Annotated in this window: 51 protein-coding genes and 2 pseudogenes; 35 read left to right on the plus strand and 18 right to left on the minus strand. The window is 43.0% G+C overall.

All coding sequences use genetic code 11. From position 1 onward, the window contains the following. Positions 1–70: 70 nt before the first annotated feature. Positions 71–1000, minus strand: coding sequence for a ribokinase (gene rbsK / locus IQ246_RS10500; protein ID WP_194002705.1), 930 nt, complete (start codon positions 998–1000; stop codon positions 71–73). Positions 1001–1086: 86 nt separating this feature from the next. On the opposite strand from rbsK, the gene IQ246_RS10505 reads away from it, so the two are divergent. The 3 genes from IQ246_RS10505 to IQ246_RS10515 all read left to right on the plus strand — a co-directional run bounded on the left by IQ246_RS10505 (position 1087) and on the right by IQ246_RS10515 (position 3673). After that, positions 1087–2628, plus strand: coding sequence for an NAD(P)/FAD-dependent oxidoreductase (locus IQ246_RS10505; RefSeq protein WP_194002707.1), 1542 nt, complete (start codon positions 1087–1089; stop codon positions 2626–2628). 24 nt (positions 2629–2652) lie between these two features. Continuing rightward, complete coding sequence (locus IQ246_RS10510; protein WP_244141982.1) at positions 2653–3096, plus strand: Uma2 family endonuclease; 444 nt, start codon at positions 2653–2655, stop codon at positions 3094–3096. Positions 3097–3292: 196 nt separating this feature from the next. Beyond that, positions 3293–3673: a calcium-binding protein gene (locus tag IQ246_RS10515; protein ID WP_194002708.1), complete on the plus strand. Its 381-nt coding sequence runs from the start codon at positions 3293–3295 to the stop codon at positions 3671–3673. A 31-nt stretch (positions 3674–3704) separates the two neighbouring features. On the opposite strand, the gene IQ246_RS10520 is transcribed toward IQ246_RS10515, so the two are convergent. From IQ246_RS10520 to folB, 3 genes are all read right to left on the minus strand, one after another. Beyond that, entirely contained in the window at positions 3705–4265 is a 561-nt protein-coding gene (locus IQ246_RS10520) for a sugar O-acetyltransferase (protein ID WP_194002710.1), read from the minus strand. 390 nt (positions 4266–4655) lie between these two features. Continuing rightward, positions 4656–5939, minus strand: coding sequence for a diguanylate cyclase domain-containing protein (locus IQ246_RS10525; protein ID WP_194002718.1), 1284 nt, complete (start codon positions 5937–5939; stop codon positions 4656–4658). Positions 5940–6970: 1031 nt separating this feature from the next. Further along, the gene (folB, locus tag IQ246_RS10530; RefSeq protein WP_194002792.1) at positions 6971–7339 is read right to left on the minus strand and encodes a dihydroneopterin aldolase; all 369 of its coding nucleotides are present in this window, start codon (positions 7337–7339) and stop codon (positions 6971–6973) included. A gap of 188 nt (positions 7340–7527) precedes the next feature. Here folB and menD point away from each other — a divergent pair, with 188 nt between their 5' ends. The 3 genes from menD (at position 7528) to IQ246_RS10545 (ending at position 11092) form a co-directional block, all read left to right on the plus strand. Further along, on the plus strand, positions 7528–9270 hold the full coding sequence (gene menD, locus IQ246_RS10535) for a 2-succinyl-5-enolpyruvyl-6-hydroxy-3-cyclohexene-1-carboxylic-acid synthase (RefSeq protein ID WP_194002720.1): 1743 nt from the start codon (positions 7528–7530) through the stop codon (positions 9268–9270). Positions 9271–9537: 267 nt separating this feature from the next. Beyond that, positions 9538–9765 (plus strand): helix-turn-helix domain-containing protein, encoded by a 228-nt coding sequence (locus IQ246_RS10540; protein ID WP_194002722.1) that lies wholly within the window; start codon positions 9538–9540, stop codon positions 9763–9765. After that, positions 9722–11092: a site-specific DNA-methyltransferase gene (locus IQ246_RS10545; RefSeq protein ID WP_244141983.1), complete on the plus strand. Its 1371-nt coding sequence runs from the start codon at positions 9722–9724 to the stop codon at positions 11090–11092. Before IQ246_RS10540 ends, IQ246_RS10545 begins: the two co-directional genes overlap by 44 nt. Here IQ246_RS10545 and IQ246_RS10550 read toward each other — a convergent pair. Together IQ246_RS10550 and IQ246_RS10555 are read right to left on the minus strand one after the other, a co-directional pair. Continuing rightward, the gene (locus tag IQ246_RS10550; protein WP_194002724.1) at positions 11067–11927 is read right to left on the minus strand and encodes a hypothetical protein; all 861 of its coding nucleotides are present in this window, start codon (positions 11925–11927) and stop codon (positions 11067–11069) included. The two genes, IQ246_RS10545 and IQ246_RS10550, sit on opposite strands and share 26 nt — an antisense overlap. Before the next feature lie 255 nt (positions 11928–12182). Beyond that, positions 12183–13019 (minus strand): Rpn family recombination-promoting nuclease/putative transposase, encoded by an 837-nt coding sequence (locus IQ246_RS10555; RefSeq protein WP_194002726.1) that lies wholly within the window; start codon positions 13017–13019, stop codon positions 12183–12185. A 141-nt stretch (positions 13020–13160) separates the two neighbouring features. Between IQ246_RS10555 and menB the strand changes: the two genes are divergently transcribed. Further along, positions 13161–13994, plus strand: coding sequence for a 1,4-dihydroxy-2-naphthoyl-CoA synthase (menB, locus tag IQ246_RS10560; protein WP_194002728.1), 834 nt, complete (start codon positions 13161–13163; stop codon positions 13992–13994). A gap of 122 nt (positions 13995–14116) precedes the next feature. Here menB and IQ246_RS10565 read toward each other — a convergent pair whose 3' ends face one another. Beyond that, positions 14117–14431: a hypothetical protein gene (locus IQ246_RS10565; protein ID WP_194002730.1), complete on the minus strand. Its 315-nt coding sequence runs from the start codon at positions 14429–14431 to the stop codon at positions 14117–14119. Positions 14432–14852: 421 nt separating this feature from the next. Beyond that, entirely contained in the window at positions 14853–15395 is a 543-nt protein-coding gene (locus IQ246_RS10570; protein WP_194002732.1) for a DUF721 domain-containing protein, read from the minus strand. A 159-nt stretch (positions 15396–15554) separates the two neighbouring features. Between IQ246_RS10570 and IQ246_RS10575 the strand changes: the two genes are divergently transcribed. The 7 genes from IQ246_RS10575 (at position 15555) to IQ246_RS10605 (ending at position 23119) form a co-directional block, all read left to right on the plus strand. Next, positions 15555–16817: a hypothetical protein gene (locus IQ246_RS10575; protein WP_194002734.1), complete on the plus strand. Its 1263-nt coding sequence runs from the start codon at positions 15555–15557 to the stop codon at positions 16815–16817. A 133-nt stretch (positions 16818–16950) separates the two neighbouring features. Continuing rightward, positions 16951–17751, plus strand: a complete 801-nt coding sequence (locus IQ246_RS10580; protein WP_194002735.1) for a PspA/IM30 family protein — start codon at positions 16951–16953, stop codon at positions 17749–17751. Positions 17752–17913: 162 nt separating this feature from the next. Continuing rightward, a complete protein-coding gene (locus IQ246_RS10585; protein ID WP_194002737.1) occupies positions 17914–18699 on the plus strand; it encodes a PspA/IM30 family protein in 786 nt (261 codons plus the stop codon). 301 nt (positions 18700–19000) lie between these two features. Next, positions 19001–19336 carry a co-chaperone YbbN gene (locus IQ246_RS10590; protein ID WP_194002739.1) on the plus strand — a complete coding sequence of 112 codons (336 nt, stop codon included), beginning with the start codon at positions 19001–19003 and terminating at the stop codon, positions 19334–19336. 191 nt (positions 19337–19527) lie between these two features. Further along, the gene (locus IQ246_RS10595) at positions 19528–20739 is read left to right on the plus strand and encodes an LL-diaminopimelate aminotransferase (RefSeq protein ID WP_194002796.1); all 1212 of its coding nucleotides are present in this window, start codon (positions 19528–19530) and stop codon (positions 20737–20739) included. Between the two features lie 658 nt (positions 20740–21397). Further along, positions 21398–22255, plus strand: a complete 858-nt coding sequence (locus IQ246_RS10600; protein WP_194002741.1) for an NF038130 family PEP-CTERM protein — start codon at positions 21398–21400, stop codon at positions 22253–22255. A gap of 441 nt (positions 22256–22696) precedes the next feature. Next, positions 22697–23119: a response regulator gene (locus IQ246_RS10605; protein WP_194002743.1), complete on the plus strand. Its 423-nt coding sequence runs from the start codon at positions 22697–22699 to the stop codon at positions 23117–23119. Here IQ246_RS10605 and IQ246_RS10610 read toward each other — a convergent pair. Further along, entirely contained in the window at positions 23110–23271 is a 162-nt protein-coding gene (locus IQ246_RS10610) for a hypothetical protein (protein WP_194002800.1), read from the minus strand. The genes IQ246_RS10605 and IQ246_RS10610 overlap by 10 nt on opposite strands. A gap of 186 nt (positions 23272–23457) precedes the next feature. Between IQ246_RS10610 and uvrC the strand changes: the two genes are divergently transcribed. After that, a complete protein-coding gene (gene uvrC / locus IQ246_RS10615; RefSeq protein ID WP_194002745.1) occupies positions 23458–25350 on the plus strand; it encodes an excinuclease ABC subunit UvrC in 1893 nt (630 codons plus the stop codon). Between the two features lie 838 nt (positions 25351–26188). Continuing rightward, positions 26189–26368 carry a replication restart DNA helicase PriA gene (locus IQ246_RS10620; RefSeq protein WP_194002747.1) on the plus strand — a complete coding sequence of 60 codons (180 nt, stop codon included), beginning with the start codon at positions 26189–26191 and terminating at the stop codon, positions 26366–26368. A 369-nt stretch (positions 26369–26737) separates the two neighbouring features. Here IQ246_RS10620 and IQ246_RS10625 read toward each other — a convergent pair whose 3' ends face one another. The 8 genes from IQ246_RS10625 to lgt all read right to left on the minus strand — a co-directional run bounded on the left by IQ246_RS10625 (position 26738) and on the right by lgt (position 33651). Next, the gene (locus tag IQ246_RS10625; RefSeq protein ID WP_194002749.1) at positions 26738–27106 is read right to left on the minus strand and encodes a hypothetical protein; all 369 of its coding nucleotides are present in this window, start codon (positions 27104–27106) and stop codon (positions 26738–26740) included. 347 nt (positions 27107–27453) lie between these two features. Next, positions 27454–27909, minus strand: coding sequence for a hypothetical protein (locus IQ246_RS10630; RefSeq protein ID WP_194002751.1), 456 nt, complete (start codon positions 27907–27909; stop codon positions 27454–27456). A 65-nt stretch (positions 27910–27974) separates the two neighbouring features. Continuing rightward, positions 27975–29066: a 23S rRNA (adenine(2503)-C(2))-methyltransferase RlmN gene (gene rlmN, locus IQ246_RS10635; protein WP_194002753.1), complete on the minus strand. Its 1092-nt coding sequence runs from the start codon at positions 29064–29066 to the stop codon at positions 27975–27977. Positions 29067–29128: 62 nt separating this feature from the next. Next, entirely contained in the window at positions 29129–30544 is a 1416-nt protein-coding gene (locus tag IQ246_RS10640) for an ATP-binding protein (RefSeq protein WP_194002755.1), read from the minus strand. A gap of 7 nt (positions 30545–30551) precedes the next feature. Next, on the minus strand, positions 30552–31103 hold the full coding sequence (locus IQ246_RS10645; protein ID WP_194002757.1) for a heme NO-binding domain-containing protein: 552 nt from the start codon (positions 31101–31103) through the stop codon (positions 30552–30554). A 287-nt stretch (positions 31104–31390) separates the two neighbouring features. Further along, the gene (locus IQ246_RS10650) at positions 31391–31744 is read right to left on the minus strand and encodes a phenylpyruvate tautomerase MIF-related protein (RefSeq protein WP_194002759.1); all 354 of its coding nucleotides are present in this window, start codon (positions 31742–31744) and stop codon (positions 31391–31393) included. Positions 31745–31754: 10 nt separating this feature from the next. Further along, on the minus strand, positions 31755–32537 hold the full coding sequence (gene cobM, locus IQ246_RS10655; protein WP_194002760.1) for a precorrin-4 C(11)-methyltransferase: 783 nt from the start codon (positions 32535–32537) through the stop codon (positions 31755–31757). A gap of 238 nt (positions 32538–32775) precedes the next feature. After that, positions 32776–33651 (minus strand): prolipoprotein diacylglyceryl transferase, encoded by an 876-nt coding sequence (gene lgt / locus IQ246_RS10660; protein WP_194002762.1) that lies wholly within the window; start codon positions 33649–33651, stop codon positions 32776–32778. 297 nt (positions 33652–33948) lie between these two features. Here lgt and coaD point away from each other — a divergent pair, with 297 nt between their 5' ends. The 3 genes from coaD to IQ246_RS10675 all read left to right on the plus strand — a co-directional run bounded on the left by coaD (position 33949) and on the right by IQ246_RS10675 (position 35468). Beyond that, on the plus strand, positions 33949–34521 hold the full coding sequence (gene coaD, locus IQ246_RS10665) for a pantetheine-phosphate adenylyltransferase (protein ID WP_194002764.1): 573 nt from the start codon (positions 33949–33951) through the stop codon (positions 34519–34521). Then, the gene (locus tag IQ246_RS10670) at positions 34410–35099 is read left to right on the plus strand and encodes a DivIVA domain-containing protein (protein WP_194002766.1); all 690 of its coding nucleotides are present in this window, start codon (positions 34410–34412) and stop codon (positions 35097–35099) included. Before coaD ends, IQ246_RS10670 begins: the two co-directional genes overlap by 112 nt. A 165-nt stretch (positions 35100–35264) precedes the next feature. Continuing rightward, positions 35265–35468, plus strand: a complete 204-nt coding sequence (locus IQ246_RS10675; protein WP_194002769.1) for a hypothetical protein — start codon at positions 35265–35267, stop codon at positions 35466–35468. A 113-nt stretch (positions 35469–35581) separates the two neighbouring features. Here the strand turns inward: IQ246_RS10675 and IQ246_RS10680 are convergent. Further along, positions 35582–35992, minus strand: a pseudogene (locus IQ246_RS10680) (transposase); the annotation flags it as partial. A 119-nt stretch (positions 35993–36111) separates the two neighbouring features. On the opposite strand from IQ246_RS10680, the gene IQ246_RS10685 reads away from it, so the two are divergent. From IQ246_RS10685 to IQ246_RS10755, 16 genes and pseudogenes are all read left to right on the plus strand, one after another. After that, positions 36112–38481 (plus strand): PAS domain S-box protein, encoded by a 2370-nt coding sequence (locus IQ246_RS10685; RefSeq protein WP_208492114.1) that lies wholly within the window; start codon positions 36112–36114, stop codon positions 38479–38481. Then, positions 38478–39101, plus strand: a complete 624-nt coding sequence (locus IQ246_RS10690; protein WP_194002771.1) for a response regulator transcription factor — start codon at positions 38478–38480, stop codon at positions 39099–39101. The genes IQ246_RS10685 and IQ246_RS10690 overlap by 4 nt, the downstream gene beginning before the upstream one ends. Positions 39102–39322: 221 nt before the next feature. Next, positions 39323–39880, plus strand: a complete 558-nt coding sequence (locus IQ246_RS10695; protein ID WP_194002773.1) for a DsbA family protein — start codon at positions 39323–39325, stop codon at positions 39878–39880. A gap of 57 nt (positions 39881–39937) precedes the next feature. Then, positions 39938–40030, plus strand: a pseudogene (locus IQ246_RS31255) (helix-turn-helix transcriptional regulator); the annotation flags it as partial. Positions 40031–40145: 115 nt separating this feature from the next. Next, entirely contained in the window at positions 40146–40235 is a 90-nt protein-coding gene (locus IQ246_RS31260) for an AraC family transcriptional regulator (protein ID WP_339379238.1), read from the plus strand. Positions 40236–40317: 82 nt separating this feature from the next. Beyond that, on the plus strand, positions 40318–41826 hold the full coding sequence (locus IQ246_RS10705) for an NAD(P)/FAD-dependent oxidoreductase (RefSeq protein WP_194002775.1): 1509 nt from the start codon (positions 40318–40320) through the stop codon (positions 41824–41826). 81 nt (positions 41827–41907) lie between these two features. Further along, positions 41908–41997 carry an AraC family transcriptional regulator gene (locus IQ246_RS31265; protein ID WP_339379239.1) on the plus strand — a complete coding sequence of 30 codons (90 nt, stop codon included), beginning with the start codon at positions 41908–41910 and terminating at the stop codon, positions 41995–41997. Positions 41998–42038: 41 nt separating this feature from the next. After that, a complete protein-coding gene (locus IQ246_RS10715) occupies positions 42039–42998 on the plus strand; it encodes a CPBP family intramembrane glutamic endopeptidase (protein ID WP_194002776.1) in 960 nt (319 codons plus the stop codon). Between the two features lie 121 nt (positions 42999–43119). After that, positions 43120–44076 carry a CPBP family intramembrane glutamic endopeptidase gene (locus IQ246_RS10720; protein ID WP_194002778.1) on the plus strand — a complete coding sequence of 319 codons (957 nt, stop codon included), beginning with the start codon at positions 43120–43122 and terminating at the stop codon, positions 44074–44076. 60 nt (positions 44077–44136) lie between these two features. Further along, positions 44137–44874 carry a CPBP family intramembrane glutamic endopeptidase gene (locus IQ246_RS10725; RefSeq protein WP_194002780.1) on the plus strand — a complete coding sequence of 246 codons (738 nt, stop codon included), beginning with the start codon at positions 44137–44139 and terminating at the stop codon, positions 44872–44874. A 28-nt stretch (positions 44875–44902) separates the two neighbouring features. Next, complete coding sequence (locus IQ246_RS10730) at positions 44903–45694, plus strand: CPBP family intramembrane glutamic endopeptidase (protein WP_194002782.1); 792 nt, start codon at positions 44903–44905, stop codon at positions 45692–45694. Between the two features lie 128 nt (positions 45695–45822). Further along, entirely contained in the window at positions 45823–46110 is a 288-nt protein-coding gene (locus tag IQ246_RS10735) for a hypothetical protein (RefSeq protein WP_194002784.1), read from the plus strand. A 20-nt stretch (positions 46111–46130) separates the two neighbouring features. Further along, positions 46131–46508, plus strand: a complete 378-nt coding sequence (locus IQ246_RS10740; RefSeq protein WP_194002786.1) for a hypothetical protein — start codon at positions 46131–46133, stop codon at positions 46506–46508. Between the two features lie 75 nt (positions 46509–46583). Then, the gene (locus IQ246_RS10745; protein ID WP_194002788.1) at positions 46584–47021 is read left to right on the plus strand and encodes a peptidoglycan-binding protein; all 438 of its coding nucleotides are present in this window, start codon (positions 46584–46586) and stop codon (positions 47019–47021) included. Between the two features lie 17 nt (positions 47022–47038). Then, positions 47039–47326: a hypothetical protein gene (locus tag IQ246_RS10750; RefSeq protein WP_163927108.1), complete on the plus strand. Its 288-nt coding sequence runs from the start codon at positions 47039–47041 to the stop codon at positions 47324–47326. Between the two features lie 72 nt (positions 47327–47398). Next, positions 47399–47752, plus strand: coding sequence for a nuclear transport factor 2 family protein (locus IQ246_RS10755; RefSeq protein ID WP_194002790.1), 354 nt, complete (start codon positions 47399–47401; stop codon positions 47750–47752). The last annotated feature ends 106 nt before the right edge of the window (positions 47753–47858 follow it).

Below are 47858 nucleotides of genomic sequence, written 5' to 3' on the forward strand. Positions count from 1 at the left end.
GGGCATGGGGCATGGGGCATTGGGCATTAGGTATTCTCCATTTCCCCCACTCCCTGACTCTTCCACTCTCCTATCTTCCCACTCCCTTTTCTTTGAGAAAGGCATCAAACGTAAACTTATCTGGTAGCGAAGTTTGTGCGCCTGGTTTGGTTGCGGCTAAAGCACCCGCCGCCGCGCCCCAAACAACTGCTTGTCTTAAAGAAAATTGTTGAAAAAGTGCTGCTGCTAAACCGCCATTAAAAGCATCACCAGCAGCAACTGTGTCAACTGTACGAACTTGGAACGCGGGTACAAAGAATTTTTCCTCAGCAGTGGCACAGAAAACCCCCTTAGCACCCAATTTGACGATCGCACATCTGACACCCCGTTGCAATAAAACCGCAGCTGCTTCTGCTGCTCTTTCCTCCCCATCTACAGGAAAACCCACCAATTGCCCAGCCTCAACTTCATTCGGTGTAATAATATCCACTAATGGGTAAAGTTCAGCTGGTAAATCAGATTGTGCAGGTGCAGGGTCGAGAATTACCTTGATACTTGCATTTCGTGCCGCTTGGGCAGCTGCAACTACAGCAGCAATGGGAATTTCTAGTTGTAAAAGTAGTGCTGTAGCTTCTGGCAATAAGTGAGATAATCGTTCTACATCTTCTTGATTGACGCGCCCATTTGCACCAGGAATCACAATAATTTGATTTTCACCAGCATAATCTACGGTGATGATGGCAACTCCAGAAGTAACATTTTTATCCACAAAAACATTGTCAGTCTGTACACCAGATGCTTGCAAATTTTTGATAAGTTCCACACCAAAACTTTGTGGCCCCACACGCCCCACCATATAAGTGGGAATTCCTAATCGCGCCAGTGCTACAGCTTGATTTGCTCCTTTACCTCCGGGAACTTTAAAAAAATCCTCTCCTAGCAGCGTTTCGCCAGCGACTGGCAACCGGGGTGCTGTAGCTACCAGGTCTATATTGATGCTGCCGAAGACGATAATATTCATTGTGCTGATTTTTGTTTATTATTCAGCCTAATAGTACAAGAGGCGAGAGTGCAAAACACACGTTCTGTGATCGCAACATAGGGGATATGCAAAACACAGAGATAGTTGTTATTGGTAGCGGTATAGGTGGTTTAAGTTGTGCCGCTCTTTTGGCACGGTATGGCTTTGATGTCATAGTCTGCGAGAGCCATTCTATCCCTGGTGGTGCTGCCCACGGTTTTGAGCGCAATGGATTCAAATTGGACTCAGGCCCATCCCTTTACTCTGGACTATCTTACAGTCCCTCTGCCAACCCCCTACGACAAGTGCTAGACGCCATCGGCTCTCAGCTACCGTGCGTCACCTACGATACTTGGGGTTGCTGCCTACCAGAAGGTGATTTTAATACATCAGTGGGTGCCGAGCAATTTCGTGAAGTGCTGATGCAATTTCGTGGTCATGATGCTGTAGCCGAATGGCAGCAACTCCAGCGAGTTATGGAACCACTGGCTAGTGCAGCAACTGCCATACCATCAGCCGCATTACGCTTTGATTTGGGTGCAGCTAAAACTGTGAGCCGATTTGTCCCATCTCTGGCAAAGCACATTGCAAATGTGCCCAAGCTGACGGGCCCTTTCAGCCGGATTATGGATGGCGTTGTTAAAGACCCATTTACACGCAACTGGCTTAACATGCTTTGTTTTCTGCTTTCCGGGCTACCCGCAGACGGCACTAGTACCGCAGAAGTAGCATTTATGTTTGCCGACTGGTATCGACCAGGTGTAGTGCTTGACTATCCGATTGGTGGTAGTGGTGCTTTAGTTGACGCCTTAGTACAAGGATTAGAGCGACATGGCGGTCGGTTAATGCTAGGCGCTCATGTGGAGCAAGTGCTTATAGAAGACAACCAAGCTGTAGGTGTGCGTCTACGCGATGGCAAGGAAATCCGAGCGCGTCGCGCAGTAATTTCTAATACATCTGTTTGGGATACTTTAAAACTACTGCCAGAAAAGGCAGTGCCAAAACAGTTTCGTATCAAACGACAAGCGACACCTGAGTGTGATAGCTTCATGCATCTGCACCTGGGTATTAACGCCCAAGAATTACAGTCAAAATTGGAGTGTCACTACATCGTAGTCAACAATTGGGAAGCAGGCGTGACAGCACCTCAGAATGTTGTGTTGATATCAATTCCTTCAATTCTCGACCCATCCTTAGCACCACCAGGCAAGCATGTGATTCATGTTTATACTCCTGGTAATGAGCCGTATGCTCTTTGGCAAGGGATGGACAGGAAAAGCCAGGAATATGGCGAACAAAAGCTCTTACGTGCAGAAGTGATGTGGCAAGCTTTAGAGCGCATTATTCCAGATATTCGCTCGCGTTGTGAAGTCGCACTTGTCGGCACACCTCTAACTCACGAACGCTTTCTCCGTCGCCACCGAGGTTCTTATGGCCCAGCTATTAAGGCTGGAGTTAGTTTGTTTCCTGGCCCTAACACACCCCTACCAGGGCTGATGTGCTGTGGAGACTCAATATTTCCTGGCATTGGTTTACCAGCAGTCGCTGCGAGTGGGATGATTACTGCAAATACACTTGCACCTGTGAAGAAGCATTTAGCTATGCTTGAAGATATTAAGTGCATTTAATTTTTTGAACATTTAGTCTTTGCTTTGGCAGAAGAACTTAACCTAAACCTGAAAAGCACTGGTTCAGTTACTTGTAAGCGTCCAGACTTACTGCGGGGAGTAGAACCAGATTCAAGTTTTTACATTCAGAATAAACCCGTAATCAGACACAAGCAGAATCTCGACTTGACGCAAGACCCACCACCAGACTTAGTTATTGAGGTAGACTACACTAGCGCTGCTGTTGACCGACTCCCTATTTATCTTGCTTTAGGTGTTCCGGAAGTTTGGCGTTATGACGAACCTGTAATGCAGATTTACCAATTACAGGAAGATGTGTATATTCCCTGTGATGTTTCGCCTAGTTTTGCAAATCTTCCCCTAGCGGGAGCAATTCCCCGCTTTCTGTCCGAAAGTCTTAAAGTTGGGGAAATCCCAATGATTAGTTCATTTCGTGTTTGGGTAAAACAGCATATAGAAAATTTATAGACATAGAGGTATAGACGTGTTCTTCATGCATGGGGGTTGTCCTTTGTGATTAGTCAAAAGTAACTGGACTTTGGACTAATGACAGTCTGAGCCAGTGAATGTGCAACTTGGACGCACGTTAGCTTAACAGCTTGTCGTCAGATATTGGTAAAAGGATGTATTATGTCAAAGTGCATCATACACAAGCCGTTGTTTTATGCCTAGCGTTGAACCAAACGAAAACCGAGAGCATCGCATTAAAACAGAAATCATTATCGATGCCGAAGATAAAGAAGAACGGGCGATGGGTTGGTATTACTATCTCGACGATACTTTGAACGTGCCCTTTATGGCTAAGTGGGCGAAAAAGGGACGTAAATCGAATACTGTCGAGGAGAAACAAGTCGAAGTGTTAGGAATGGCACCAGACGATGAGTGTTTAAAAGATATGTTTGTGGAAGTTGTTTATCCAGATGGCAAGGATGAAGATGTATTCTCTGCAAAGTTATCTGAAATAACAGCTATTGATGCTGATAGTGAAACCCAAGAAGCACTGGCAGACTGGCACTATTGGCTTGCTAGAGGATATAAATTCTAAGATCAAGTAGCGATCGCATCGCAATTAAATTTTATGACAAATGTCGAATAATCCGGCAAGGATTGCCAGCAGCAACGACATTTTCAGGTATATCTTTGACAACAACACTGCCAGCACCAATGGTTGTGTTATCACCAATTGTTACCCCTGGACAAATAATTGCACTGCCGCCAATCCAAACATTATTACCAATTTTAATCGGGGCAGCTAACTCTCTACCGGAAAGCCGAATTTCTGGTTCTGTAGGATGATACGCAGTGTAAATCTGTACATAAGGAGCGCACAACACATTTTCACCAATGTGAACTGTATTGCAGTCTAAAATCACACAGCCATAGTTCATATATAATCCGTTGCCAGCATAAATGTTACTGCCGTAGTCACAGTGAAAGGGTGGCACTATTAATGCTTGTTGTCCCACTTTTCCAAATAATTCCTGCAAAATTTGCTGCCGTTGTTCTTGCTGTTCTTCAGTTGTAGAATTGTACATTCGCAGTAGACGAATAGCTAGCTTATTTTCGGCAACCAATTCCGAATCGTTTGCAAGATATAACTCGCCTGCGAGCATTTTCTGTTTCTCTGTTTTTTCCATGACAGAATTTATAAGTGCAACTGAATATAATTTATCTATAAAACGCAAGTATATATGATTTGCAAATTTTTTCGGCGACTTTCTAATTTTTAACAGTGCCCTTGAACAAAAATTCATCTTTCATCGGACTTACGCACTGTACAAATGCATCGTGATGTGAATTAACTAAAATAGGTTGTTTCAGGCTTTTCTTAATTATCCTGCGAGTAAAAATAGACCATGCTGTGCCCTTACGAAAGATATGGTTTTTCAGCTTTATCCATATTTGGTATTTATTGTCAATGCGTAAGTCCTATTTCATTGAGATTCAGCCATTTGAAATGCCTGCTATTTTCTCTGGCAATTCATCTCAACGCCTCTCTATCGCGTAGGCGTGAGGCTTCTTGCTTTTCAGCTAAATATGATATAAGTAGCTTTTCCTTGCTGCTTAGCTCGGTACATAGCAATATCAGCATCCCGTAGTAGGGTTGCTGGCTCCTCATAATAATTAAAACTCAAAGCAATACCAATGCTGGCTGTAGTAGATACTTGATGTCCATTCAGGCTAAGTGGTATCTTTAAAGCGTCTTGAATACGTTTGGCAACATTGGTAGCGTCGCTAATATCTTTTATATCTTCTAAAAGAACAGTAAACTCGTCACCGCCAAATCGTGCTACAGTATCCCCACTGCGTAAGCATGACTCCAAGCGTCGGGCGATTTCAATCAAAAAATCATCACCCATAGTATGCCCAAAGCGATCATTAATCTCCTTGAAGCCATCTAAATCCAAAAACAAAACCGCAAAATAATAATCGCTTTTGCGTTTGCTACGCTCGATTGCTTGTCTGAGCCTATCCTGAAATAAAACACGATTTGGTAATGCTGTCAACCCATCATAAAATGCATTGCGGAGCAGTTGCGCCTCTGTCTGCTTACGTTTAGTAATCTCTTGAAAAATTAAAACTGCACCAGTAGTGTTGCCATTATGATCGCGGATGGGTGCAATATTATCCCCAATCTGTATTTCTCTACCATCTTTAGCAACCAGTATACAATTTTCCGGTAAATTCAAAACCTCACCTGCTTCTATTGCGTGTGTAGCTAAATTTTTAATTACTTCTTCCCCATTTTTGTTAACTAAGCTGACAACTTCTACTAAATCTTTACCAAATGCTTCATCTTGCTTCCAACCAGTAAGATCTTCTGCTATGGGATTCATCATTTGAATGCAACCATTGGCATACGTTACAACCACCGCACAGCCCATACTGTTGATAATTGCTACTAGCCTCTGTTTCTCTTCTTGTAATCTCTTTTCAATCTGGTGTTTGTACAAAGCCATTTCTACTGCAATGTATAAGTCTCTTTCAAGAAATGGTTTAGTAATGTAGCTGAAAGACTCACTTGGTCGCTTTTTATGTAATCTTGTATATTCTGAATGCTTTGTTAGATATAATACAGGCACCTGGAAATGATTTTGAATAATATCCGCTGTTTGCTCACCATCAATTTCACCACTTAGGCAGATATCAATTAATACTAAATTTGGATTAGTCTCTGCTACTTTTTTTATTGCTTCTTCACCAGAATCAGTGGTTTCTGGAACAGAATAACCTAACTTTTGTAAACTTTTTCTAATATTTGAGGCTAGGATTTTTTCATCCTCAACAACTAGAATTTTGCGTGCGAACATGTTACAGTAACCTGTTTGCTAAGGTTCAGATGCTGTTGTCAGTATCAACTAAATCTGAAAGTCATTATTATTATAATAGTTAATCTCTAATTCACTGTCTCCTTGCTGGACAAAAATACTGAACTCATAATTAAACAGTATATTATTCACCTATTATAGTCTGTGTATTTGGCAAAGTTAATCTGATTAGCATGTACACTTAATATCAAGTTATTAACATTGAATTTAAATTGGCGTAAAGTTACCAGTAATTAAAGTCTGATTCTTAAGAACATGCAATTAACTTTTTCTTAAAAAGCACAACTTAATGCGGTAATTACCGAAAATACTATCGAGCAAAAATGTTAATTAAATGACACCAAAAACATTGCATAGATGAACAAAATCTGTACAAAAGTATTGTATTTGTTCAGTAAATTTAATTTTTTGCACTGCTATAATACTGATATGTTTTTTACTAAACCACTTAAATAAATTTATTGTGTATTGTCTTTTAAATTACAAAAACAATATTTAGCAGGACTTACGCAACTGGCATATTATTTTAAGTTCGTAGTAAGGACTTTAGTCCTCACTACAAACAAAAAATTGAGATTTTTGTGAAACTTGCGTAAGTCCTGTTTAGATAAAATGCAGTTAAGTATAAAAATATGCATAAAAAAAGTAAGCATGTAGAAAGAAACAGCAATAATTAACAGTCAAAAACCCTTGTATCATTAGCTTTTAAATCTAGGCTAGTAACTTTGCTACATATATGTTGATTTATGCTCAGTTACTTAGAAGCTATTTATCACTTCTGGTCAATAAACACAAATACTGGCATTTTAAAATATGCACTTTAAAGATATACCATCAAATAACATAATTTTTTTTAGCTTTTGAGAACGAGGCAGTACAAGGGGGAAAATAAAGGGAGCAGAATGGAGCAATGGAGAGATTATCATTGTCAGAGACTCCCATTCTCCAGATAAATCCGCTCTCCTCCGCTTGCTGGTGGATCTGGTTCAGGAAACAAAGTACACTTTGTGAATTTAGAGGTCGGACTTAGCTCTAGTTAATTCAATGCTAATTTTGCCGCTAAAGTCTGGAATCGGTGCGGCTGGTTTACTCAAAGTGACTTGGACTTGTGTCACACGATCGCACCCTTGGAGAATAGAATCTGCGATGGTGCCTACTAATCGTTCCACTAAAGCAAACTTGGATGTTTTTACCAGATGTTGTACCAAGTTAATGACGCTGCGGTAATCTAGAGTATCTTCGATCGCATCAGTCTTGGCAGCGGTGGAGATATCCAGCCATAATTTCACATCGACCTCAAACCATTGTCCTAAAACTTGTTCTTCTGGCAAGTAACCAGTATAGCCATAGCAGCGAATTCCCGTTAAATGAATGCAATCCATAAGAGTTTGAGTGCGAATTTGATATCTTGCAGAAAGTGTAGCCATCCCTCAAGGATAATTTTCCGACTTCCCCGACTTGAAAAACCAGCGTTATGGCGACTGGCTTAACTTTCCAAGACGGATTTTAAATGGAAATATCCTAGACAAAATCTAAAATTTAAAATTGTCTTATCGCTCTGTGGGATTTGATGCTAATCGCCTTTAGAAATGTTAATCAACTTTGGGCTTATATTTTAACCGAGACGCTAAAGCGCCTCGGATTAACTTGTGCCGTCATTTGTCCTGGTTCACGCTCCACACCCCTAGCAGTTGCTTTTGCCCAGCAAGTACCTGACATTGAAGCGATTTCCATCCTCGATGAACGCTCCGCAGCCTTTTTTGCCTTGGGACAAGCTAAAGCAACCGGACGCCCTGTGGCACTACTTTGCACCTCTGGTACAGCAGGGGCGAACTTTTACCCAGCAGTAATTGAAGCCTCATATAGTCGCGTACCACTGTTGGTATTAACCGCCGATAGACCTCCAGAATTGCGAGATTGCCACTCTGGGCAAACTGTAGACCAATTGAGATTATATGGAAACTACCCAAATTGGCAAACAGAGTTAGCCTTACCCTCATCTGACATGGGAATGCTAGCTTACCTGCGACAAACGGTAATTCATAGCTGGGAAAGAGCGCAAACTCCTACAAAGGGGCCAGTACATTTGAATATTCCCTTTCGCGATCCCTTAGCACCTGTACCTGATGGAACTGACTTGAGTTATTTGCAATCAAAGTTTCACCCAGAAGACTTTTTCGCAGGAATAATAAACCCATGCCCGATGACCTATGCCCCATGCCCCATGCCCAAAGAATGGCAACAATGCGATCGCGGTATCATCATCGCTGGGGTTGCTCAACCGTCGCAACCACAGGAATATTGTAGAGCGATCGCGCACCTTTCCCAAACTCTCCAATGGCCTGTGCTAGCTGAGGGGCTATCCCCAGTCAGAAATTATGCCGACCTCAACCCCTATTTAATTTCTACCTATGACCTGATTTTGCGAAATCAGCAACTAGCAAAGCAGCTATCACCTGAAATGGTGATTCAGTTAGGAGAAATGCCTACGAGTAAAGAACTACGTAACTGGATAGATGCAACCCAACCGCGACGCTGGGTAATTGATCCCAGCGATCAAAACCTTGATCCTTTGCACGGAAGAACCACGCATTTACGGATGTCTGTAGAAAACATCAAGACAGAGGAGAGAAATTTATCTTTCTCCTGCGACTATTTGCAGCAATGGGGTGATGCGGAAGCTAAGGTCAGGTTAGTTGTTGACCAGACTATGGGGAAAATAGATGAAATCATTGAGAGTAAAGCAGCTTGGTTAATTGCTCAGATTTTACCGCCAGAAACGCCTCTATTTATCGCTAATAGTATGCCTGTGCGGGATGTGGAATTTTTCTGGAAACCGAATAATTTAGGGGTGCGATCGCATTTTAACCGTGGCGCAAATGGTATCGATGGCACATTATCCACCGCTTTCGGAATTGCTCATCGCCAGCAAAGTAGTGTGATGTTAACGGGAGATTTATCTCTGTTACATGACACCAATGGTTTTTTAATCCGCAATAAGTTTATCGGACATCTGACAATTGTATTAATCAACAACAATGGCGGTGGTATTTTTGAAATGTTACCCATTACCAAATTTGACCCACCATTTGAAGAGTTTTTTGGCACACCCCAGGATATTGATTTTGCTCAGTTGTGCGCTACTTACAATGTGCAGCACGAATTAATTACTTCTTGGCAGCAATTACAGCAAAGATTAAACCCATTGCCAGCTATGGGAATTCGGGTTTTAGAGTTGCAGACAAATCGCAAAATTGATGCCAAATGGCGACAAGAAAATTTAAAGAAGTTTGCCGCAGATATTACAATTTAATTATTCCGTTAGATGTTGCTGAATAACATTTAACAATTCAAAATTCAAACATTTTAGATATTTTCAGACGGGGATTTAAACCCCGATGAAACTGATGCTACGTGTAATCGTTGGGGTATTAAACCCTTTTATTTACGATAAATATAGTGTTTGTGGTATTAAATTTAAAAATACTCTACCATAAGCATTTCAAGTGCTGGCGTTGCTCACCCTTGCAAAGTATTATAATTAGTAGTACAATAACGACTCTAGCGAATTTAGCGACAAATGCGACAAGATGCAGAACATATCAATAATGATAGTGAAGAAGATATTTCGTTTTTGACAACTATTGAAGTGGCTGAACTTCTTCGTGTTCACCAAAGAACTGTACAAAGATGGATATCATCAAATAATCTTAAAGCTACAAAAGTAGGGCCAAGAATTTGGCGGATCAGAAAAAAAGACTTAGATGAGTTCCTACAAAGAAATAACAGTAGAAAACAAGCAGAATAAAATATTAACTAAAATGGCAACAGGAATACCTAGTAGACATAGTCGTAAAAGTAAAAAACAAAATGTAATTCCTTTTCGTCTGGAATATGAAGGGAAAATTCCTAGAGAAGATATATTAAAAATTCCGGCAGCCAAGTTACACCGGATAATAAGTGTAGATAAAAATCCAAAAAATAGACTAATATATGGAGAAAATTTAAGAGTTCTTAGTTCGTTTTTGAACGATGATACTGTCGTTGGTAAAGTTAGTTTAATTTATATTGACCCTCCCTATGCAACAGGGAGTAGTTTTGAATCTCGTCAAAGAGTTCATGCTTACTACGACCTAATGGAAGGTGCAGAATACTTGGAGTTTTTACGTCAACGACTGGTTTTACTAAGAGAAATTTTATCAGATGAAGGTTCTATTTATATACATTTAGATGACAACATGGCTTGCGCTGTCAAAATTATAATGGATGAAATTTTTGGTTCTAAAAACTTTCGCAATTTGATTACCAGAAAAAAATGTAACCCGAAAAATTATACACGTAAACAGTACGGAAACACCTCTGACTACATCCTATTTTACACAAAGACAGATAATTATATATGGAATCAGCCTTTTAACCCTTGGACTGAAACTACTGCAAAGAAAGAGTATCAATATCTTGAAAAGGAGACTGGAAGAGTTTATAAGAAAGTTCCTGTTCATGCACCAGGTGTAAGAAAAGGTGCAACAGGTCAACCCTGGAGAGGAATGCTACCTCCTCCAGGTAAACACTGGCAATATACTCCAGAGACTTTAGACGAAATGGATGCACGCGGAGAGATTTACTGGTCACCAACAGGAAACCCAAGAAGAAAAGTTTATTTAGATAATAGTCAGGGTATTTCAGTCCAAGATATTTGGCTTGATTTCAAGGATGCTCACAATCAAAATATTAAGATTACTGGCTATCCAACAGAAAAAAATCCAGATATGATCAAACAAATAATTCTAGCCTCATCTAATGAGGGAGATATTGTGTTAGATGCATTCGCTGGAAGTGGTACTACTGCTGGTATAGCTGAAGAGTTAGGTAGAACATGGATAGCTATTGATAATTCACAACTTGCTATAGCTACAATAGTTCAGCGTTTAATTAAAGGAACAGAAGTCATGGGTGACTTTATTAACGGAAATAGTTCCGCTAAACATGAACCAAAATGCTTAATAGGTATAAATAGAGTTTTACAAAGCGGTCTAAATTTGTATATTGAAGAAACACCAGAATTAGAGTTTATCTCTGATAGTGTAATACATGATTGGAATAGCAAACTCAACTTTCAAGCCAATATTGTGTAAATCTATCATCAAGCATTTTCAGGGTGCATACCATTATTTTGCCAGTACCATAGCTTTCTAAACGAGCGTAATCATTCCACATAGATCCTAGTAGTAATCCTGGCCCATCATTCAAAAAAAATACTTTTAAAGCCACTTTATAGGTATCAGCATACTTGAGAATATCAGTTGCTTTATCTCGATTTCCACCAGTTCGATCATCTTCTTGAGAACCTCCTCTATCAGAGTCATAACGAGCAAATCCGACTACCAATGGGGTTCCATCTAATCGAGATATAAAAATATCTGCTGGAGTTTGAGCTTCCCAATTATCCAAAACCTTATCAAGCATTACATCTTTTCCAGCACGAACTGGCCCCTGAATTATATAGTTTTTACCAAATACTCTGTCAAACCATAAGAAAAACGCTTCTGTCAAGTCATAGCCTTTTTGCCCCCGTTTACTCTGTTCTAAAAGAAGAGCCATCAGAGTTTCATCGGGTACAGGACGACTTTGCAAATTTCTTATAACCTCTTCTAAGCTACGAAATCTTTCACTGAAGTCGTTAATTATATTGGGAATATCACGTTTTTTCTTGGTCATTTCTACTGTAGTATCTGGTGATACATACCTCCGAAATACTCTAAGAAGTTGAATACGTAAAGGATCAGGCTCTTTTGTGATAATTTCGAGTAAATTTGCAGAGTTTGTTGCTTCGTGTACCAATTCTATGAAACGCTCCAAAACTTTCTCGTAGAGCATTTTAGCTTCATCTAAAGAATCAGGGTAGAATGGTGAGTCAAATATGGTAATCCATTTAGATGCAGTTACTTTGTAGCTACTGAATGAAATCAAATGACAATCTCCATTAATATAATTGATACAATTATTTAAGTATAAGCTACATGATTATATAAAGAAAATTACTCAGTAATTTCACCAAATAGTCGTTTTAACAGTCGGAGGATGAGCGATCGCGCTCCTTATTCCACCGCTTCTGATATAATTGCGTGTCTGCGAATACTTCTTCACTTCGGGAAACTTTATTTGTAGCCATGATTATTTTACTGAAGTGCGATCGCCCTTCTTCTTCGCGCCTCTGCGTGAGATTTACCCTCTTGGTTGACCTTGTAACCACCCTTCCAAATCAGCAAGAGTAGAGAAATCCAACAAAGCATCACCTAAAGCTTCCAACTGTTCCACCGATAAACCTTGAATCTGGGACAGAAGCGCATCAGGGATATTACCCACACGCCGATTTAATAGTCGTAAAACGATCGTTCTTTCTCCTTCGACCTTTCCTTCTTCCTTCGCTTCCAGAATAGCCCGTGGTTCTTCCAGATTTAGTCCCAACATCGCTGCAATCTCCTCCCGACTAAGGTTAGAAAACTTGTAGACAAGAATCGTCGTCACCAAATCTATTATCGCTTGCTCCGATTGTTGCCGTGCTTGCTCCAGCAAAAACCGCGCCCCTTCCACTGCTTCCGTTTCAGAAGTAACATTTGTCAGCAACATCAAACCCAATCCCAAAGGTTGTTGTCGCAAATCCCCCAACTCATCCAGATAAACCCGCCTGACTTGACCACTTTCCAACAAAGCGCGGTGAATCATTGAGCTGGTAGGTTCAAGACTGCGAGAACCAAAGATTAACACCCCAAACCAGTCATCGTAACGGATAGAGTGGCGGTAGAGAAACAAAAACAATTCACTAAAAAAGCGGTGATATAGCTCATCATCCTTCTGAAACTGCACTTCTGCAAAAAAGACGGTTTTGGTAACTGCATTTGCGGGAGGTAAAAACACTCCATCAATCCGAAACGCCGTTTCTTTCACTTCAACTGATTCAAACTGGTAGTTTTCCGCTTCTGGGGGTGGTTCATCTACTAATTCAAACAGCAAAAGAGGAAATTGCTTAAATAATTTGTAGAAGATAGTGTCACGTCGCATATTTATTCCTCAACACCCAGACAATTACCAGATTGTAAAGGCTTAAGACGCAAATTTTAGTGTAGGCGTAGCCCACCGCAGGTATCGCATGTCCCTGCGTCCGCGATAAAATTTTCAAGCACAACAGCGCACTCCATACCCATGCAAGTCAACTGGCAAACTGTCAAAACCTACGAAGACATCCTGTATCACAAAACCGATGGTATCGCCAAAATCACCATCAACCGTCCCCACAAACGTAATGCCTTCCGCCCCAAAACAGTTTTTGAATTATATGATGCTTTCTGTGATGCCCGTGAAGATACTACTATTGGTGTTGTCCTATTTACAGGTTATGGCCCACATACAGATGGCAAATATGCCTTCTGCTCTGGTGGCGATCAAAGCGTAAGGGGACATGCAGGTTATGTAGATGATACTGGCATCCCCCGCTTAAACGTGTTGGACTTGCAACGCTTGATTCGTTCCATGCCGAAAGTGGTGATTGCTTTAGTCGCTGGATATGCGATCGGTGGTGGACACGTACTACACTTAATTTGTGACCTCACCATTGCCGCCGATAATGCTATTTTTGGACAGACTGGCCCCAAAGTTGGTAGTTTTGATGGTGGTTTTGGGGCTAGTTATCTTGCCCGCATTGTTGGACAAAAAAAAGCACGAGAAATTTGGTTTCTCTGCCGCCAATATAATGCACAACAGGCTCTAGAAATGGGTTTAGTTAATTGCGTCGTTTCAATAGAACAACTAGAAGCCGAAGGTATTCAATGGGCGCAAGAGATTTTAGAAAAAAGTCCGATCGCAATTCGGTGTCTCAAAGCCGCATTCAATGCTGATTGTGACGGACAAGCTGGTTTACAAGAACTCGCTGGCAATGCCACCTTACTCTATTACATGACAGAAGAAGGGGCTGAGGGAAAACAAGCATTTCTCGAAAAGCGTCCACCTAATTTTCGGGATTTTCCTTGGTTGCCTTAAAATGGCAAAAATCGCACCTTTGAGCGAGGTACGATTTTTGCCCATGACAACATTTACTAGAAATCTTAAAAGCAAATCTTATATTTAGCAGGTTAAAAACTGATTAGAGTAATGATGGGTAGCTAAATAAGTACTGCTTTAGTTTTGACCTGTTCAGATGTACAGGGAGTTGTTTCTTGTACAGGGGTAAGAGCAGCACTGTCTAAATTGGAGGCAAGGGATTGAGAAGCAGCTAAAACTGGTGTTGCATCCGGCAAACTCCAAGCATCTTCCAAGGTTTCCCAAGAAGGTGCAAAAGGTGGAAGCGCCAAAGAGCAAGCTTTCCAACTTGCTTGCACTTGTGCTCCTAACAGTTGACACATTCCACCACGGCGGCCCTCCGGCTGGTAATGACGGCAATATCGACAGGCAGATGTCAAAAATTTAATAGGTTTCATTTGGGTTCATCTTTAGCGCCGTTGTGGGCTGATCTTCACCCTTATATTTTCCTTCTATATATAAAGACGTACTAGAGGCGAAAAGTCATTATTATCTATGGGTTCTAGCGATCCCCAGTCAAAAATAAACTTTAGAATGTCTTTATATTCTTGTTATACTTTTAAATGATTTTAGAGTGGTTAGTAGGTATTTTAGTTAAAAATGATTAGGGATCAAGGTTAAAAAGAAGGCTTTCGATTTAGCCAGCCTTTTAAGTTCTTCCTTAAGAGGACTGAAACTAGGCAGTTCGAGATTCATTAACCTAGATGATGTAGCGTGGCTTGCTTATTTTAATAACAAATTATTATTTGTCTAAAGAATTTAGGAATTCTCTGCGTAGCACGAACAAGTTACTTAGCTGCAAAAAAATTCTGACTCTATTCATAACTGCTTAGCGACACACAGAGAACAGACACCCCAGCGCTGGAGTTCGCCGGGTGGGGTGGGAGATTGACACTGGGGACAAAGCGGTAAGCCATGCGATCGCGCTTGCATTGTCTTAGCCCAATGCTCAAAAGCAGTATTTGCATCCTTAACATCTGGTGTAACATGACGGTGGCTCACCTGATCACCAAGGTAACTGGGATGCTCAGACGGCAAAACCGTTTCTTGCTGTTTGCTCGTTACTGGTGAATGCTGCCAACTAGCAGTAGAGAAGCGAATATCCAGTAAAGGCGTTGGCAGCTTTTCATTCAACTTTAAAAGCAATTGCGATCGCCCAAAAGTTAGGTTTTGCGCCCAAGCAGCACTGGAAGTTGCCACCCACAAAACATCGCGCTGAATCGACAATGGTTGAGTATGTGCAGCAACCACTGTGCCAACAACTTCCGCCCAACACTTGAGCAAGCGTTGCAATGGTTGCTCCTGCCATTGAGCCTGCTTTTCTAAAACACCTAAAATATCATTAACTGATTTCAACGACATCTTGAAAAAGTGCTGAGTCCTGAATCTAAGCTAAGAGACTATCATTTTTTGTTGTGAACGATAATTGCTCAGCGTCTATCTATATAGATAATTTTCGCTAGTATTGGCACAAATGTATCTAAAGTTAATCCAGTAGTCTACGTTTGAGGCACAGAGCCAATGACTCAAAACCCCCTAATTGATTCCAGCACTCAATCGTCTAAAACACCTGGGTTGAAGCCAGCACTAGCGGCAGCATTAGCGAGTTTAGAGGTGCAGCTAGATCAAGAATTAGCGCGATACCGACGCACGCGAACTGGATCGAGAACATTGAACCAACCCCGTGTGGGGGGTTATATTAGCAGCCAACCCCAGCAGTTTACTGCCATCACTACGACATCAAGCACAACTCAACAATCAGTAGCGGAAATAAAAACCAACACGTCGCCTGCATCTATACCTGCAAATCCCCAGGATAACGCAGCCCTTACAGTCAAAACTCAAGAACTGGATCATCTCAAGAGATCATCCAGCCTTGATGCCAAAACACAAACTCCACCACCCCCGCCCAATAGCAGCAGTATCGTACCAGCAGTTATTAAAACTACTAAGAGTGAAAATCTCGTACAGTCGGATGACACTCCCAAACAACCAGATGACTATTTAGAATCTAGTGAAGCACTGCTGCGAAGTCTGACAGAAGAACAACCAGAAACCAAAAAAACAACCAATTCTAACGACAGTCTGCTATCACCTTTGGGTATCGGCTCTATGCTGCTGTTATTAGTGGCGAGTCTTACCTTGGGCTATGTAGTGTTCAATCCTAAAAGCCTACCGCAGTTGAATTTAAGCAAATTATTTAACAGCGATTCGTCTGCGACAGGAGAAAATACTGAGGAAGTTGGGAGTAATGCTCAATCTCAGCCCCAACCAGAGATCACATCCATACCCAAATATCCCAATCTAGCAGCTAAAGAGTTTCCCGAACTCAGAGATCCCAATGATGTAGTTGGCTTAAAGCCTAAAGTTCAACAAACTCCCATTGCAGTACTCAATCCAGTCGCTCCCAAAAACCCTGTAAATCCTCAAGTAGTATTGCCCAAACCGATCGCCGATCAACCGACAAATGCGATCGCCACAACACCATTACCGAACCTGAATTCGTCTTTGACTCCAACGGCAGAAACCTCACCCCGCAAAAGCGCAACCCCACTCAAGCCGAATGCAGAAATCAAACCAGCAGCAGATGGGTACTATCATATAGTGACGGATAATCAAGGACTAAGCGCTTTAGCCTCAGCACGACAAGTAGTTCCCGATGCTTATTTATCACGTAACCAAAAATTCATTTATCTAGGTGCTGTGAAGTCTAAAGAGGAAGTAGAACGAAAGCTACAAGAGCTAGAGGCCAAAGGAATTAAAGCACGGATTCAGCAGCAATGAGTTGCAAAAATCTACGATACCATGAGGAAAACAGCTACAATCAGCCCTACCTATTGACTGGCAATAAACGAGAAAGGCAGTCTTCTCTACGAAAGGAGCACCAATTTCTCAAGAAAGTGAATGGAGAGTCGAAATGGAATTGATTAAGCGTATCCTGCGAGTGATTCGCGCTAACCTTAATAGTTTGATAGGCAGCGCCGAAGATCCAGAAAAGATTCTAGAACAAACTGTTATAGAGATGCAGGAAAATTTGGTGCGATTGCGGCAAGGTGTAGCACAAGCGATCGCTACCCAAAAACGCACCGAACGACAAGCAGCAGCTACCCAGTCTCAAGCAGAAGATTGGTATCGCCGCGCCCAATTGGCACTGCAACAAGGCAACGAACTTCTAGCAAGGGAAGCTCTCACCAAACGTCAAGCTTACCAGGAAACTGCTAAAGCTCTCTCTGCTCAGATAGAGCAGCAAAACGATATAGTAGCTAGGCTAAAAAAGGATATGCGGACGTTAGAGTTAAAAATTTCTGAGGCGAAGACCAAAAAAGATATGTACATTGCTCGCGCCCGTTCTGCCGAGGCGTCTTATCGACTCCAGGAAATGCTCAGTGGAGTTTCTGCTACCAGTAGTCTGAACGCCTTTGAGCGCATGGAAGAAAAAGTGTCGCAGATAGAAGCCAAATCAGAAGCGATCGCTCAACTCGGTAGCGACGATCTGGAAAAACGATTTACTTCGCTCGAATCTACTAATGATGTTGATGCCGAATTGGCAGCAATGAAAGTACAGGTATTAAATCAGGCAAAAAATACACAGCAGGACACTCTCACACCGCTCCCTTCAATGGAGAGAACCTCCGTACAGGAGTGGCTCCTTACCGAAGAAAATCAGAGGACAGCGCTACCCCCTCAACAGCAGTTACCCAAATCTCAGGAATCGTGAAGTTAGGAAAATTATTGCAGCTTGGACATATCTTAATATTTAAGAGTCTTTGGGGGGTACTGATCCAACCTGGAAAGATTACATTGAAATAGGTAGCTATTAAAAAGTAAAAAAGCTAACAGTCTAACAAAGCACGTAAACCACACAAGGAAAAACAAGGTTATGGGATTATTTGATCGCATTAAGCGAGTAGTCGGTGCTAACCTCAACGACTTAGTAAATAAAGCTGAAGATCCGGAAAAAATGCTAGAGCAAGCCGTCCTAGAAATGCAGGAAGACTTGGTACAGCTGCGTCAGGGAGTTGCCCAGGCGATCGCCGCCCAAAAACGTACTGAGAAACAGTACAACGATACCCAAAATGAAATTAATAAGTGGCAACGCAATGCTCAATTAGCTCTGCAAAAAGGCGATGAGAATTTGGCACGACAAGCACTAGAGCGTAAAAAAACTTATACTGACACCGGCACGCAGCTCAAAGCCAGTTTAGATCAACAAAGCACTCAGGTTGAAACCCTCAAGCGCAACTTAATTCAGTTAGAAAGCAAGCTTTCTGAGGCTAAGACCAAAAAAGAAATGCTCAAAACTCGGATTACTACAGCCAAAGCCCAAGAGCAACTTGAAGGCATGGTGCGTGGGATGAATAGCAGCAGTGCAATGTCTGCCTTTGAGCGGATGGAAGAAAAAGTCTTGATGCAAGAAGCTCGTGCTCAATCGGTTGCAGAGTTGGCAGGTTCAGATTTAGAAAGCCAATTTGCACGTTTGGAATCTGGTAGCGATGTTGATGATGAATTGGCAGCTTTGAAGGCGCAGATGTTACCACCTGCAAGTCCACAAAGTCAGCCCCAACTGCCACCACAACAACAAACTACTGCTCCTAAATCTAATGAAGTTGTTGAAGTTGTTGATGCCGAGTTAGATTCCCTACGCAAGCAATTGGATCAAATGTAACATTGGCAAAAAACTTATTTGAAGCCAGTCCCACGCCTGTTGGTTGTGGGATTTTGCATAAACTGTCAGTTATTTGTTGCTTACCACTGATAACTGATATAAGTATAGGATTCCTATTTGATTCTTGACCAAACTTCGTACACCTCTAATTCCCTTCTTTCTTGTTAAGAGTTCCCTGTTCCTGTCTCTACAAGTCAGTTACCCAATTAAATCAGATTATTAGAACTGACCACTGACTGTCAGATTGGGATAGAGTATTGTGTGTGCCAACTTTGATCAATGCCACCTCATGGAGACTGGAATGAGTAAGGGTGTAATCACCATAACTGATGCTGAGTTTGAAACCGAAGTGTTAAAAGCCGATCTGCCAGTATTGGTTTACTTTTGGGCTTCTTGGTGCGGGCCTTGTCAACTGATGTCGCCAGCGATTAACTCAGCGGCTATTGCATATAGCGATCGCCTCAAAGTCGTTAAAATGGAAATTGACCCCAATCCACTCACTGTTAAGCAGTACCAAGTGGAAGGCGTACCCGCTCTCAGGTTAATTCAAGACGAGAAAGTTTTAATATCCACTGAGGGAGTCATCGGTAAAGACAAATTACTCACCCTCCTAGATACACACTTAAGTAGTAATTAGTCATTAGTCATTAGTGAGCTAGCGTCGTCTTCTCCCAAAGAAAGAAGATCAAACTGGCTGACAAAGGACAAAGCGCAAAGTCTGAGCGGAGGAAGCCTCCCATCAGAACTTTGTAAGAGAGGACAAAGCGAAAAGTTTTGATCCGAGGCTTCCTCGGATCAAAACTTTTCAAGAGAGGACAAATGACTAACATCCAATTTGCAAAACGTTTACAACCTCTGCAATCCAATGTATTTGCTGATATGGACAGGGCCAAGGCAGTAGCTTTGACTGCTCGACGACAGTTAATTGATCTATCGCTGGGGTCTTCTGATTTACCAGCTGAGCCACACGTCATCGAGGCGATCGCCCAGTCCCTAGATGATCGCAGTACCCACGGTTACTTGCTGTTTAATGGCACTCAAGCATTTCGCCAAGCCGCAGCCAACTGGTACGAACAAAAATTTGGCCTGCAAGTCGATCCGCAAACTGAGGTTTTACCTCTGATTGGTTCCCAAGAAGGCACAGCCCATTTACCCCTAGCATTGCTTAATCCAGGAGATTTTGCCCTATTGCAAGATCCAGGCTATCCCTCCCATGCAGGGGGAGTCTACCTAGCCAGTGGTCAAATCTACCCGATGCCACTACGGGTAGAAAACGGTTTTTTACCAGTTTTTGCCGATATTCCCGCCCCTGTTTTGGCTCAGTCGCGGATGATGGTTTTAAGCTATCCTCATAATCCTACTGCTGCGATCGCCCCTTTATCTTTCTTCCAAGAAGCTGTCGCCTTCTGTCAAGAACATAATCTCGTGCTGGTTCACGATTTTCCCTACGTAGATTTAGTATTTGAGGCTGGGGACTGGGAAAATTCTTCTCTCAATCAAAAATCCTTAGTCCCTTCAGTTCTGCAAGCTGATCCAGAGAAAAGCGTTTCAATTGAATTTTTTACTCTTTCCAAGTCTTATAATATGGGCGGCTTCCGCATTGGCTACGCCATCGGTAATGCCCAGTTAATTAACGCCTTACGTCAGGTAAAAGCAGCTGTTGATTTTAATCAGTATCGAGGGATTTTAAATGGTGCGATCGCAGCCCTGACTGGCCCTCAAGCTGGAGTTAAATCTGCTGTGGCTACCTTCCGTCAACGCCGTGATGCCTTCATTACTGCTTTACACCGCATTGGCTGGCACGTTTCCACTCCCAAAGCCACAATGTACATCTGGGCAAAGTTGCCCTCACCCTGGAATCAAAACTCTATAGAATTTTGTACCCAGCTAGTCAAACAGACTGGTGTAGCCGCTTCGCCAGGTGCTGGCTTTGGCAAATCTGGAGAAGGTTATGTCCGCTTTGCTTTAGTACATGAGCCACTTTTGCTAGAAGCTGCTGTGGAGCGAATTTCTGAGTTTCTTAATTCACCCTCTACCTAAGTGACTACAACTCAGTATTTAAGCTAATGAGTATTTAACTTGCATATTTTTCAGCAGTATTCTTTAAAGCAAAGCTTCGATGCATTAATGCCCCAAAGCTTTGCTTACTAAGATAAAGACACTAGTATCGGCGCCTAGTGTCTTTTTTTATAGGACTTACGCACACTCTACGAATTCTCGGCGTTCTTCTCTACGATCCGCTGCGCGTTTACGTAGTGTCTCGTAGAGAAGGCGTCTTCTGTGCTAGACGCTGCGCGTTGACGAAAGCCTCTGGTAGAGATGGCGGTTCGATCAATTAAGCTTTTTGGCAACTTTTGCGTAAGTCCTATTAGCTTATGACTCTTGCATAGTTTTTCATGCTATATTTATAATGTTTTATTAAGCACTACTATTTTACGATAAGCTACGTAATTAAACGCATACGACTACAGAAATATTCGTCATCTTTTTATTGCTAATCAACAGCAGCTTTACCCAATCACGTCTCCTAGTTTCATAAACTGGGTTTGTACGCTCAGCTACCAAATACGGCTAACAATGCTGGTTGTGCTTTCAAGCAGCCATATTGTCATCAAGCCTGTAGTCAAGGCAGCCAAAACCTAGAAGCGGCAGAGTAGTTTAAAACTTAACTCCCTAACTGACGGAGACTTGAAAAAAAATGAAAATGAATTTTGAAAAACTTGTAATTGGTGCCTCAATAGCTATTGGTGTGAGCGCGATCGCTACTGTACCAGCACAAGCTGGCACGCTCACCGGCGCTAGTATAGGTGGAACAGCAGCAACTGATTATTTAGTCTATGATTCCAACGCTACAAATACCTTTGCTATACCTAATTCCCAAACAAATGTCCAAAAAGTCCTAGATGGTAGCGCTGCAAATCCTACTGGAAATGTAGAATTAGCTGCTAGTAGTGAAAAAGCTGGTTTTAACTTTACCAAGAATACCACCTTACAAGGGCAAATTGGTGGCAAAGATATTACTCTTAGCAGCTTAACTTTATCTGACTGGACAAGTTCTTATAAAGGAACGACCTTTGGTCAGTATTGGTTTAATCAGGCTTTAACTTTCAACGGTTTAAGCAGTGTTGTTGGGACAATCACAGGTCAAGGTTTATTTGCTAACTTTGTCAACCAAGGAGGCTTTCAACGCTTCAGTGACCCGAATATTTCATACGTAAACCAAAATGACAATACTGGTTTAATTAGTATTGGGTTAGCAGGTCACTATGATGCAGCACCACTATTAGGACTTTCGTCTAATCCACTACGTCCATTACAAGCAAGTGAAATCGTTAAATACACTTATAATGGCGTGACTGATTACCTATTCAGCTTTCAAGCTACCAGGTCAGGTTTAACTGAACTCAGTGATGGTGTATCTCACAGTGGTAATTACCAAGTAAGCATCCAAGGTGTGCCTCCAACAGCAGTACCAGAACCCTCAGTCATACTTGGTATGCTGAGTGTTGCTGGAGTCTTTGCCACACAACGCAAGTTGAAAAAAGCGTCTATTTGAAATTGCATTTGAAACACTACAGTCAAGTAAGGGAGCTTATAGCTCTCTTTTTTTATGAGCACTTTTTTACAACTATCAAATGATTTATACCCTCTGTTAAATTACCTAACATCCTGATAAAAGCTGATCTAAATATAAAATTTTCCCCGTTTATTAAAATACATTTTCAGAAATTTTACCCAGATAAACTAGGCATATTAATTTTTAAAATAAACTAATCATTTACTATAAAAAATTATAAAAATTACGTAAAGAAAATCTTAAATTTACTAGTGTTTGTATTTGAGGATAATATCATTAAATGCAGAAGTGCAGCAAAAATTAATTTATCTTTTGTCTAAATTGAATAAATCAGGCTTTTAACTTTCTCACATTTTGTATGCACTGTTGTTTAAGCCTCTGGCAATAATCATGGATTTTGACCTAAGAAGATAGACAGCAATGACAACACATTTACTTACCATAAATCAGCAATTAAAATCGCATAAAATAAGACGGATTTTATTAATTGAAGATAATGATGTTAATAGGATGCTGTTGAGTGACTATCTAAGCTACTGTGGATACGATGTCCAAAGCTTGTCAAAAGGCTCCGCTTTTTTCTCAACTATAGAGAGATTCCAGCCGGAGTTAATGTTATTAGACTTAAAATTGCCAGATATTGACGGTTATTCGCTCTTAGAACAGATCCAGAAAAAACCAGGTTTCTCAAAGATACCTATCATTGTGGTTTCAGCCTTTGCTTTTAAAGCAGATCAAGAACGAGCTATGAATTTGGGCGCACGTCACTACTTTGTTAAACCCGTAAATCTTAATAATCTGATCATTACAATTGAAGAAGAGTTTACTGAACGCTATGTATAAGTTTGGATAACTGGCATGTATTTATTCAGTTTTTTTTCGGCAATCAACTCTTCAGCAGTCTCACTCATATTTTCTACATAATTACCTATTTTAGAAATTTTAAGTTGTAATTGTGCTAAAAGCAAAACTGCTGCTTGCAGTTCATTGAGCATTTCACTCATTCCCTCATTATATGGTGCTTCAAAAGAGATGTAATACACTTAATGACAGCAGTGACTTAAGTGTAAATACGATGAATACACACATTTATACTTAATATTGACTTCATAAATTCCCTACAAAATCGGCATAAAAAAATAATTTTTCTTAAAATAGAGAAAGATTACCTAACGTTGGTTGTGACAATACCTACTCAAACACTATCACTGGTTAAAGAACCCGAAAGACTAGAAAGCCGTCTAGCCGAAATCCCGCCGGAACCGGGAGTGTATTTTATGCGGGATCAGAACGATCGCATAATGTATATAGGTAAGTCGCGCAAATTGCGATCGCGTGTTCGTTCCTATTTCCGAGACGCGCACAATCAGAGCGAACGCATAGCCACAATGGTAAAACTGGTGACAGAAATTGAATTTATCGTCACCGATACCGAAGCCGAAGCATTAGCGCTGGAAGCAAACTTGATCAAGCAGCATCAGCCATACTTTAACGTGCTCCTCAAGGATGATAAAAAATATCCCTATGTATGCATTACTTGGTCAGAAGACTATCCTCGGATCTTTATCACTCGCAAGCGCCAATTAGGTAAAGAAAAGGATAAATTTTACGGCCCTTATACTGATTCTGGTTTATTGCGAGAAATATTACGCCTGTGTAAGCGAATCTTCCCTCTACGACAACGCCCTCAACCACTATTCAAAGATCGTCCTTGCTTGAATTATGATTTAGGGCGGTGTCCAGGTGTGTGTCAGCAACTGATTTCATCAGAAGAATACCGCAAAATTGTGCAAAAAATAGCGATGGTATTTCAAGGTCGGACTCAGGAACTGATTGATATCTTGACACAACAGATGCAAGCAGCAGCAGAAGGGTTGAACTTTGAGTCAGCGGCGCGGATTCGCGATCAAATTGCTGGCTTGAAGTCGCTAAATGCAAATCAAAAAGTATCACTACCAGATGATACAGTTTCGCGGGATGCGATCGCACTGGCCGCTAACGACAAACACGCCTGTATTCAATTATTCCAGATTCGCGCTGGGCAATTAGTAGGACGCCTAGCATTTGTAGCTGATACTCATGCAGAACCAGCAGCTATTTTACAACGAGCCTTGGAAGAACACTACCAAACTGCTGACTCCGTGGAAATACCCACAGAGATTTTAGTGCAATACGATTTACCAGATGGCGAAATATTGGCGGATGTCTTGACTCAGCGCAAAGGAAGAAAAGTAACGATTTTGGCTCCAATGCGGCAAACCAAGGCAGAATTAATTGAGATGGTAGAGCGAAATGCCCAGTACGAATTGCAAAGAATGCAGAAATTAGGCCATCGCAATCACCAAGCAATGCAAGATTTAGCCGCCATTCTCGATTTACCAGACTTACCCCGCCGGATCGAAGGTTATGACATTTCCCATATTCAAGGGTCAAATGCTGTAGCTTCCCAAGTCGTGTTTATTGATGGTTTACCCGCTAAGCAGTACTATCGCCACTACAAAATCAAAAATCCCACAGTCACAGCAGGACATTCAGATGATTTTGCCAGTCTTGCTGAAGTTATCCAGCGTCGGTTCCGTAAGTATGATGTCAGTGAAAGTGCTACAGATCCACAATTGCCACGCTTGGGTAATCCTGACTGGCCTGATTTAATCATGATAGATGGTGGTAAGGGTCAGTTATCATCGGTTGTCGCTGTTTTGCAACAGATGAATGTATTAGAAGACTTGCGAGTTGTTAGTCTGGCGAAGCAGCGAGAGGAGATTTTTTTACCAGGAGAGTCTAAACCTTTGACAACTGATGCAGAACAGCCTGGAGTACAGTTGCTGCGACGGTTGCGGGATGAAGCACATAGATTTGCAGTCAGTTTCCATCGCCAGCAACGCACTGACAAGTTAAAGCGATCGCGTTTAGATGAAATTCCTGGTTTGGGACACCATCGCCAAAAGCAGCTGTTAGGGCATTTTCGCTCAGTTGATTATATTCGCCAAGCGACACCTACACAACTAACTGAGGTTTCCGGAATTGGCCCTCATTTAGCTCAAGAAATTTACGATTATTTTCATCCCTCTTGAGGTGAACACAGAAGCCACAGTCTGATGTCAAAGAAAATCAAGAAGACGAGAAGAAGTCATGGGTTTATGATCACCCATTAGCAAAAAACTAGGTTAACAGATATAGCCAATACCTTTAATCAATAGCATTGGAATTTTTGATTGAAGTGTCTCACTAGGATTTAATTTCTTATAATACTGCGGTTTTTAATTGAATAAATCACACGCCTGGGCGCACAATATACTGTGTTTCTATAATGGCTGTCACGTAAGTTCAGTAGACCGGGAGAGCATGATCCCCACTCTGTAAGACTTACAGTGAGGTTTACATGAATAGACAATAGTATGGCGAGTATTGCAATGCCCACCATACAAATAAGGAACTATTTGCTGTAGTCTACTCAATTTAAAACCGCTGTATGTTTAATATCAAAGCGTAAATTAGATATTTTTTACTTAATTATCTGCAAATGAATATTAATTAAACATTAAGAGACAAATTTTGTGACTAAAGATACAGTATTTTTTGGGCTTTGATTTTTGAATTATAGAATACCTTTTTATTTTTTTGTTTGAAATGACTATAAACAAGGCTATCTCAAGGTATTAACAATAGGGATCGCTATATCTCTAAGCAGCCTTCACTGAAAAATTTAATTTATATATCTAAAGCAAGATGGTAAAATTACTGAAATACTAGGATAATGAATAAAATATCAGAAAACTTTGAAAACTCCAATCTTGTTTAAGATAAGCAACTAATATTGTGAGCGTTTGTTCAGTTTGATCGAGCCAAAATTTTGGCTGGTTCATCTCATACTTATTCCAAATCAAAAAAATTACAACCAAGGGTTTTAAAATGCAGATAGTACAAAATATTCACTGCCCAAACTGTGGTAGTAAAGCAGAACGCTATTATATTTCTGATAGTCAAATAACTCGAACACAATGCCCAAGTTGCGATTACTTAATGATTAGTTGCACTCGTACTGGCAGAGTTATTGAGGCTTATGCTCCAGGAATTCACGCACACCGTTAAAAACTAAAAATTGGAGAATCTTTTCTCTAATTTTTAATAAACATGTTTAAAACCTGTATTAAGTTTGACTTTAGAAACTAAAAGTAATTCAAGTTGCTAGTTGCAAGAGATAATATCATCTCCGGCTAAAAAAAGAATCTCCTACAAGATACTTCTCCACGATGCGCTACGCGTAGCTTGCTTACCCGTAGGGTTACGCTACACCATATTGCGCTTAGTATGACAGACGTGTTTTTTTTTACAAGTGATTAATTAAGATATGATCTAACAGGCGATCGCTTGCGAAGTTTTTAACTCTACTAACACTTGCAATATCACCTGTCACTAACTAAACCCCTTGCATAGCGGCAAAAAACAGCTTTGCTGGTTTTAGCTCATATTTGTATAAAAAGCACGGTAGAGCTTAAGTTTTTTCACCTTCATAATTAGAAAAAATCGCCAGTAATTCAATATCAGATAGTTTTGACGTAATTTACTAACTATTCTACGGTTAAACTCATTAAAACTTTTAGTACCTCCAGATAACCGATAATTAGCATAATCGGTATATATTGCGTTTTCTTTAAAGTACTGAAAATTCTGAATGAAGTTGGATTGTCTGTAAAAAACTAGCACTTCTGGTAAGTTTGTCAGAGCGATACCTTGTTGAATTATCCTGCTAAAAAACTCATAGTCTTGCGCCCGATGTAATTCTTCACAGTAACCACCGTATTCCTTAAATAAAGACGTCCTGATCATCGCAGCACAATTTGCTATTTTCATTTTGCCTTGTTTAAAGCCCTGATAGACTTTATCCCGAAACCCTGTAGAGACGTTACATGTAACGTCTCTACGTATGATTCATGAAAATGCTAACTGCTGTATTAGCGAGTATTTAATTTAAGTACTAGTTATGCGATATAATATACGATCGCCATATAAAATCGCCTCATACCTAATTGGGTAGAGGGGAAAATAATTAACGAAATTATTAAAATTTACTGTATCATCGGCGACATTATTAACGCAATTGAATGTTGAAAGAGTAGTCGTAGACCTGTATAAAGTTTTACATAGATCACTCCTCATCAGAAACTCTGAATACTTCACAGCTTTTCTTTCTGCATTCTCAGTTGCTGCTGTCGGCTAAATTCTTGCTGTCGGCTAAATTCTTGTTGTCGGCTAAATTCTTGCTGTTGCAATCTCAGTTGTTGCTGTCGGCTAAATTCTTGCTGCTGTAGTCTCATTTCTTGCTGTTGCTGTCTAAATTCTTGCTGTTGTCTCATTTGTTGCCGTTGTCGGCTAAATTCTTGCTGCTGTGATCTCAGTTGCTGTTGTTGTTGTTGCGGTTCTTGAATATATAACTGTAGCCATGTTTTCCTAACTTGCTCTTGTCTTTGCTGATCTCGCTCCTCTTGTTGTTGTCTGATTCTTTCGGGAAATGAGTTTTGCCTTTGAGGATCAGTCTCAATTCTTTCTGCATATACGGGAGCATTAATTGGCAAAACTGTTGTCAGAATAATGAATATTAGCCCTGATTTACACATGAATGAGCCATTCACGATGCAGTTTTCTCCTTACTTGTTATAGGTTAGTTTGAGCGATCGCTCAAATCTTAATCACACAATTAATTATTACTGGCCCTGAGTTGTCCACAAGCAGCATCGGCTTCTAAACCACGAGAGTAGCGGACGCTAACAGCAATTTGTTGTTGCTTAAGGATGTTGACAAAAGCTTGAATGCGATCGCGGTTAGGGCGTTTGTAGTCAACTTCCTGAATCGGGTTGTAAGGAATTAAATTCACATGACTTTGGAATCCTCTGAGACATTTTGCCAGTTCCAATGCATGTTCTGGCAAATCGTTGACACCAGCGAGAAGGACATATTCAAAACTAACCCGGCGTCCAGTAACTTCCACATATTCTCGACACTCACTCAGCAAATCTTCTAGAGGATAGGCGCGAGCGCTGGGGATAAGTTTTTCTCGCAATGCTTGATTAGGAGCATGAAGACTAACAGCAAGAGTCACTTGCAAATGGTGTTGAGCGAACTGACGGATGCGATCGCGAATACCAACTGTTGATACAGTAAGCGATCGCGCTCCTATACCGACATCTTGATTCAAGGATTTCAGAGCTGCTAGTACATTCTCAGTATTCAACAACGGTTCACCTAGTCCCATAAACACTACATTGCTAACGCGTTGCTGAAAATCTTCTTGTACAGTTAACACCTGATCCACGATTTCATGCACTGCTAGATTACGCTTGTAGCCTCCTTTACCCGTAGCGCAGAAATCACACGCCATCGGACAACCCACCTGCGTAGAGACGCAAACTGTCAGCCGGGATTTTGGGCCTTTTCCCCCTTCTCCAAAAGTGGGAATGCCAACAGTTTCAATAATTTGATTATCTGCGAGTTGCAGGAGATATTTTATTGTGCCATCGGGTGCGACAGTGCGGTAGTGTAAAGTTGAGCGTCCAATAGGGATGTGTGCAATTTCCTCACGCCAATTTTTTGGGAAGACAGATATATCAGATAGCGATCGCACTCCCTTTTGATATATCCACTCATGGAGTTGCTTTCCCCTGTAACTAAGTTGTCCCTGCTGCTGCACCCAAGCGGTTAACTCAGCAACCGAAGCACCTAGTAGAGCAATTAGTTCTGATTTTTCTGGGTTGTGTGAGTCAACCGGAGATACAACAGGCGTAGCAGACATAATAAATCAATAATTGATACTGGATCTCTATCCTATAACTTCTTGTTCAAAACTGGAGTTGATTAAGCAGCTTTTTGCCTAAGTGGAATTTCGATCCAGAACTCTGTTCCTTTTCCAAGTTCCGAAATACATTCTATTTTGCCGCTATGCTTATCTACAATGATTTGATAGCTGATTGATAATCCTAAACCAGTGCCTTGTCCCACAGGTTTAGTTGTGAAAAAAGGGTCAAATATTCTTTGCTTAACGTTTTCTGCCATCCCTGAACCATTATCTTTAATACTGATAATTGCACGCTGTTGATTGTCTACCTGAGTTTGGATGGTAATGCTACTAGATTGCTTTGCAATTTCTTGTTTTGAACACACCTTTTCTTCGTAGTGTATAGCATCAATCGCATTACTTAAAATATTCATAAACACCTGATTTATTTGTCCTCCATAACATTCTACAAGAGGTAAATCGCCATATATTTTGATAATTTCAATTGGCTGATAACCAGATTTATTCTCTAGGCGATGTTGCAAAATCAATAGTGTATTATCGATACCCTCATGAATATCAATAGGTTTCATCCCAGCTTGATCGAGTCGCGAGAAGTTCCGTAAATTTAGGACAATCTCACGAATACGTTTAGCGCCGACTTCTAAAGAAGATAAGGTTTTTGGTAGGTCTTCAATGATAAAGTCTAGATCGCCTTTTTTAAGTAAGGCTTCAATTTGCGGATAGGGTTGAGGATAAAACTGTTGGTATATCTGGATTAAACTTAGTAAATACTGAGTGTATTCATTAATATATTTGAGGTTGCCATAAATAAAGTTTACTGGGTTATTAATTTCGTGGGCAACACCAGCAACCAATTGACCCAGACTAGACATTTTTTCAATTTGAATTACTTGCGATTGTGTTTGTTGCAACTCCTTGAGAGTGTTTTCTAACCTTTGTGCTTGTGTTTCGGCAGTCTTAGCCAGATATTCTTGAATTATTAGCGCGTTTTCTAGCTGCGCTTGTCGCTGGGTCAGTTCATCTGTTAATTTCTGAATATCCTCCAAAGCTGTATTTTTAGCTTGTAGCAAAAAAATTAAGTCAACACTCTGGTCATGAATTGCAAAGTCTTTAAGCTTCAAATTAGAGTTAGCTAGAGTCTGTATATTATTTCCCCAAACAGAGCAGAGGAAAATCATAATTTCCTGCTCAGTAACATACATCATTTGCCCTTTAAGAATAATCTTATTATGCAAAGATTCAAACATAAATAAAGAGCTAATACGTTTGGCGATCGCTATAAAATCAATCTGAATATCTGGACGTAAAATCTGAAAATTTTGCTCAATTAAACTGCCTACTAAAGGGACTGGATGAATACGTTGCAAAACCTCTCCTACTTGTACAATCTTCCTTTCACGATTAAACACAATATGAAATGGAAAGGCTTTTGCGAACAACTGCGGTGAAAGATTGAACTGAGGAGAAATCATAACATAGTTAGTTAGGTTTATACTCAATCAAGAAAGCATCATGCTCCGCTCCCTCTTCCCGATTTTGAGTTTGGACAATCTTAACTTCTGTGTTGAACCTTGTCCCCAAACCCTTGAGCAAACCGACAACCATTGCAGCTAGTCCGTGACGATTAGAACGGTAGTCCAATTTTAAAGAATTTTCTTCTGTTTCGGTACATTCAAATGAAGGCGGATGATATTCTGGAAAATTGATACTAAGACGAGTATGAAGATCATCCAAATTTTCTAAGAATTCAGGTAATGTATCGCCACACATGTCCATCATTGCACCGTAGCCTGCCTGACCAGTGTACTGTATCCAATATTCTCCAAAGGCTTGCATAATTTCTGCACCAGATAAGCCGACAACTTCACTTGTCGCCTTTACTAGTTTGTGAGTTAGATCATCAGGATAGGGTTCCATCCTCAAAAAAGTATCTATTTTGATTTCAGCTTTTTGTTTAATTGTCTGCCAGATTTCTTCACCAAAGCGATCGCACACCATATCCTGAATCGCTTTGTTTATTAAGCCGTACATCTAGATATCCTATTATTTATATATCTTTGATTTCATAGTACACAGTCAAGTTGTCAAATTAATATTTCTCTTTTAAATAAGATGACCAATTAATTTGAAAAGTTGCCGTGTTCACTCCTAACTCGCTTCACGAAAAAGGAATTAATTAATATAACTTATTCTGTTCTGAAACTATATTTATTTATAATAAGAGTTTTCCTAACTCCTGTTTTCTGTTTTCATCTCCTGACTATGTTCATTTATATTTAGCTGTGTCTGCTGGTATACGAAGCGGTTTTGTACCCGAATCAACCAAAAGTTGAACCGTTCCATCCCCACATTGCACTTTTGGCATCTGCAAACTCTATGTAAATCCGATTTTTAGACACACCTAGTGTTTGATTAATCTGCTGGCAAAAATCCTGACTCATCGCCTCGGTTTGATCTGGCTTCATTGTACCGATGCTCTTAATTTCAATGTAGCAAACAGGGTCAGTAGTCCCGGCAAATGTCATGGGAATTTCTGGCTCAAACGCAGTCATTACATAGGATTCAGGTTTTCCCAGATGTTTGGCTAACTTGGCAGATAAGCTCAAAAGCATTGTTTCAACTTCAGCTTTTTGAGGAGGAGATACAGAAGTTTGCACTTTAATTAATGGCATAATACACGCTTCAATGATGAGATGAACGAAATAAATGACTATGTTCAGGATGATATAAACGCGATCGCCCTGTTGCTGGCAAGAGTGCTGGACTTATTAGATAAAGTGTAGTACGAATTAGCTTTTCTTGATGAGTAGAATCTGCCATTTGGTTAAGAGGGACAACTCTGATTTTTTCATCGGGCCATCCTAGCCGAAAGCAAATTGCTACTGGGGTTTCGGCTGGATAATGTTCCAGTAGTCTAGCTTGGGCATTTTCAACGTGACGCGCACTCAGATATAAGCAAAGGCTAGCTTGATGTGCCGCCAGAGTAGCTAATTCTTCGGTGACGGGGACTTCTGTACGTCCGCTGATGCGCGTTAGGATAATGGTTTGAACTAAACCGGGAACAGTTAGTTCTACTTTGAGTTTGGCAGCTGCGGCTTGAAAGGCGCTGATACCTGGTATAACTTCAAAAGGAATTTTCGCCTCTGCGAGAAGGTGCATTTGCTCGTGGATAGCGCTGTAGAGACTGGGATCGCCGGAATGGAGACGAACAACAGATTTTTGCGATCGCACTCTTGCGATCATGATTGGCAAAATCTCTTCTAAAGTCTGATTCGCAGTCCTAATGATCTCCGCGTCTTTTCGGCAAAGATCCAAAATCTCTTCAGGTACTAAAGAATCAGCAAATAAAATCACATCGGCAACAGCCAATAGTTTCTGCGCCTTAACCGTCAATAAATCTGGATCTCCAGGGCCTGCCCCCACAATATATACAGATGGTTTTATAGTATGTAGTTTGTTGTTCATAACTAATATTTTCAGTATATTCACGCTTATCAGAACACATAAACAATCCCTTAAAAAATTTTTGGCATTTTCTTCAGTATCTTTCCGGATTTACCCTCTTTTCCCAGTAGAGAGTAATGGTAGATGCACCCTGGTTAAGCCCTAGAGAAAACTCTGGGGCATTTTTTATTTCTTGGTCAACAGTCAAGGGTCAAGGGTCAAGAGTCAGTATTTCTTCCCCTTGTGCTCCCCCTGCTCCCTATCTCCCACTCTCCCCATCTGCCTTAGAGGGAGGAATTACATCGGGTAAAGGGCGTTTGATTAAATAAAGCCAAGCTAACCCAGCTAATCCAAAGATAATTCCTAGCCCACTCACTACTTGTGCCATCCGCAAGGGCCCTAGCATTAAGCTATCAGTGCGAAATCCTTCAATCCACAGGCGTCCTAAGCTGTAGGCTGGCCAGTAGACTAGAAACAGTGTGCCTACCTTCAGGCGTGGCTTGCCAGATAAAGAGCGAAAAAACAACGTTATCAACAGCGTAAACACCATTAAATTCCACAGAGATTCATAGAGGAAGGTGGGATGAAAGTAATCGAAATTAGCATACTCTGAGGGACGATGCTCCAGTGGAATATATAGCTTCCAGGGTAAATTGGTAGGGTCGCCAAAAGCTTCAGAGTTGAAGAAATTGCCCCAACGGCCGATCGCTTGTCCTAAAATCAGCGAAGGAGCTACCAAATCTGCCAGTTGCCAGAAAGAAACTTGCTTGAGTCTGGCAAATATTAACGCTGCCAAAACGCCACCTAGAATCGCTCCGTGAATGGCAATACCTCCTTCCCAGATAGCAATGATTTTTTCTGGAGTTGAGGCATATTTTGACCACTCAAACAAAACGTAATATAGTCTGGCGCCGGGAATTGCCCCAATTAACAACCAAAAGAACAAATCGCTCAGCAAATCTGGATTAACGTTACGGCGCTTTGCCAAGTATTGAGAAAGAATAACACCAATTAATACTGCTGTGGCAATCAACAAACCATACCAGCGGATAATTATTGGCCCTATTTTCACCAGAATCGGTCCCGGAGAAGTAAATTGAAACGCCAAGGGCAAAGTGGAAAAATCCAGTACCATGCAAAATTACCTAGAATATTTCATGAATTATCCACGCACTTTGCTAAGTACGGGGTTTCTTACGTCTTAACTGCTGAACCTACGCTTGAATCCGTCACAAGGAAAGTGGAGACGCAAGTAGAAATTCAGCATCTACGTTTAGGAGTCTAAATTCCTAATGCCTAGTTGAGCATAACTTGTGCCATCAAAACAATTGAGTTTAACACCCTCGGTCAGAGCGTGAGATGGTAGATTTGAGTAAGTTACATACAAAGGTTTCGATATAATCACTTAAACAACTTTGATATATCTAAGATTGTGATTGCTGTTTATCCTGGTAGCTTTGACCCCATTACCTTGGGACACCTTGACCTCATTGGACGCGCCAGTAGGCTGTTTGATCGGGTGATTGTCGCAGTATTGCGGAATCCTAACAAAATGCCACTATTTAGCGTGCAGCAGCGGCTAGAACAGATTAGTCTCTCTACACAGCATCTACCTAATGTAGAAGCAGACAGCTTCGACGGTCTAACTATCAACTATGCTCAAATCCGACAAGCGCAAGTCTTGCTGCGGGGTTTACGGGCAGTGTCAGACTTTGAAATAGAATTGCAAATGGCTCACACCAATAAAACTCTTTCTACTCAAATAGAGACAGTTTTTTTAGCAACCTCAAATGAGTATAGTTTTTTAAGTAGTAGTGTGGTAAAAGAGATTGCAAGGTTTGGTGGCTCTGTCGATCATCTCGTTCCCCCACACATTGCCCTAGATATATACCAATGCTACAACCACAACTCTCCAATGTTGAATCCAATCACAACCCAAGCAATCCCCCTCAAGAGTATGCCAATGGAAACTCCTCCGGAGATGCTTCACGATCAGCAGGTGTAGATATTCAGCAGGAACTTAACCGCCTAGAGGAAATGGTTCTCTCTAGTGTCCGAATTCCGCTGACGGGACGCACGCTCATAGATGAAGAACAACTACTTGATCAGCTAGATTTTATCCGGCTTTCTTTACCATCGGTTTTTCAGGAAGCAGCAGCAATCCTCGAACAAAAGGAGGAAATTCTGCTGGAAGCAGAAGAGTATGGACAGCAAGTTGTTGAAGCAGCACAAGCAAAAAGAGCGCAGATTTTGGCTGAAAGCGATATTGTCAGACAGGCAGAACAGGAAGCTGAACTACTAAGGCGACAAGTGCAACAAGAGTGTGAGGCAATCATGCAAGAAACCCTCACTGAAATTGAACGCAAACGCCATGCTTGTCAGCAAGAGTTGGAGGAAATGCGACAAACAGCGATCGCTCAAGCTCAAAAAATTGAAGATGGTGCTGATGGATATGCCGATGGCGTCCTAGAAAATATCGAGCAGGATCTCCAAGAAATGTTGCGAATTATTACCAATGGACGGCAACAACTGCGAGGAGATAGCTCCACACAGCATAATTCACCTCCTGGCAACAAAAGATAGAGGATCTAAAAAGAACAGATGCGAAATAATTTTAGGTTGGGTTTAGCTACTACTAAACCCAACAAATTTCATTAAAACTTTTAGATTTCCATAGACTAAACTTTACTTACTTAGTGAATAGGTTTAAAATTAGTGCTTGTAATTATTGAGCAAGATTTTTAATCAATGATGATTTTAGCTCAAGTTAATTTTGGATTAAATGTAGCCGGATTAATTGGAATTATTTATTTACTTTTGGCAATAGTTTATTTTATTTTAATGCTAGTTTGGCTAGTACCAAGGGGAACCAGATTAGCAGGCTCGGCTTTACCCGGATTTCTCACAAGCGAGAAAAAAACACTTGGACGAGCAAACTTTAAGATGATTTAATTGATACATCATTAAGTTAGATGAATGAGCAGGATAAATCAAGGTAAAACTTTTCATCTGTAGTTTTTGTTCCTTGAAACGATTCTCCATATCACCTCGTGGGCAATACTTTAACGTTCACGTATTAGTTTAATTACTCGTTGTAATTCTGGCAATGCCTCTTCTGCCGGGTCTACATTTGAAGCACGTAGTTTTGATACTAATAAATGTTTGCCACAAAAAATATAGAATGGAGCATAACAACACCCTTTATAGTAAGGGTTGAAGAAAGATTTATCTTGATTACCGTGTACTAAATTATCAGTAACATCTAAATCTAAAATTATCTGTCGTGGTGGTTTCTGAGAGGATTCTAAAAATATTTCAACTAGCAGTTTTTCTATTGCTTCTGCATCATGTTCAATTCGATGATATCGACTATCGGCTCTATTTGAAACATCTTCTGGACAGTGTTCAAGACGATTTAAGGTACTTGGTGATTTTATTGCTTGGAAGTCCCTTATGATTTTTGTTGAGTAATTTATTCCTTGGAAGTCCCTTACCGTCAGGGTCGCCTGGAATTTGACCTTCCGCTACCACAAAAATGTAGTCATTGGAAAAAAAACCTTCAGAAAATTCACCCAGAAGCTTAATTTTCTGGAGTTTGGCAAGCGATATACTTTGGGAGACGGCTGACAGTCCTTCGTCGGGGGAGAGTTCAATGATTACTCTGCCTGGAATGATCCATATCGATCAATTGATTGCCACGTTGATGCAGGTGGTAATCGAAAATGCAGGAGCCGAAACTGGCAGTCTGGTTCTCCTGGAAGAGGATCAACTCACTGTGGTGGCTCAATGTAGGGGAAGTAGACAGTGTAACCTAGAAAAGTTTGCTGCTGCCGACTGTGCAACGATTCCTGTCTGCGTCATTCACTCGGTAGAACGCACATCTGAAACTTTGGTGTTTGATGATGCAGTCAGCGAACCATCTTTTTCAACTGATCCTTACATTCAACACCAACAGACGCGATCGCTCCTTTGTATGCCAATTCTCAAGCAAAATCAGCTTATCGGCATCCTTTATCTGGAGAACAATCTCAGCACTGGAGTGTTTACTAGAGATCGCTTGCAAGTCCTTAAACTGTTGATGGCTCAGGCAGCAATTTCACTAGAAAATGCTCGACTGTATGAACAGTTAGAAGACTATGCCGAAACACTGGAACGGAAAGTAGAAGAACAAACTCAAGCCTTGCAGCAGGAGATCGCGGAACGTCAACAAACCGAAGCCGCATTGAGACAAAGTGAAGCAAATTATCGCAACCTGCTACAAACCGCGAATTCCGTCATCATTCGCTATGATCCGCAAGGACGGATTCGCTACATCAACGATTATGGGGTAAAACTTCTTGGCTATGAAGAACATCAGATTTTAGGGCGGAGCTTATTTGAAACCATCATTCCAGAAGCCGAACTTTCTGGACGCGATGTGAGACCCTTTGTCCATGATTTACTTCGTAATCCTCAATCGTACCCGCAAGGCGAGGGTGAAAACCTGTGTCGAGACGGTCGGCGAGTTTGGGTTGTTTGGTCGAATCAAGCCATCTTCAATGAACAGGGAGATGTCGTTGAAATCTTATCGGTTGGCAACGACACCACCCAGCGCAAACAAGTAGAAGAGGCATTACAACGCAGTGAAGCCAAGTTCCGAGCTATCTTTGAAAACTCACAGGTTGGTATCTACCGAACCCGCACCTATGATGGCTTAATTCTCAATGCCAATCAACGCTTTGCCGATCTGTTTGGCTTTGATTCACCCCAAGAGATTATTGGAATTGAACACACTATAGGCTATTGGGTCAATCCCAGCGATCGCCAACAAGGCATTGAGGTGATGAAGCGGGATGGGGAAGTGCGAAGCTATGAAGCACAGATGCGAAAACGAGATGGGACAGTGTTTTGGGGACTTTTCTCTTCTTATCTGAATGCAGCCGATGACTACATCGAAGGGGTGATTGCGGATATTAGCGATCGCGTATCAGCAGAAGTCGCGTTGCAAGCCTCTGAAGCAGAACTACGGGCGCTCTTTTCAGCCATCCCTGATCCAATATGTATCTTCAATGCTGAGGGGCAATTGATCTGTGCGATTCAAGGAAATCCGTCCTATGGAGAGTTGCACCGGAAGGAGTATATTGGCAGAACACTGCATCAACTCTATGCTCAGGAAGAAGCTGATGAATTCTTGAGTTACATTCAGCAGGTGCTGAGAACCCAACAAGTTCTCACCGTTGAATACAGCCAATGGATAGCTGGACGAGAAATCTGGTTTTCGGCTCGCATTGCCCCGATTCAGCATGAGCAGGTGATTTGGATAGCGCGAGATATTACGCCGCAAAAGCGAGCGGAAGCAGCCTCGATTTTGGAAGAACGTAACCGCATGGCACGCGAAATTCACGACACACTCGCTCAGGCGTTTACGGGCATTCTGGCTCAGGTGGGAGCGGCAAAACAGGTGCTAACGGATGATTCAGAAGCAACTCAGGCACACCTAGACCTGATCAAAGAATTGGCACGAACAGGACTGACTGAAGCGCGGCGATCGGTCGTTGCGCTGCGTCCTCAGCTTTTGGAGGAAGGCAGTTTACAGAGCGCTTTACATCGTCTGGTTGCTCAACTCAGAACTGCCGCAATGGATACCACTTTATATTATGAGATCGAGGGTGCAGTGTATTCTTTACCGACTGAAGTCGAGAGTAATCTATTGCGCATGGGGCAGGAAGCCTTAACCAATGCGATTCGACACGCCAATGCTGATGAAATTCGAGTGAAGCTAGGATACGATCGCGATCAGTTTTGTTTGCGCGTGCAAGACAATGGACAGGGCTTTGGAGTTGGGAGTATTCCAGCCTCTGAGGGTTTTGGCTTACTAGGCATGAGCGAACGAGCAGAGCGCATCGGTGCACAACTCACGATTCGGAGTCAACCTGGAGAAGGTACAGAGATGATTGTTACCGTCGATCGGGAGGCATCACAATGAGCCAAGCCATTCGGGTTCTCATTGCAGACGATCATGCTATTTTTCGGCAAGGATTAGCCACGATTATTAACCGTGACCCAGATATGCAGGTGATTGCCCAAGCCGAAAATGGGGAACAGGCGATCGCTCTATTTGAGGAACACCAACCGGATGTCACGCTCATGGATCTGCGAATGCCTGAAGTGGAAGGAGTTGCCGCCATCGGTGCAATTTGTGCTACTGCTAAATCTGCCCGGATTATTGTACTGACCACGTATGATAGTGACGAAGATATTTATCGGGGATTGCAGGCAGGCGCAAAAGGATATCTGTTGAAAGAAACTGAACCTGACGAGCTTCTGAATGCGATTCGTACCGTTCATCGGGGTCAGAAGTATATTCCGCCTGATGTAGGAGCAAAGTTGGTACAGCGCCTCAGCAATCCAGAACTGAGTGAACGAGAACTAGAAGTACTCCACTCACTGGCACAGGGGATGAGTAATGCCGATATTGCGACTGCTTTGAGTATTGGTGAAGGCACGGTTAAATCTCATGTCAATCGCATTCTGAATAAGTTAGATGTCAGCGATCGCACTCAGGCTGTGATTGTTGCCGTTAAACGCGGCATTGTCAATTTGTAGGATGTACTTTCGAGCGACTTCTGATTCTAACTTAAGTTATAGCCAGTCTTCTACTCTGCGATGGCAGCGTTACTCTATCAATTTGTACTATAAAAGTTTTAACTTACTGTAGACGACGGCTTGAAAGCGATCTCCTATATTGAGTTTATGCAAACAGTCATACAGTCAATGGATTGAGCAAGTAAATTGCAAGGTTCCATCCTTGACGCAAATGTAGAAAAATGAACAACGATCGTAGCTACAGTTCCTTGCTTGTACCGCCTTCAACCAAGGATTGGATGCAAGGTGTGCTGAGTGCCAAGGTCGTGCTGGTGATGTATGGAGACTATCAATGCTCTAAAAGTGCGGACGTTTACAAGCTGATTAAATCGCTCAAACCAGAGCTGAGTGCTTCTTTCAAAGAGAATTCTTTATGCTTTATCTTCCGTCATTTTCCGCAAGCACAGATTCATCCTCATGCTCAACGGTCCGCCCAAGCGGCTGAAGCCGCTGCTACTCAAGGACGGTTTTGGTCAATGCACGATACTTTATTTGCCCATAACAGAAGGTTGGAGAATGGTTATCTTGTCGAGTACGCCAACGATTTAGGGCTTGATATTCCTCAGTTTCTCAAAGAGTTGTCTAAACAAGTACATGTCGATCGCATCAATGAAGATATCGAAAGTGGATGCAAGAGTGGAATAACAGCTGCTCCAGCCCTATTTATCAATAACATTCGATATGCCGGACGCTGGAAAATGGCAGAGTTGATGACAGCTATTGTTGCTGCAAGTCACTAAGCTCTATTCATATCTGACTTGTTTGTTAGTGATATTTATACTCACCTCGATCGAGACTTGTCACTGGCTGAACTTGCAGAGATTCTTAATCTTAGCCCGACTTACTTTGCCACTGCATTCAAACAAGCGACCGAGATTTCTCCACGCCAGTATGTGATTCAACAGCGAGTGAGACGGGCGAAATTGATGCTGTCGAAAACGGATTTAGCGATAACCCTTCGGGATAGCTTCTCTACGAGAGGCTGCGCCAACGCTTACCGCGGACATCGCTCTACAAGTCGGCTTCTCCAGCCAGAGCCATTTAACGGAACACTTCAAGCGGTTTACTGGGATGACCCCCAAGCAAGTTCGCTAGCGACCTAATAATCCAGTAAACTGCCATATTGATCGCTTAGTCACAAAGAATTGTAGATAGCAGAGCCTATAGGAGAGAACGAATGGCTGTTCAAAATGTTCACCACCAACCGATCCAATCTTCCGCCTCTCGTCGCAATGTTCTCATTGTCGGAGGTGGACCCGCAGGACTAGCATCCGCGCTAATGTTAGCTAAACGAGGCTGGACTGAAATTACAGTTCTAGAGAGACGAATGACAGCAGATGACCATGAGCCAGACAAGTCATTTAACTACTTAATTGATGCTCGTGGTCAGCAATTTACAGATCTACTAGGTTTAACCGAGCCATTATCAAAGATCAGTGTTCCAGCAACAGAATTCCAGATTACTCGCATCCAGCCCAACGGCGATCGCAAAACACTACAACAGTCGTTTAATGATCCAAAATCTGCCTACTGGGTATTCCGCAGCGCGTTTTTGCAACTACTGTATCAAGAAATTGAACAACATTGGAGCCATCAGATTACCGTATTGTTCAACAGTCGCTGTGTCGCTATCAACAAAACGATCGAACATGAAACAGAATCGCTGGAGGTTATGGTTGAACGTGAAAATTCCTCGCTCACAGAACGATTTCAGCCAACGCTTCTAATGGGTTGTGATGGTCTTCAATCAGTCGTTCGCTCAACGCTCAACACCTGGGACAACTCCAGCAAATTTGAAGTTCAAAAACTTCCTTCTCCAAGTTCTGGCTTGCGATATAAGGTGTTACGCCTACCACCCAATTTTCCCCTAGATGCTGAAGGGGAAAAACATGCTGTATCGACTCAGTCTTATGCAATCCGAGGGAAATTTCGAGAACGACGACGCGCACTGTCGCTGGGGCTACTGCCCATTAAAGATCCAAACACGCATCGACCTGCAATGTTAATCAATTGGGCAGATCATCAACTCTGGCAATTGCAAACTGGTGAAGACGTACTGAATTTTCTTGAACATGCCTTTCCCCAACTGCCGCTACGTCAGGTCATATCGCCCCAAGAAGCCGATCGATTTGCCCAGAGCGACGGGGGAACTTTCCCAATGCCGCAGTTTTGTTCTGGGCTGCATTATCTCTTACCACGTCCCGCAGAAAGAGAATTCAACGAAACGACTACATCCGGTGTTCTGCTCCTTGGTGATGCTGCTCATTGCTTTCCTCCCGATATCGGACAGGGTGTGAATGCTGCTTTAGAGGATGTGTTTGTCTTGAATCAATTACTGACGGAAAACGAAGACGATCTGACGCGATCGTTGGCTGCTTACGAAGTGGTGCGATCGCCCAATAGTGAAGCACTGGTTCGCCTGGTTCAAATTGCTGCTCCCTGGCAGTATAATCAAGCTCCACTGCGGACAAAACTTTGGTTCATGAGATCTGTGATCCGCTTGGGATTGAGCAAATTTCTACCCTTTATTAGTCTACCGATCGCTTTTTTGGTTCGCGATCCTCAATATTCATATCGATCGCTTTGGTTGAACGAGCAACGCACATCCCGCATTCTCTCTTTGATGGGTTGGATAAGTTTCATCGGACTTTTAAGCATCGTAGCGCTGCTTTTACAACGAAATTGATGCTATCGAAAACAGATTTAGCGATTACCCGCAGGGGAACTTGCTTCTCTACGAGAGGCTGCGCCAACGCAAACCGCAGACATTGCTTTACAAGTCGGTTTCTCCAGTCAAAGCCATCTGACCCAACAGCTTAAGCGCCTCACTGGCATGACCCCAAAACAGGTTCGCTAACTTCCAAGCACTACATACACGCACGAGTAAAGGAGACAAAGATGAGGATCAAAGCAATCCAAGGAAAGCAGGGAATCGGAACGGAAGTGAAAGACGTGACTTACGTAGAGGCTGCCAGGTGGGGTAAGTATCAGTGGTGGCGGTATCTTCTGGGGCTGACGATCATCCTCTTTGCATGGATGGTCGCCGCCAACTTCGTTAGCGCGATCGTCGCGCTAGCGCTCGGTGGCAAGGAGGGTGTCGCAGCACTCAGTCGGCTAGATTACGCCGCGTTCGGTTCCGTAGGGGGCTTCGTCGTGGTCATGGCAGGTTTTCCGGTGTTCCTTGCGGGAATTCTCATTGCCGTCTCCCTCATCCACCAGCGTCATCCCCGGACGCTCGTCACGGCGCGGGAGAAGATTAGTTGGACTCGCATCGGTCACGGCTTCGTGGCTGGGTTCGTGCCCTGGGTGCTGCTCGGCGGGTTGGGGCAGTACTTCCTCTATCCCAATAGCTTCTCCTTCAACTCCGATCTCAAGACGTTTGTGCTCTTCGTGCCGATCGCACTAGTCATCACTGCGATCCAGACGACCACCGAGGAGCTTTTCTTTCGCGGGTACATCGTACAGGGCGCGAGCCTGATCTGGTCTAATCGCGTGTTTCTGGCGATCGTGTCGGCTGTGATATTCACCCTGCCGCACGCCACCAACCCGGAGTCACAGGAGGGTGGCTGGATCGGGATGTTCCTCGGCTACTTCGTCGGCACGGGTCTTTTGTATGCGGTCGTTTCATTGATCGACGGCACCACCGAGCTTGCGATCGGCGCGCACTTCGCCAACAACCTCGCGTACTTTCTCTTGTTCAACTGGTCTGGAAGCTTCTTCACTACGCCAGCCCTGTTCAGTATCAGCGAGTATCATGCGAGATTTTACGACTTCACATCTCTCGTGCTGATTCCCGTCTTCCTGGTGATCGTTTTCCGGGTGTTCAAACGCGACAAGGCATCGGAACCCGTTTCTTAGAGCGATCGCAATGGTCGTCGGCAATCCCATCGAACCTTGAAAACAATCGCAAAGGCAACCAGCGGTCAGATCCAAGCACTACACAATCTAAGCACTACATACATGAGTAAAGGAGACAAAGATGAGGCTCAAAGCAATCAAAGGACATCAGGGAATCCGAACGGAAGTGAAAGACGCGACTTACATGGATGCTGCTCGGTGGGGCAAACATCGGGGGTGGCGATATGTTCTGGGACTGATGATCATTCTCTTTGCGTGGTTGGTTGTCGGTAGTGGTGCCAGCGTACTCGTCGCGTTCGCGCTCGGCGGACAGGCAGATCCCTCGGCGCTCGGGCTTGTGGAATACTACCTGTTTGTCATGGCGAGTTTTCTGTTCTTCCTCGCGGGAGTCCTTATCGCTGTCTGCCTCGTCCACCGCCGCCACCCCCGGACGCTCGTCACGGCGCGGGAGCGGATAGACTGGCATCGGGTCGGTCATGGGTTCGTGGCGTGGTTCGTGCCGTACTGCCTCATAGGTGGGCTAGGGCAATATCTGTTCTACCCAGATACCTTCTCCTTTAACTCCGACCTCTTAACGTTCGCACTTTTCGTCCCGATCGCACTGGTCATCACTGCGATCCAGACGACTACTGAGGAGCTTTTCTTTCGCGGATACATTGTGCAGGGCACGAGCCTCGTCTGGACGAACCCCGTCTTTCTGGCGATCGCGTCAGCCGTGATATTCACCCTGCCGCACCTCCTCAACCCAGAGGCGATCGCGGGCGGCTGGATCACGGTCTTTTTTAGCTACTTCCTCGTTCCGGGTCTGGTGTGGACTGTGGTCTCGTTGATTGATGGAACCACCGAACTCGCCATCGGCGTACACTTCGCGAACAACATCGGCGGGGTACTCCTGTTCAACATCACTGGAAGTGCCTTGCCCTCACCCGCTCTGTTCACAATCAGCGAATATCACGCGACCTACGGGGCGCTATCAGTGCTGGTTGCAATACCCGTGTTTCTGGCGATCGCCTACGGGGTGTTCAAGCAGGAGTCGCCCCAATCCGTTTCCCAGAGCCACCAGAAGGGTCGTTGGTGACCCCGATCCCGAACCCATCAGCAACTGAAGTCAGCAACCCGATAAAAGGAGTCAATTATCATGCCTCGTGTTTCTTCAAATCACCTGCGGGAGTCGGGAAAGCCCCCTTCCGCGTCATCGGCTCGGCCTAGCAAGACCTCCCGTCCGGGCTGGCCCGAGATTATCGTCGGACTCGTCGTCTATTTAATCGTAGGGTTCGGAGGCGTCTCGCTGTTCAAGCAACTCGGTCTTGACCCCGTGATCCACGGCCTGATCTTGGCTGCATGGACCGGCGTCGCCACCCTCATCGCGTTCACGGCAGCCGCGCGGCTGCGGATCCGTTCCCTGAGCGCCTTCGGTGTACGCCGAACCTCCAGTCGCTGGCTTCTGACCAGTGTTGGCGTAGGGCTGGTTGCCTTTGTGCTCAAGGGTCTGGCGATCATGGCCTGGATCCAGATCACCGGAGACACGGACAATGTCCAGGATGTTTACGCAGAGGGTGGTCGCGGCGGGTTACTGTCTCTGGTTTTGTCCACAGTATTGATCTCCGTCTTCTCACCCTTCGGCGAGGAACTGCTCTATCGCGGCATCGTCACCAACGCGCTGCTGCGCTATGGCTCGTTCGCTGGGGTGGTGGGCAGCACCGTGATCTTCGCCCTCATGCACGGTATTAACATTGTCTTTCCGGCGGCCATTGTGGCCGGTCTCGCTACCTCTGAGGTCTTCCGTCGTAGCGGCTCGATCTGGCCCGGTCTCGTCGTTCATATTGTTTTCAACCTGCCCACAATTCCGGTGATGGTAGCTACTGGTATGAACTGATAAGACGGATCATCTGGAGGTTAAACTAATGGCAACTCTGAAACAATTTGGGATTTTATTTATATTGGGCAGTGTGGGCATTGTCATGTTCACGATCGCGTCTATTCCTTTAGTCGAGCAACAGTTAGCGAAACTGTCTCCAGAAATACTGGAAAAAGTGCCTCCATTGTGGATTTTAATGCTTCTGCAAGGACTACAGTATTCAATTCTACTGGCAATCAGCATTCTGGTCGGAATTGGTTGTGCCTATCGTGTTGGATTAAGCTCCCATTTGATTGATCATTGGGTGTTTCACACCGCTAAGTCTCCATCTTTTGCCGTTGAGATGAAGTGGAGCTTGGGTGTGGGTGCAGCGGCGGCGATCGTTCTCTTGTTGATCGATCAATTGATGCAACCTGTCCTACCTGAAGCGCTACGGGCAGCCAATAATACAGAGCCAAGTTGGTTGAATTTGCTCACAGCAATGTTCTATGGCGGCATCACTGAGGAAATTTTGATGCGCTGGGGTTTAATGTCGCTGCTTGTTTGGATCGCGTGGAAAGGGCTAAAACAAGGCGTTACGTTGCCAAGCCAAGGGATTTACCAGGGTGCGATCTTTGTAGCCGCGTTGGTATTTGGACTACTACACCTGCCAGCGACTGCTGCGATCGTTCCCCTCACTCCAGTTGTGATTATTCGGGCGTTGTTACTGAATGGGATTGCGGGGATTGCGTTTGGCTGGCTCTTTTGGCAATATTCGCTAGAGGCTGCAATGTTAGCCCATATCAGCGTTCATGCTTTTACCTCTGTTCTTAGCGGTTTACTGGCAAGGTTGGCTTAAGTTTTGGAATAGATATCGTAGGGCTAGCACTGCCCACAAAGCTTTACCGTGAAAGGTTTTAAAAATGGTGGGCGATGCCCACTACTTGAATTGATGCTCAACTCTACAGTTTTAAGGTGGTAAATCAAATGATTCAGTACAAAGATTTTGCGCCTCGGATTACTGAACGGGGACCCTTCGGCGGAGCTTCCGATTATGAATCCTTCTCTGAGGTTGTGAGTGCTGTAAATCAGTGGATTGAAAATACAACGATACAGGTGATCAATGTTGAAACTGTTGTTTTACCCGATCGGATTGAAGGCACAAGTGATGATGTCTACGGAGTGACGACCAGTAATGCTTTCCACCCAGTGATGATCAGTCAGGGTCTTGCAATCAAATGCTTTCAATGTGTGCGTGTGTGGTACAGAGAATAAGCTTCACCGGAGAAGAAATAATGAAACGATTTACCTTGTTTACTTTCCTGTACCTCGCGCTGGGAGTTTGCCTGAGTGCGATCGCACTTGGATACCCAAACCTGCCTTCGGATCTTCAAAGAAGCTTGTTCATCAGTGCAGGAACCTCCTACATTTTTTGTCTCCTCAGCACCTTCCCATTTTGGCGCGAGAGGACGATCCGCTTCTATCGCAGACGGAATTCACCGGTAATTCTACCCTGGTTGGTGATTGGATACTATATTGTTTGGATGATCTGGGAGGTTCAGAGTCAGAACTGGACGATGGAAGCCATTTTAGGAGCGTTTTGGCGGCTAATAGTTGTCTTACCGTTTGTAGAACTCATTGTGATTACATGGCAAGTGAATTCTGAACATTAGTGTCTAAATTAGATGGAGTAATAACTCCGACACGAAATTGATGCTAACTAGAACTGATCCATCAGGAGGACAATCATGAAACTTCAAACCATTTTCAGATTAATAACGATCGCTACAGGATTGCTCGGAGGTTCACTCACTCATCCCGCGATCGCCCACAGCATTCCTCCACAACAAACCTCCCCCATTCTGATCGCCACTGCCTACACTGATTTAACCTTACCTACCTTACGCCAAGGTGATCGCGGCACAAACGTGCAATTGTTACAGCGCATCCTTCAAGACAATGGCTTTTTAGGAGCCGCAGGTGTGAGGTTAGGCAATCCAAGAGAGGCGCTCGTCGATGGCATCTTTGGTGCGGTCACAGCTTCTGCAATACGAGATTTACAGCAACGATACAGAATCCCAGTTACAGGGCGAGTCAATCCAACCACCTGGGAAGTCCTGGATATGCACGAAAACCCCTATCGATCCCCGCTTCCCTGGAAACAACAGAACATTACACAACCATAAGCCACAGAAGATTTCTAATGAACCGAAAGATTCTTTCAACCAAAATCACAACCACAATCGCAATCACAATTCTGTTCGGCGTACTCCTACTGTTCAATTTTCCATCCCTGGCTCAAGTCAGTTCACAAGTGATTCCCAGAATCGAAGTGATCGAAAGTTCTGAAGGGATTCCACCCAGCTACCGTTTAGTCATTAGCCGGTCGCAGGACAATGTTTATGTCTTCTGTCCGACTGACTTCGAGCCACAGTTGGACTATCTGCGAAATGTGAAGGCGATTCAATGTAAGCCGTTTACCAGTCCCTAGAAGTAAACCAGTTAGGGGCAACAGCATAACAACTCACACCACTTTGTTGCTTTGAACAGAGGAGAGATTCAGATGTCAGAGAACAATAAAGCAATTTTAGAAGCGGCAAACGCGGCGATCGCCCAAGGCAACAATGAAGGATTCTTGGTGTTCTGCACCGACGACACGCAATGGACGTTTGTAGGAGACAAAACCCTCAACGGAAAAGAAGCCGTTCGCCAATGGATGGCAACGACATACGTAGAGCCGCCAAATTTTATGGTCGCTAACTTAATCGCTGAAGGTGATTTTATTACGGCACTCGGCGACATCACAATGAAGGACGAAGACGGGAAGACGACTCATTACTCGTACTGCGACATCTGGCGCTTTCGCGGCAGCAGGATTGTCGAATTAAGGGCTTTCTTGACATACTCACCTGCCTGAAGGCGAGGTGATTCTTGACGCTTCGTTGACAGATGCTACCGGAGTAGTCTTATCCCGTCTCTGCGTCCGTTTAGAGTCGTGGCAATGCCCTATCCCGACTTTGTTT

Source organism: aff. Roholtiella sp. LEGE 12411 (assembly GCF_015206995.1).
Classification (GTDB): domain Bacteria; phylum Cyanobacteriota; class Cyanobacteriia; order Cyanobacteriales; family Nostocaceae; genus Komarekiella.

Coding starts and splice junctions, on each gene's coding strand:
- IQ246_RS10600 (WP_194002741.1), top strand. CDS start 21,398: ATGAAAATGAATTTTGAAAAACTTGTAATTGGTGCCTCAATAGCTATT.
- IQ246_RS10540 (WP_194002722.1), top strand. CDS start 9,538: ATGCGACAAGATGCAGAACATATCAATAATGATAGTGAAGAAGATATT.
- IQ246_RS10695 (WP_194002773.1), top strand. CDS start 39,323: ATGAACAACGATCGTAGCTACAGTTCCTTGCTTGTACCGCCTTCAACC.
- IQ246_RS10555 (WP_194002726.1), bottom strand. CDS start 13,019: ATGCGACGTGACACTATCTTCTACAAATTATTTAAGCAATTTCCTCTT.
- IQ246_RS10650 (WP_194002759.1), bottom strand. CDS start 31,744: ATGCCATTAATTAAAGTGCAAACTTCTGTATCTCCTCCTCAAAAAGCT.
- IQ246_RS10620 (WP_194002747.1), top strand. CDS start 26,189: ATGCAGATAGTACAAAATATTCACTGCCCAAACTGTGGTAGTAAAGCA.
- IQ246_RS10610 (WP_194002800.1), bottom strand. CDS start 23,271: ATGCTCAATGAACTGCAAGCAGCAGTTTTGCTTTTAGCACAATTACAA.
- IQ246_RS10520 (WP_194002710.1), bottom strand. CDS start 4,265: ATGGAAAAAACAGAGAAACAGAAAATGCTCGCAGGCGAGTTATATCTT.
- lgt (WP_194002762.1), bottom strand. CDS start 33,651: ATGGTACTGGATTTTTCCACTTTGCCCTTGGCGTTTCAATTTACTTCT.
- IQ246_RS10730 (WP_194002782.1), top strand. CDS start 44,903: ATGGCAACTCTGAAACAATTTGGGATTTTATTTATATTGGGCAGTGTG.
- IQ246_RS10725 (WP_194002780.1), top strand. CDS start 44,137: ATGCCTCGTGTTTCTTCAAATCACCTGCGGGAGTCGGGAAAGCCCCCT.
- IQ246_RS10515 (WP_194002708.1), top strand. CDS start 3,293: ATGCCTAGCGTTGAACCAAACGAAAACCGAGAGCATCGCATTAAAACA.
- IQ246_RS10570 (WP_194002732.1), bottom strand. CDS start 15,395: ATGTCGTTGAAATCAGTTAATGATATTTTAGGTGTTTTAGAAAAGCAG.
- IQ246_RS10675 (WP_194002769.1), top strand. CDS start 35,265: ATGATGATTTTAGCTCAAGTTAATTTTGGATTAAATGTAGCCGGATTA.
- IQ246_RS10690 (WP_194002771.1), top strand. CDS start 38,478: ATGAGCCAAGCCATTCGGGTTCTCATTGCAGACGATCATGCTATTTTT.
- IQ246_RS10640 (WP_194002755.1), bottom strand. CDS start 30,544: ATGATTTCTCCTCAGTTCAATCTTTCACCGCAGTTGTTCGCAAAAGCC.
- IQ246_RS10715 (WP_194002776.1), top strand. CDS start 42,039: ATGAGGATCAAAGCAATCCAAGGAAAGCAGGGAATCGGAACGGAAGTG.
- IQ246_RS10575 (WP_194002734.1), top strand. CDS start 15,555: ATGACTCAAAACCCCCTAATTGATTCCAGCACTCAATCGTCTAAAACA.
- IQ246_RS10605 (WP_194002743.1), top strand. CDS start 22,697: ATGACAACACATTTACTTACCATAAATCAGCAATTAAAATCGCATAAA.
- cobM (WP_194002760.1), bottom strand. CDS start 32,537: ATGAACAACAAACTACATACTATAAAACCATCTGTATATATTGTGGGG.
- menB (WP_194002728.1), top strand. CDS start 13,161: ATGCAAGTCAACTGGCAAACTGTCAAAACCTACGAAGACATCCTGTAT.
- IQ246_RS10505 (WP_194002707.1), top strand. CDS start 1,087: ATGCAAAACACAGAGATAGTTGTTATTGGTAGCGGTATAGGTGGTTTA.
- menD (WP_194002720.1), top strand. CDS start 7,528: ATGCTAATCGCCTTTAGAAATGTTAATCAACTTTGGGCTTATATTTTA.
- IQ246_RS10670 (WP_194002766.1), top strand. CDS start 34,410: ATGCTACAACCACAACTCTCCAATGTTGAATCCAATCACAACCCAAGC.
- IQ246_RS10590 (WP_194002739.1), top strand. CDS start 19,001: ATGAGTAAGGGTGTAATCACCATAACTGATGCTGAGTTTGAAACCGAA.
- IQ246_RS10565 (WP_194002730.1), bottom strand. CDS start 14,431: ATGAAACCTATTAAATTTTTGACATCTGCCTGTCGATATTGCCGTCAT.
- IQ246_RS10525 (WP_194002718.1), bottom strand. CDS start 5,939: ATGTTCGCACGCAAAATTCTAGTTGTTGAGGATGAAAAAATCCTAGCC.
- IQ246_RS10705 (WP_194002775.1), top strand. CDS start 40,318: ATGGCTGTTCAAAATGTTCACCACCAACCGATCCAATCTTCCGCCTCT.
- IQ246_RS10585 (WP_194002737.1), top strand. CDS start 17,914: ATGGGATTATTTGATCGCATTAAGCGAGTAGTCGGTGCTAACCTCAAC.
- IQ246_RS10545 (WP_244141983.1), top strand. CDS start 9,722: ATGAGTTCCTACAAAGAAATAACAGTAGAAAACAAGCAGAATAAAATA.
- IQ246_RS10735 (WP_194002784.1), top strand. CDS start 45,823: ATGATTCAGTACAAAGATTTTGCGCCTCGGATTACTGAACGGGGACCC.
- IQ246_RS10580 (WP_194002735.1), top strand. CDS start 16,951: ATGGAATTGATTAAGCGTATCCTGCGAGTGATTCGCGCTAACCTTAAT.
- IQ246_RS10645 (WP_194002757.1), bottom strand. CDS start 31,103: ATGTACGGCTTAATAAACAAAGCGATTCAGGATATGGTGTGCGATCGC.
- rbsK (WP_194002705.1), bottom strand. CDS start 1,000: ATGAATATTATCGTCTTCGGCAGCATCAATATAGACCTGGTAGCTACA.
- rlmN (WP_194002753.1), bottom strand. CDS start 29,066: ATGTCTGCTACGCCTGTTGTATCTCCGGTTGACTCACACAACCCAGAA.
- IQ246_RS10625 (WP_194002749.1), bottom strand. CDS start 27,106: ATGATCAGGACGTCTTTATTTAAGGAATACGGTGGTTACTGTGAAGAA.
- IQ246_RS10720 (WP_194002778.1), top strand. CDS start 43,120: ATGAGGCTCAAAGCAATCAAAGGACATCAGGGAATCCGAACGGAAGTG.
- IQ246_RS10755 (WP_194002790.1), top strand. CDS start 47,399: ATGTCAGAGAACAATAAAGCAATTTTAGAAGCGGCAAACGCGGCGATC.
- folB (WP_194002792.1), bottom strand. CDS start 7,339: ATGGATTGCATTCATTTAACGGGAATTCGCTGCTATGGCTATACTGGT.
- IQ246_RS10745 (WP_194002788.1), top strand. CDS start 46,584: ATGAAACTTCAAACCATTTTCAGATTAATAACGATCGCTACAGGATTG.
- IQ246_RS10740 (WP_194002786.1), top strand. CDS start 46,131: ATGAAACGATTTACCTTGTTTACTTTCCTGTACCTCGCGCTGGGAGTT.
- IQ246_RS10750 (WP_163927108.1), top strand. CDS start 47,039: ATGAACCGAAAGATTCTTTCAACCAAAATCACAACCACAATCGCAATC.